Raw genomic sequence first — 42,191 nt, 5'->3', positions numbered from 1 at the left:
GTGTAGCATTTGCTATGTGAAAGTAGGACATTACCAGGCTTCAAATTGTAGAGAGCCCGACTAGAAATAGTCGGGCTTTTTTACGTCTGTAGAAAAGTGAAATGCGCGCAATTAACATACACTCATATCGCGACACAAAGATAGTGTAGCATTTCACTGTGGCTCTCCACCGCTGTGGGCACTACGACATTACCAGGCTTCAAATTGTAGAGAGCCCGACTAGAAATAGTCGGGCTTTTTTACGTCTGCAGAAAAGTGAAATACACGTAATTAGCATCCACTCACAGCATCACCCATCACGTATGTCGGGCAAGCGCAGCGACTCCCGACGCAGAAATCACAGAAAAATCCCTTAATATCTCAGTCGGCCAATAAAGTAGTATTTGCTACGTGACTTTCTACCACTGTAGGCACTACGACATCCTACTGCGTAGCGCACCGACTTCAAATTGTAGAGATCCCGACTAGAAATAGTCGGGCTTTTTTACGTCTGCAGAAAAGTAAAATACGCGTAATTAACATCCACTCACATCAACACCCATCACGTAGATCGGGTGAGCTTAGCGACTTCTGACATTAATTTAATTTTTTTATTTTTTATAAAAGCTAACTACTTTCATTTCCTTAGATAACAAATTTAATTTTGCTTTGTTACTGTCTTTGATTTAGGATCAAATCAGTTTAAAACCAAGAACTAACAGCCTGTGTATAGATTATTAATTAGCGCCATATCCTTTTTATTTTGTTTTTCTGTGTCGGCAGTTGAAGTAACTGATCTATATCAAGATATTTTAAAAGTGGATGACAAAACACGAGATACTCGATTAGCTGCGAGCCGTAAAGCTTTGCTTAATGTTTTAGTGAAAGTAAGCGGTGATGAAACTGCAGATCAAAATAAATTAGCGCAGCAACGTACTAAAGATATTTCTGATTATATGCTTAAGTTTGAATATGACGAGAGAGCAAATGGACAATTGAAACTCGTTGTTAAATTTGAAGCTCGAAAGATCAACGCGCTAATCAAAGAGTTAAACTTACCTTTATGGGGAGTACAACGTCCATTAGTCGCAATATGGTTAGGTATTGAAGACAATTGGCGCAGAGAATTGGTAACACAAGAAAGTTACCCGCAGTTAGAGCAGTTAATTTATGACAAAGCAGGGCGTCGTGGTTTACCTGTCGTTGTTCCATTACTTGATTTACAAGATCGACGTCTAGTAGGTATTCCTGAGGTGTGGGGTAACTTTTCAGAACCAGTAGAAGAGGCCTCTAGACGCTACAGTGCTGAGCGAAGTATTACAGCAAGAATGTATAAAGAAGCTGATAGCGAAAATTGGATTTTAGATTGGCGTTTTACTAATGACGATCAATTTGATTCAAATAGATTAACGGGCGATAAGCAGCAAATAGTGAGTCAAATGATTGATACCTTAGCACGAGGTCTTGCAAGCGAGTATGCAATTGACCCAAATGCTTATTATGAACAAGCAACTGCTACGCTCACGCTAAAAGGCACACAAAGTTTTGTTGATATAGAATTAGCGAAACGAAGATTATTGAGCCTAAGTGTTGTTACGCAAGTCAAAATTGTTCGTAAAACACCGGAATTTGTTGAATTTAAATTAAATCATACTGGTAACTTGAGTGATCTTAAAAAAGGGTTAGGGCTAGACTCTTCATTTAAAGATTATGAGGATCCACGCGCATTTTATCATGTTGTTGATAAAAATAGCTTAGAGTATCAATGGGTAACACCATAATGCTAATGTCTGAGCCGATGCAAATGGCACTACCGGTTACTTTACCGGATGACGAAACATTTGCATCGTATTTTGGGGGAGAAGACTCTTTGGAGGTTAATCACCTAAAAGATAGCTTTTCCAAATTAGCAAAAACGTTTCAGTATACATACCTATGTGGTTTAGGTGATTCGGGCAAGTCTCATCTTTTATATGCAACCTGCATAAAAGCACAAGAGCGTGGCTTATCTAATATGTTGCTGTCTATGCGCGAAGTAATTGACTTTGGACCTATGGTATTAGACGGTTTAGAAGCACTTGATGTTCTATGTATTGATGACGTGCATTTAGTTGCAGGGAATGATGCGTGGGAAAAAGCACTATTTAACTTTTTTAACCGATTTAACGAACCCGGTAAAATGTTAGTAGTAACTGCTGATTTACTTCCTAGCATGCTCAATATATCTCTGCCTGATTTAGAGTCTCGTTTAACGTGGGGAACAACCTTTCAAATTCGTTCTATGAGTGATGACGATAAAGCACAAGCACTTGTTAAGCGCGCTCACATGCGCGGCCTTGAATTAAGTGATGAGTGTGCACGCTTTTTATTAACCCGTTTAAGCCGTGATATGCGAGCTTTATTAGATGTACTCGACAAATTAGATCATGCATCTATGGCTGCACAGCGAAAATTAACTATTCCTTTTATAAAATCAACGTTAAAGCTGTAGTAGGTCTAGAATCTAGACCCTGCTTTCAGTTATCATAAGCTATTATCAGAGCGTGTTTACCTTTCCTGATTGGAATTTGTTTAATTTAAGTGGGCTTTAATCGCGTCGTGAGGACATTAGCATAGTTTTTATATGCAATACCCGAACAACAAAGAGAGTAGCCACAAGATAAACACTTCGAACAACACGTGTTTGGTCTTTATTTAGGGTTATTGCATGACTTATGTAGGAAACTACAGCCGAATGCTTAACCTTATTTAATAGCCAACCACACAGTTGAGAAGCAATCTTGAAAGGCCAACACGCTCTTAAGCAATCACCTTCTGTGAAAGATCAGGTATCGAATGAACTTAGAAAACATATTAGCGCAAGCACTTGAGGCGGTAGCCAGTGCCAGTGAAATAGCGCAGTTAGAAGATATCAGGGTTAATTACCTTGGTAAAAAAGGCGAAATCACTAGCTTACTTAAAACGTTAGGTAAAATAGCACCTGAAGAACGTAAAGAAGCAGGCCAAGTTATAAACCAAGCTAAACAGGATGTGCAAGCTGCTATTAACGAAAAGCGTGAATTGCTTGCAAGTAAAGCACTTGAAGAAAAGCTAGCTGCTGAAACTATAGATGTAACTCTGCCAGGACGTGTTATGCCTACCGGCGGTTTACACCCAGTTACGCGCACTATTGAGCGTATAGAAAGCTTTTTTGGTGAGTTAGGTTTTGAAGTTAAATCTGGTCCAGAAATCGAAGACGATTTTCATAACTTTGATGCGCTAAATATCCCTGAGCACCATCCAGCACGTGCTGATCATGATACCTTTTATTTCAATCCTAAATTAGTACTACGCACACAAACTAGTGGCGTGCAAATTCGTACTATGGAAACTGAGCAGCCACCACTGCGCATTATTTCACCTGGACGTGTATACCGTAACGATTACGACCAAACACATACACCAATGTTCCACCAGGTTGAAGGTTTAATGGTTGATAGCGATGTTAGCTTTACGGAGTTAAAAGGTATTTTGCATGATTTTTTACGTAACTTCTTTGAAGAGGATATGGAAATTCGTTTCCGTCCTTCATTCTTCCCATTTACAGAACCTTCAGCTGAAGTAGATGTTATGGGTAAAGACGGTAAGTGGTTAGAAGTACTAGGCTGCGGCATGGTACATCCCAATGTACTTAAGTCTGTGGGCATTGACCCAGAAAATTACACCGGCTTTGCCTTTGGCATGGGTGTAGAGCGTTTAACAATGTTGCGCTATGGCGTAAACGATTTGCGTGCATTTTTCGAAAATGACTTAAAATTCCTGAACCAGTTCCGTTAAGAGTGAAACAATAAAATGAAATTTAGTGAAAAGTGGTTAAGAGAGTGGGTTAATCCTGCTATTGATTCGCAAGCTCTTTCGGAACAGCTTTCAATGGCTGGTCTAGAAGTTGATGGTGTTGAGCCTGCTGCTGCCAAATTTAATGGCGTAGTTGTTGGTGAAGTTGTTGAATGTGGTCAACACCCTGATGCAGATAAACTTCGTGTTACCAAAATTAACGTAGGTGGCGATGAGCTACTTGATATCGTGTGTGGTGCACCAAATTGTCGTTTAGGTATTAAAGTTGCTGTTGCAACTGTGGGCGCTGTACTTCCTGGTGACTTTAAAATTAAAAAAGCCAAACTACGCGGCCAACCTTCAAACGGAATGCTATGTGCTTTTGTTGAGCTAGGTATTAGCGAAGAAGGCGACGGCATTATGGAATTGCCAAGCGATGCACCAGTAGGCACTGATTTACGTGACTACCTAGGTCTTGATGACAATATTATAGATGTTGACTTAACACCAAATCGTGGTGATTGTTTAGGTATTAAAGGCCTTGCTCGTGAAGTAGGTGTTTTAAATAGCATTGACGTAAATGTATTAGATATCCCAGCGGTTACGCCAACAATTGATGACAAAGTATCAATTGAGCTAGTTAACGAAGATGCATGTCCTCGTTACCTTGGCCGTGTGATAAAGGGCATTAACCTTGATGCTGAAACACCACTTTGGATGGTTGAAAAATTACGTCGTAGTGGCGTACGTTCTATCGATCCTGTAGTTGATGTTACTAACTATGTATTACTTGAACTTGGTCACCCAATGCACGCGTTTGATTTAAATGCGATTGAAGGTGGTATTAAAGTTCGTAGTGCAAACGCAGGCGAAGAACTTGTTTTATTAGACGGTAATACCGCTAAATTAAACGACACAACACTTGTGATAGCCGATCATAATAAAGCACTTGCAATTGCGGGTATTTTTGGTGGGGAGCAATCAGGTGTTACAGATAAAACATCTGATATATTACTTGAAAGCGCATTTTTTAATCCTGTAGCAATTGCAGGACAAGCACGTAGCTACGGTTTACACACTGATGCTTCACACCGTTATGAGCGCGGTGTTGATTTTGCTCTACAACACGATGCAATGGAACGTGCAACAGCACTTCTTCTTGAAATTGTGGGTGGTCAAGCAGGTCCAGTAGTTGAAGCTGTTGCGGCTGATAAACTACCAAAAGTGACTGAAGTACGTCTTCGTCGTGCACGTTTAGACCGTGTTATTGGTCATCATATTGAAGATGCTAAAGTAACAGATATTCTTACGCGTTTAGGTCTTGATGTTAAAGTAGAAAATGAAAGCTGGAGTGCGGACGTACCAAGCTACCGTTTTGATATTCGCATCGAAGAAGATTTAATTGAAGAAGTAGCACGTGTTTACGGTTACAACAGCATTCCAAATGTTGCACCAACTGCAAAACTTAAAATGACGACACATAACGAAGCAACTATTGCGCTTAGCAAGTTCCGCAATACGTTAGTGACTCGTGGTTACCAAGAAGCAATTACGTACAGCTTTGTAGACCCTAAAGCACAAGCTATTTTACACCCAGAGTGTAAAGCAATGGTATTACCGCATCCTATTTCAATTGAAATGTCAGCAATGCGTGTAAGTTTAATGCCGGGTTTATTAGCGTCTGTAGCGTATAACCAAAATCGCCAACAGCCTCGTATTCGTTTATTCGAACATGGTCTTAAATTTATAAGCGACGAAAGTGCAGAAAATGGTGTTTACCAAGTACCGGTTATTGGTGGTGTTATTACGGGTCTTGTAAATGGTGAACATTGGGTTGAAGAAAAACGCAATGTTGATTTTTACGATTTAAAAGGTGATGTTGAAGCCTTACTTGCAATTACCAATGACATTACTCGCTTTGAAATTAAAGCCGAGCAGTCAGATGGACTTCACCCTGGTCAATCAGCAGTAATATATGTTGATGGTAAAAAGGTTGGTTTTTTTGGTGCTTTACATCCTCAAGCTCAAAAGTCGTTAGATATCAACAACGCAACTTTTGTTTTTGAAATTGAAATGTCAGCAATAGAAAAAAGAAATTTACCGCAAGCCGAAGGGGTGTCTAAATTCCCTTCAAATCGCCGCGACATCGCGATTTTAGTGGCAGACAGCGTTAAATCTGGCGACATTTTAAGCGTGATCGAAAAAGTTGGCGGAAATCAATTGGTTGACCTAAACTTATTCGATGTGTATAAGGGCAAAGGTATTGAGCCAAATTATAAGAGTTTGGCGATTGCTCTAACACTGCAAGCGGTTGATAGAACACTCGAAGAGAAAGATATCAATCTAGTAGTTGATAACGTGGTGGCCGAATTGGCCGAACAGTTTAATGCATCGTTGAGGGACTAGATATGGCGCTTACTAAAGCCGACATAGCTGAACACCTATTTGAAAAGCTCGGGATCAATAAAAAAGATGCCAAAGATTTAGTTGAAGCGTTTTTTGAAGAAATCCGCTCAGCGCTAGAAAAAGGCGAGCAGGTTAAGCTCTCTGGATTTGGTAACTTTGATCTTCGAGACAAAAAAGAAAGACCAGGCCGCAACCCGAAAACAGGCGAAGATATTCCTATTTCGGCACGTCGCGTGGTGACTTTTCGACCAGGTCAAAAGCTTAAAACCCGCGTAGAAGTGGGCACAAGCAAAGCAAAATAAAAAAAGGCAGCGTAAGCTGCCTTTTTATTTGCCTGAATAACCTAGTTATTAAATTATACCAACCTGCATAAATCTTTGATCAATTTAACGAACTAAATAACACTATAACGTCGTTAAAATATTTTTATCTAGAACAACTAGATACAAAATTTTTGCCTAGTTCTAGCGTAATTTCCTTAACGTTAAATAGACCCCATACATAAGCAGATTGGTATTAGGTTATTTTTGCGCTTATAAATTAAAACTCTCGAGGAGATACAAAATCACCTGCCATTATTTGCTGAAATGTTTGCTCTGCAAGTACATCTAGGCTATCTAAGCTTTTACCATTTGCGACTAATTTCTGCTCAATTTCAAATACATCAATATTTTCAATCCCCGACATTTGCGCTACTTTAGAAAATATATATGCGTGCTTAAACTTATCATGTTTATAAAAAAGACTAATAAGTGATGTATACACTTCCGGATTCGGTATGTTGTCTTTTTTATTGAGCTCTAGAGTTTTATAAAGTAAATCAATGGTTTTTTCATCATCAAATTTAATATAGTACGATGCTAAAAAAAATTGCATTTCGGCACTTTGCGTTACACTTTTATCATTTTCTATAGCCAATAATTTAGTCAACGCACTTTGGTTGTTATTTCGTGACCATTGGTAGTAGAGCAAACCTGGGTGGTTTGTATTTTGGGTATCTTGATATAACCGAGTCATTTCTTTAATACTCGTTAATTGACCATCAATACGTGACGTTTTTTTAGCTTTTAACTTAATATGTTCAATTTTAGCGGCCAAAGTTATGCATTGGTTATAAGATTCAAAGTCCTTGAGTAATTGGTATTTATTTTCATCAGTAGGGTCTTTGTATTCTATGTAGCGTTTGATAATTACATCAGAACGCTCATCCTTGCAGTGACTGTCTTTGTTTAAGTCGCTACAAAAGCCAGCTGTTTCTTTGCACACTTGTGCGAGTGTTAACGGCTCTTCACACCCTGCCAATGTTAGCAAACCCAATAGTACACTTGCTTTTTTAAGCATTCCTTAACCCCAAATGAATATTTACTTTGTTATTCTAACGCAATCATTTAATGCCTAACAGTAGAGAATAACTTCAGTTTAAATTAGAATAGCCCTGCCTGAAGTGCATTACTCTCAAAATATAGTGCATTTTTAAAGGCTATCCGTTCAAAATGATAAACTTAGGTAAATAAAATGACCTCATCTCACGAGTTAGAATACACAAATAGTTGGCAAGAGCGCCAAGATTACGCAGAAAGCATGCAACCAATTATTGGTAAGCTTTACCGTAATCGTGGTATCGAAATCGCTGTATATGGCCGTCCTCTCGTAAATGCCAGTACTATCGATATTATCAAATCTCACAAAACCGTTGCTCAGTTTGAAGGCACTAAATTACGTTTGCGCGAAAGCTTCCCATTTTTAGAAGCTATCAGCAAAATGGAATTAAACTCAGCACGTATTGATATTGGTAAGCTTGCATATAGTTATTTGTTCACTGAAGCCGCAAAAGGTCGTTCAGTAGAAGAGTTTGTAAAAGATGAACTTGCAGAAATAACAGACTCACCAGCGAAAGAGCCACGCGATGTAGTATTGTATGGTTTTGGTCGTATCGGTCGTTTATTAGCGCGTTTATTAATTGAAAAATCAGGTCCATATTCAGATTTACGTTTGCGCGCTATTGTTGTGCGTGGTGGTAAAGATGGGGATCTTGAAAAGCGTGCAAGCTTACTGCGTCGTGATTCAATTCACGGTCCATTCAATGGCTCAATCACGATTGATAAAGAACGCAATGCAATTAAAGCTAACGGTAGCTACATTCAAGTTATTTACGCTAACTCTCCTAGCGAAATTGATTACACTCAATACGGTATCGACAATGCATTAATTGTTGATAACACCGGTATTTGGAAAGACGAAGCGGGCCTTGGCCAGCACCTAGAGTGTAAGGGCGCTGCCAAAGTATTATTAACAGCTCCTGCAAAAGGCAATATCAAAAACATCGTATATGGTGTTAATAACAAAGATATTTTACCTGAAGATAAAATTGTTTGTGCAGCAAGCTGTACAACCAATGCAATTACACCAACGCTTAAAGCATTAAACGATAAGTTTGGTATCAATAATGGCCATGTTGAAACTGTACACTCGTACACGAACGATCAAAACCTTATTGATAACTACCACAAAGCAGAGCGCCGTGGCCGTGCCGCAGCACTCAATATGGTAATTACTGAAACAGGTGCTGCAAAAGCGGTTTCAAAAGCATTACCAGAGCTTGAAGGCAAGTTAACAGGTAACGCAATCCGCGTACCTACACCTAATGTGTCGCTAGCTATTTTAAATCTTAACTTAGCAACAAGCACATCAGTTGAAGAGCTAAACGCATTTTTACGCGACACAGCACTTCATTCAGACTTACGTGATCAAATTGATTACACAGCATCAACGGAAATTGTATCTACCGATTTAGTAGGTAGCCGTTACGCAGGTGTTGTTGATTCACAAGCAACAATTGTTGAAGATAACCGTATTGTTTTATATGTATGGTACGACAATGAGTTTGGTTACAGCTGCCAAGTAGTTCGTTGTATGCGCGATATGGCCGAAGTGTCATTCCCAAGCTTACCTCGCTAATTTATTTGCAGTGACTTAAAAGCCAGCATGTTGCTGGCTTTTTTGGTCGTGTATTATTTTTAAAGCGTATGCCTTGTGATAGGCTTTAATTAAGAAAGTGCACATTCGTTTTACTATTTATAAAATAATGTCAGTTCTGTGAATTAATAAGCAGATAAACTTATTCAACCTAAAGGTTTTTTCATGAAAATCAGCAGCAATTTCGACAGTGGTAATATCAAAGTTATTGAAGCCACCGATCCTTTAAATATTCAATTAGAAATTAATAAAGATCACCAGTCTGAATTTTATCAGTGGTTTCACTTTCGTCTTGAAACAACACCTTACCAATTGCATAAGTTAAATATTAATGAGCTTGATAAATCAGCTTACCCAGATGGTTGGGAAGGGTACCAAGCCGTTGCATCATATGACCGCCAAACATGGTTTCGTGTACCATCAAGCTATGAAAATGGCACATTAAACTTTGAAATTGAACCAGAGTGCGGCAGCGTATATTTTGCTTACTTTGCGCCATACAGTTACGACCGCCATTTAGATTTATTATCTTGGGCACAAAGCCAAGGCGCTTGCCAATTAATAACGCTTGGTGAAACACTCGATGGCCGCGATATGAGTGTGCTTAAAATTGGTGAGCCAAGTGAAGACAAGAAAACCATTTGGATCACAGCACGTCAACACCCAGGTGAAACAATGGCAGAGTGGTATGTTGAAGGTCTACTGCACAAACTTCTTGATGACGAAGACCCACATGCAGCTGCGCTTCTATCAAAAGCAGTTTTTTACGTTGTGCCTAATATGAATCCAGACGGTAGCGCACGCGGACATCTTCGTACTAACGCTAAAGGTGTTAACTTAAACCGTGAATGGCAAACACCAAGCATGGAAAATAGCCCTGAGGTTTACTTAGTGCTTAATAAAATGCGCGAAGCTGGCTTAGATATGCACTTAGACATACACGGCGATGAAGCTATCCCATATAACTTTGTGGCAGGTAGTGAAGGTATTCCAAGTTACGATGAACGCTTAAAAGGTTTAGAAGATAGCTTTAAAGCTGCGCTTTTAACTATTACACCTGAGTTTCAAGATGAGCATGGCTATCCAAAAGATGAGCCAGGTCAAGCTAACCTAACGGTAGGTTCATCAGCTACGGCTGAAGAATTCAAAGCATTAACGTACACAATTGAAATGCCATTTAAAGATAACAACGCTTTACCGGATCCAGATTACGGCTGGTCAGATCGTCGTTCGTATCAATTTGGTCAAGATACATTAGCGGCTATTGTTAATGTTGTTGATGATTTAAGATAAAACGTTTATCTAAAAGGGTATCAATAGTTTTGATACCCTTTTTGCTTTTAATAAAACCTCTTGTATAAAAAAATAATAATCATATAGCAGCTTTATTCTTAAAACGTTTTCAACGCTTCTTCGCTGCGTATCATCACCGTATCGGTACAAATCAATCTACTTTCATTTAAATACTACAGATGTAGTGCCTTTCGCAAAGCGTGTAATTATATATTTTGAAAATTAAGTGTTAACAAAGTTAGGTTACTTAAGTTAAGATTAATTAAATCATGAGTCGGGACGGGAGAGGTAAAACCTTATTTCGTAAAGCTTATGTAGCGTAGTAGCTAAAGCAGAGTCTCGTAATTAAAAATAATAAATATAACTATAGAGGATATCCATGGAAGCTTTTGTAAGTGCTGTTAATGATGTTGTTTGGAGTAATGCACTCATCTATTTATGCCTAGGCGCAGGCTTGTTTTATTCAGTATTAACTCGATTTGCTCAAGTTAGACATTTTAAAGAAATGTGTAAGTTATTATTTAGTCCTAACACGTCTGATAAAGGTATCTCATCTTTTCAAGCCCTTGCAGTATCGTTGTCTGGACGCGTAGGCGTTGGTAATATCGCAGGTGTGGCAGCAGCTATCGGTTTTGGTGGGCCAGGTGCTATTTTTTGGATGTGGGTTGTTGCATTTTTAGGTGCAAGCACTGCATACGCAGAGTCTACTTTAGGCCAAATTTATAAAACAGAAGAAGACGGGCAATACCGTGGTGGCCCAGCGTATTATTTTGACCGTTGTTTAGGGCAAAAGTGGCTAGCTGTTTTATTTGCTGTTTCGGCGATTATTGCCTGTGGTGTATTTCTACCTGGTGTACAAGCAAATGCAGTAGGTAATGCGTTTACCCAAGTGTTTGGCAGTGGCAACATGGTTACTACTAGCTTTGGTGACGTAGGTAGCTTTAAGTTAGTCGCTTTAGCAATCATCCTTATTGTTTTAGCGTTTATTATTTTTGGCGGTATAAAGCGTATTGCAAACTTTACGCAAGTAGTAGTGCCATTTATGGCACTGGGTTACATAGTACTGGCATTAATCGTGGTATTTTTAAATTTAGATAAAGTAGCTGATATATTCTATTTAATTATTAGTGATGCATTTACTGCACAGGCTGGTTTTGGTGCCGCTATTGGTTGGGGCGTAAAGCGTGGTATATATTCTAATGAAGCTGGCCAAGGTAGTGGGCCTCATGCTGCAGCCGCTGCAGAGGTTGATCACCCAGCTCAACAGGGTTTAGTACAAGCTTTTTCGGTTTATGTTGATACCATTTTTGTGTGTACTGCAACAGCATTAATGATTTTAATAACGCAGCAATATAATGTTGTGGGTGATTTACCAGCAGGACAGTTTATTGTACAAAATGTCGATGCAGCGACTGAAGTAGGCTCAGCAGCCTTTACTCAAATGGCTTTATTTAGTGTATTTGGCAGCTTTGGACAAGCATTTGTCGGTATTGCATTATTCTTCTTTGCCTTTACCACAATACTTGCTTATTACTTCATTGCAGAGACAAATATTGCTTACTTAAATCGTTACTTTAAAGGCAATATCCCGCTTGTCCTTGTGAAATTTGTGATTATGTTCATGGTTGCATACGGTATGGTTAATAATTCAGGTTATATCTGGACTATTGGAGATATTGGCGTTGGCTTAATGGCTTGGATTAACATATTGGGTATTTTAGCTATTTTCTTTGTAGCTAAGCCAGCTTTGTTATGTTTGAGCGATTATGAGGATCAGAAGAAAAAAGGCGGAAAAATCACATTTGACCCAGTTAAATTAGGGATTAAAAACGCCTCGTTTTGGGAAAAGCGTTTAGAGAAACAGTCAAAAGACGCTGAGTAATTAAACTTAGTGGGCAACTTAGAAAATTATAGCCCCTAAATCAGTTGTTGGTTTGAATTCAAAAAAGACAACGAGAAATAAAACAAGTACAATAAAGGCGCCGAAAGGCGCTTTTTTTATGCGTAGTATGGAGAGAAGTATGGCGATTATTCGTTGCCCAAAATGTGCAAAATCAATTTCAGATAAACATAAGCAATGTCCGCATTGCGAAAGCAACATTGCAGAGCTAAACGACGAGCAAGTTTTACAACTTCAGCGCGAACAGCGAATTAAAAAAAAGCAGATGTTTATAAATCACTCCTTTTTGGCGCTTATCTTATTTTTAGGTGGTTTTTTCTGCTTGTACTTTTTACAACCGCAAGAAGAAACACTTCAGTGGTATGCTTACACTGCCGCGATAGGCATAGGCTGTATTTGGTACCTTGTAAATCGTATTATTTTAGTGACTCTAAAAAAGAAAAAATGACATGAACATCGACAATCTTGTACAAAATATTACTCCCGAATTATTCGAACGCTTACAATACGGTGCTTCTACTGGCAAGTGGCCAGACGGTACCGTTTTATCAGATGAACAAAAGCAACAAACAGTGCAGTTGGTTATGTTGTATCAAGCAAAGGTGGCTCAATCAAACGAGCAATTTACGATTGGTGCTAATGGTGAAATGATCCAAAAGACAAAAGCTCAACTACAAAAAGAATTCAAATCAGACAACGAAATAGCTAGGTTTAGTGAACATGATCTTTAAGCACCTTTTTACACCTAAGTGGAAACACCCAAAGCAACAAGTACGTCTTGATGCTATCGAAAAATTAGACATTGAACGTGATGCAACCATATTAAACACGTTAGCACTTGAAGATAGCTCAGCTGAAATTCGCCGTAAAGCGCTGCAAAAGGTAAACAATTTGCCGCTATGGTGGAAAGCGTATAAACAAGATCAAGCATTAAAAGATATAGCAGAGCTGCAAATATCTAATGCTGTTTTAAATAGCGAAAGTACACTAACAGCGCAAATCAAAAGTGAATACATAGAGCGTTTTGCACCTGTTAAAACACTCGAAAAGTTAGCATTTGCAGAAAAAGAACTGCAAGTACGCGTTAAATTATTAAAACGTTTAGCAAATCCAAAATTAGTAGAAAAAGCATTTAAAGAAGGTAGCGAAGAGCTACAAACTCAGTTAGTTGAACTTGTTATTACCCATCAATTAATTAAGCCATTAGTAAAACATGCAAAAGGTGATGCAAAAGCAGCACTTGAAACGCATATTGAAAATGAGCGTTTAGCAATTGAAATGCCACTTCAGGTTGAAAGTGCAACACGTGTTATTTTAGCTAAGTTAAATGCTTTACGTGAAAAAACAGATTTTGGTGTTGTAAATTCACAAGCCGGCGAATTAATGGCCCAGTGGCAAGCACTTGAGCTCAAATGGTTAAGTGATGAACGTGTAAAGCTTCTTGATGAAAAATATATTTCTATTACGACTAAGTTAGATGCACACATTGAACAGCTAAAAGCGGTACATGACAAAGAGCAGCAGCAATTAGCGCAACAACAGCGTCAATTATTAGCACTTGCAACACTTGAAGCTTTGGGTGAAGAAATTGAAAATGCCTTACAGCTTGGTCTTGAAACTCCAGAGCAAATTCAACAAGATTGGCTTGATGCAAAAGTAGCGCAAGCTAAGCAAGCTATTAGCGAAACAGAACTTGCTAATAATGCACAATCAAAACTCGCTGTAAGCAAGTTAGAAAAACTATTTACTCAAGTTGCTAAATTACCCGAGCTAACAACGGCTATTAAAGAGTACAAACTCGCTTTTGTAGCATTATGCGAAATTAAGCCAGCAGAAGATTTAGCACAATACGATGCAACTCTAACTGAATTTAATAATGGCTTTAAAACAGCGCGTAATCATTTGAATATTTTAGATGGCGCACTGCAAAGTACCTTTAAAACACAGTTAAATGGGCATAAAAAGCAATTTTTAGCACCAATGAATGAGCTAGTTAAGCCACTTGAAAAAAACCAAAGCCAAGCAAAGCGCAAAGCTCGTGATGTTAAGCGCCTAATTGAAGAAGGTCGTTTTAATGTTGCTTTTGGCGTATTTAAAGGCTTTGAAGAGTTATTTAATACACTTACTGAGCAATATCAGCAGCCACTTGTGAACATAAAAGCAGACCTTGAAGCGCAACTTGCAGATGCGAAAGATTGGCAAAAATACGCTGCAGCACCAAAGCGTAAAGCTTTATTAGAAGAAGTAAGTGCATTAGTAAGCGAAGAGTGTACAGACCCACAACAACGCGCAGAGCAAGTAAAAGCGCTACGTAAACGTTGGAATGAGTTAGGTCGTTTAGATACAGATGAAGAAAAGCAACAAGGCGTGCAGTTTGATGAACAGATCGAGCTGTTATTTGCGCCTTGCCGTAGTTACTTCGCAGAGCAAGAAGTGCAACGCGAAGCATCAAAAGCACAACGTGAAAGTATTATTAACGACATGCATGCGCTCCATTTACAGCCAACTGCTGAGGATGACTTTGATTGGAAACAATATGAAAGCCAATACAATCGTTTAAATAAAGCGTGGCGCAGTGTGGGTAAAGTTGACCCTAAAACATACCGTACACTAAACGATCGTTATAAAAATGAGCAACAACAAGTACTGGCTTTATTAAACGCATTTCATAAAAGTAATGCAGCACTTAAAAATGAACTAGTAGAAAAAGCGCAGCAATTATCACTAAGCGATGATTTAGCCGCTGCTTGCCAAGAGTTGAAGCAAATGCAGCAGCAATGGCAAACCATTGGCTTTGCTGGTTTAAAAGCTGAAAATGCGTTATGGCAAAAGTTTCGTCAGTATAACGATGAAACATTTACTAAGCGTAGTAGTGAGTTTGAGCAGCAAAAACTCGAGCAAAACGAGTCAGATAAACAAGCAATTGCAGAACTTGCTGAGCTTGAAGCAGCACTTAGTGATGTTAATCAAAGAGCGCAGTTGCACGACCTAGAAACAAAAGTGAAAGGGTACACGCAATTTAGATCGTTAGCGCCAAAGGTTACTAAGCTACTAGCTGCTATTGAAGATAAACTTGCATTGCTTACAAGTAAATCTGAGCAAGCTAATTTAGATGCATTAATTACTGCACTTGAAAACAATGAAGCGTTACCAAGTCAGTATCAAGCACCGCTTAAAACAACATTAAGTAAAGAGCAACTTATTACTCGCATGGAAATACTAGCGAACGTAAGTTCAACCGATAAGTCACTTAGAATGGCAGAACAAGTAGCCATGCTAGATGACAAACATCGTGGCGATCATGCTGATTTAAACTATTATTTAAAACAGTTATTAGCGCTCAGTGACGGTTCAGTTGAACCTGACACACTAACGCGACTTAAAGCGACACTTGCAGCTTAATAAAACCAGCACAATATGTGCTGGTTACTATTTTACTAAGCCGCTTTAATAGCGGCTTTTTTATGTATCACTAATTCATAAACAAAAGGGTTCTCATGAGAATTTTAGTTATTATTGCAGCGTTATTTTTAACTGCCTGTAATACCACGCAAGGCATATCAGTATATTCATTTACCAACTCTGAGGTTGAATCTGTACTGGGTAAGCAATTACCAAAGTTAAGTGAAAAAGTAAGCTTAATGGGTTTACCCGTTCAGTTTGATGTAAACGACTTAAGTGTCAACATTGGACCTGATAACCGCGATGTTGTTGTGCTTGGTGCCGATTCTAGCGCTGAAATTAATGCATTCGCTCTTAAATACCCTGTGCGTTTAAAGCTGCAAATTGAAGGTAGCCCATTTTACGACAGTGAGAAAAAAGCAGTGTTTTTACGTAATATTAAATTACTTGATTCGAGTGTAGATGCCGGCGGTTTTAAAGGTAATTTAGGTGCGCTTGATAGCCAAGCAATGGATGTTATTAATGCTTTTTTAGCGGTTAACCCAGTTTATACTCTAAACATGGATGACCCTAAAATGATGCTACTTAGTAAACTTCCACTTGATATGAAAGTGGTTGAAGGCGCAATTAAGCTAGTACCTCGTCTATAAGTAGATCTACCTACTTACAATATACGTATTAATTAGCCTGACTTTCAGGCTAATTAGGTTTTAATATTATGGCGACTCCTCGTACTGTCCCCACTTCTCGGCTTTCTCGATTTGCAAAATTAGGCTCACTTGCCACAGGTGTTGCTACCAACATGTTAGTTGATGGTGCTAAGAGCGCGCTAACTGGTAAAGGTTGGGATAATAAAAGCTTACTGCTACAACCTAAAAACATTGAAAAACTAGCCACACAGCTATCACATTTACGTGGTGCAGCAATGAAACTGGGGCAATTGCTTTCAATGGATGCGGGTGATCTACTTAGTCCTGAATTAGCTCAGTTACTTGCTTTACTTCGCTCAGACGCGAACCCAATGCCTCATAAGCAGCTTGTTGAAGTGTTAAAAGAGCAATGGGGGGATGAGTGGCTAGCGCGTTTTTCTCACATTGAGCTAAGACCTTTTGCAGCGGCTTCTATAGGGCAAGTTCATTTAGCTTATAAAGAAAATGGCGATCAGCTTGCTGTTAAAATTCAATATCCTGGTATTGCAAAAAGTGTAGTAAGTGATGTCGATAACGTTATTTCGTTATTAACGATTTCTCGGTTATTGCCAAAAGATCTTAATATTAAACCACTTATTAATGAGGCTAAGGCGCAGTTATTAGCCGAGGCTGATTATAAGCGGGAGGCTCAGTACTTAATACGTTATAAAAATGCATTAGCAACTAATCCCCACTTTAAAGTACCCAACGTATATCCAGAGCACAGCACACAACAAGTGCTAACTATGGAGTATATAAAAGCAGAACCTATTGAGAGCATTACAGAGCTACCTGATAGTCAAAAAAGCTTTGTTGCAGAGCAACTGATTGATTTGTTTTTTAAAGAAATGTTTGAATTTAAATTAATTCAAACCGACCCTAATTTTGCCAACTTTCATTATCAGCTTGATACACAAAAAATTGTTTTATTTGATTTTGGTGCAACGCGAGAAATATCAACCGAGCTTAGCTTAGCGTACTTAGCCTTATTTAAAGCGGGTAGCGAAAACAACCGAGAAGGTGTACTTAAAGCGGCATCACACATAGGTTATTTTAAAAATGACTTAGTTGACGAGTATAAAAACAACGTCATTGATTTATTTTTAATGGCGTGCGAGCCGCTAAGAGCAGAAGGGGAATTTGATTTTAAAAATAGCGAACTCGCGGTCAAAATTAAAAATGCAGGGCTTGCTCTTAGTGCACAATCTCAGCAATGGCATACACCGCCGGTTGATGCGTTATTTATTCACCGAAAACTTGCAGGACTTTATTTAATAGCCGCAAGGCTAGGTGCAAAAATAGATGTAAAAACGTTATTTAAGCACTATTTATAGCGTTTTAATTTACGCGTAAGTGCGCTTTAAGTAATGAGTGCACTTAGCGTATAAAATTGCCATAATGCTCGCGATATTTCGCGAGGTGCATTTATGATAAAACAATTTTTAAACGATCCCAAATTATTGCTAAACGCCGTAGGTGAGGGCATATACGGTTTTGACCTATCGGGTAATGCGGTATTTGTTAATCCTGCCGCTGAGCGCATGACAGGTTGGTGCGCTGAGGAACTATTAGGTAAAAAAATACACCAATATCATCACCATACTCATGCTGATGGCACACCTTATCCCGCTGATGAATGCCAAATTTACTGCACCATGTTTGATGGAAAACGTCGTGAAGTTAAAAATGAAGTTTTTTGGCGTAAAGACGGTAGCTCATTTGCAGTTCAATACACTTCAACACCGGTTTATCAAAATGATAAGTTAATTGGTGCTGTAGCGGTATTTCGCGATATATCACTGCAACAGCAAACACAAAATGCACTGCAAGAGGCACTTACTCAAGTAAAGCACTTAAGTGAGCAGCTAAAAGATGAAAACAACTACTTAATTGCAGAGCTCAACGAAGACTGGCAAGACTCAGGGCTAGTTGGACAAAGCCATATATTTCAAACCATGTTAGATCAAATAAAACTGGTAAGTGAAACCGACAGCACAGTGCTTATACTTGGCGAAAATGGCACGGGTAAAGAATTAGTAGCCCGTAATTTGTATCGACTAAGCAAGCGTAGCGAACAAGCTTTTATAAAAGTAAATTGCGCCGCATTTACCCCAAGCTTGCTAGAATCGGAATTGTTTGGTCATGAAAAGGGCGCGTTTACAGGTGCCAATGACCGCCGTAAAGGGCGCTTTGAACTTGCTGATAAAGGCACCTTGTTTTTAGATGAGATAGCAGAGCTTCCACTTGAGGCGCAAAGTAAATTACTGAGAGTCCTGCAAGAACAAGAGTTTGAACGCGTGGGTGGCAGCAACACGCTAAAAGTAAACATTAGAGTAATTGCAGCGACTAATCGCGACCTGTGGGAAATGGTACAAAAAGGCACGTTTAGAATTGATTTGTATTATCGGCTCAATGTATTTCCTATAAAAGTACCTGCCCTTAAAGATCGAAAAGAAGATATTCCTTATTTATGCGCTAATTTGATTGCGCAGCTAAATAAACGGCTCGGGAAAAATTTAAAAGGGCTAAGTAAAAAAGCAATTACGCAGCTGCAGGCTTACGATTGGCCAGGCAATATTAGAGAGCTGCAAAATGTACTTGAACGCGAAGCTATTTTATCTAATCAAGCGGTACTTCAGCTAAGTCAGCCTTTGCAAGCGGGTGGTGAAGTAGTTATTAATCCTTCACTTACGCTCGATGAAGCGCAAAAGCAGCATATAACCTCTGTTCTTGTGTTATCGCACTGGCAAATATCAGGTGATAAAGGAGCGGCAGTTAAATTGGGCTTACCTGAGAGTACACTACGCTCAAAAATGCGAAAGTTAGGGATTGCTAAAGATTCGTGATATATCGCGAAGTGCGTTTAATGTCGCGAATTTTATTTTATTGCTTTGAAATAAACCGTTTAATATCAATAATGTAAATAAATTTTCAGCTTGGTCTGAAAGTTGCAAATGCTTGCGTAATACCCGTCATTATGAAGCAAGTACTATGAAGTTTGATATTAAAGAAGAAGACATGATCATTAAGCCCTATAACACCGAAGGGCCAATTTATATCCGCGAGCAAAAAGGATTTTTTCAGCGCATACGCCGTAATTTAGGTTGGCTGTTAATGCTAACTTTTATTGCAATACCGTGGATCCAATATAACGGTCAACAAGCTGTGCTGCTTGATGTGGCAACGCAAACCTTTACTATTTTTGGTTTAACACTCCTTCCTCAAGATTTTATGATTTTAGCCTTGCTATTCATGGTGGGGGCTTTTGCGTTATTTTTTGTAACCAACTGGCTTGGTCGGGTTTGGTGTGGATACACGTGCCCGCAAACAATATGGATGCTCATGTTTTCGTGGGTAGAGCAGCGCATAGAAGGCACGCGAAATCAGCGAATTAAATTAGATAAATCTCAGTGGACGCTAAGTACTTGGCGCAAAAAAATAACTAAGCACAGTGCGTGGATTATTATTTCAGTTTTAACCGCCACCTCGTTTATGGCGTATTTTATTCCAGCAAAAAGTTTGTATATGGAAATGCTTACATTTGAATGGTCAGGTATTACGAGCTTTTGGGTGTTTTTATTCGCTTTTTGTACTTACGGTAATGCAGGGTTTTTACGCGAAAAAATGTGCACGATTGCTTGCCCGTATTCTCGTTTTCAGGCTGTTATGTTTGATAAAGATACGTTGCTTGTTACCTATGATAGCAAGCGCGGTGAAAGTCGTGGACCGCGTAAACGCAAAGCCGATCCAAAAGAGCTTAACTTAGGTGACTGTGTAGACTGTAACTTATGTGTAGAGGTTTGCCCGGCAGGTATAGACATTCGAAATGGCTTACAATATGAATGTATAAACTGTGGCTTATGTATTGATGCTTGCGACGATACCATGGAGAAATTTGGTTATCAAAAAGGCTTAATTAAATACGCCAGCGAAAAACAAATGGAAGGCAAAAAAACCAATCCATTTAGATTAAAACTAATAGGATACGGCGCATTAACGGCTTTGTTAATCATTTCTATGTTTGCATGGATGCTGCAACGCACACCAATAGAAGCCTCAGTACTACGCGATAGGAATGCGCTTTATAGAGTGAACTACGAGGGCCTGGTAGAAAACCCTTATACACTTACTATTATTAATAAAACGCAGCAAGCACTGCATTACAGTATTGCCATAGAGGGCTTGCCAGAAGCAACACTCTCAAGTCCAAGTTCTACACTTATACAGCCAGGTGCAATGAAAAGAGTCCCCGTTACTGTAACAGCCGATGGTTACAATATTGCGCACAAAGTGAGTAAGTTACAATTTATAGTAACAGCGCAAGAAGATGCCAGCATTACTATAACCAAAGACAGCCAATTTTATAAAAATTAGTACACTATATAAGCTCTATATAAACAACGATTTGAGCTCTACCTAGCTCAAGTCATTGTTTAATTCATTTAAAATAAAATGCTTTGCAGATTCTAGATTATCAAAAAGACAATCTTTGAAAGTAACGTCTCTTTTGGCGTTTTGCATTATTCGTTGCATTTGGCTTATAGCAATAGGTGATGTAAGCACAAACGCGCTAATTAAACAGTTGTTTTGCTGCATGCTGTGGCTTATGGCTACCATTTCTTGCTCGGCCTGTGGGGTTGCAGCTACAACGTTTGATGAGTCACTTATATAACCCCATTTTTCGCCTTTAAATGATTGAATGGTTTCAAAAAGCGCTGTTTTAAAATTACTTAAAAGCTCAAGTTCTAGGTTTCCGCTAAATTGTGCAATAACTATATTATTTTCAAGCGATAAATTAACGTGTCCGTTTTCATTTTTGTATTCCATTAATACCTCCTAAATTAGCTTTTTATCTAAATTTAGTTTAGCAGCCAATAGGGTACAAGCGGCTGCAAACTTATTAAAGTGCTTTAATATAGTTAAGGGCGCTTTTAATAACCGCTACTTGCGCCAAAATACATTCTTCATCTGTGGTTGTTGGACTATCAGGGTATACCTCTGTTGTGGTTACATAGGGTGCATCTGTAAAGCCCATACACAAACCTAAATCGCGTGCTGCGTAATTAATAACGCCAAATTGCTCTTGAGGGACGCCTATTAACTGGTTATTTTCATCACTCGGTGCAATGTGCGTGACCTTTGCTACATCTTCGATAATTACTTTTTGAAATTCAGGCTCAGGCTTATTGGTATCGGCCACTAAATAAAACCCATCAGGTATGTTCCAATTAGTGTTTGTTGTGCCTTCACGGGCAGCAAGTGCGGGTCTAAATTCACTGTTATCGCTGTCGGTTGTTTCGTGTAAATCAATATGAGCAACTAAGTCTACATTGAGTGATTTTACAAACGCCATAATAGCTGCTGACTCTTGTGCTGGGCTGCCTTCGTAAAATGAGCGGTTAGGATCAATAGCATCAGGGTTCCAGCGGTTTATTGTTTCATATCCCCAAGGGCTAATGCAGGGCGCAACAACAATATTAAACTGCTCAGAGTGTTGCATAGCGGATGTTTTAGCAAATCTAAGTGCGCCATGTACGCCACTGGTTTCGTAGCCATGTACACCACCTGTGATTAAAACAGTTGGTTTATTGGCATTAAAGTTAGGCGTTTTTAATATATATAATGGGTAAGTACCAGCGGCGTAATTAAGCTCGCCGTATTGCTCTATATCTAAGGTGCTTTTAAGGTCATTAATTAGCGTTACGACTTCGTTTTGGTAACTGCGTTTAATGTTTTGGCGTGCTAACCACTGGGCTTTATCGTTGTTATTCCATTTTTTGCCTGGTGTGCCAATAGGGTATGTGCTGTTAGTCATAATAAACCTTTATATCAACTGTTATTTGTTCTCCTATAAATAAGGAGGGCAATTACAATTGGTAAAATTACTTAATAAAGGCGTAGCTTAACGCTGAGTAAATTAGCGTGCAAATTAAAACGTTAAAGTCATATTTTTAATAGCGCGTGATTGCTGGGCTTTAATATAACTTTGGTTTGCGAACTCACCCGAAATACTACCTAGTCGTTCACGCTTTACACTAACTGTTAAACTACACGTTTTACTTTGATCTACTTGCGAGCTGCTAAACATATCTAAGCTTTGCAAATCTATTTCAAGGCGCGAAGTACTAAGCGCAAAAAGCATTGATTGTAAAAGTGTTTCATTATTATTGTTAGTGCAGCTACTGCTAAGTTCTACTTGACTAGTACTATTGGGATCAGTGCCATCTAACTGAACTGTAAGGGGACTATTAATACTAAAAGTTTGGTTGTTACTCGGGGTTAAAATAATAAAATTTAAAGGTAGTTCCACACCTGAATTCGCATTTATGCCATCGTCTCGTTTAAATTTTATATCAAACTGTTGGTTATCATCAGTAGCATTTATATACGCTTGGTAATCAACGTCTAAAAAGTCGGTATCTTTTGTAAGTACAATAGCAGTGTTATTAACAACAGCTTGCAATGAGTCGCTATCGCTTAAAATAATGTTTGAGCCATTAGCATCTCCCGCATTTAGCTCTGCGTTAACACGCGTGCGGTTACCGTCAGAAATCAGTTCAAAGCCTGCCCAAATTCCTTTTGTTTTTACTAAATTCGACTCTGTTTCTGTTGTACAGGCGCATAATAATAAAATTAAAGCAGTTGTGGTAATGCACTTTTTAAGCATGTTAGCTCCTTTTAACCACTGAATTAGCTATAAGTAATTGTTTAATTGCGGATATACCTGGTAAATATATTAAGTGTATTTGTGCATTGTTACACAACACACTATCTGTAAATGTTTAAAATTGTTAATGGTTGTGAGTAAAATGATAACATTAAGTTTTAAAAGTCAGCCTGCTAAGAGGTTGCTTGATAAATGACTACTATTTAGCGTTAAATGTAATATAAAAGAGTATGTTACAATCAAGCCAAAGCATATCTTCATATTGAGTATTATGGCGCAGTATATTGCTACTCCAAGTTGGCTAGGCCGTTTTTTTACCCGTATTAAACACGTAACTATTGAACAAGAGCGCCTTGTTGTGCATTTTAGAAGTGCTCCCGCACGGACATTTTTAATTAAAGACTTTGATAATTACTCAATACTTAAAAATCGTTTATTTAGCGCCAAAATTAATTTGTGTGATAGTAGCAATACATCAATTAGTTTTTTAAACAAAGCACAAGCTAAGTCTTTAAATACCGCCCTTAATACGCAATTTTCAGCCATGCTTGAGCAAAAAGTAAATAACGCCAAGGCTTTGCTAAAGCGTTATGCTTTAGATGAGTTTTTACGTGATAGTTCCATGAAAATACTTAATAACGAAGTATTTTTACTTGCTAAACAATACGCTCAAAGTACAAATACATGGCAACAACACTTATCGCCAAGCAGTATTAAATTTTTAAATATACTGAGCTCCACACCCAATACTCACGATGCAATCGCACAGCTGCGCCATAAATATGAAAAAAAACAGCTAACTCTTAAAAATGACTTTTTTAATCAAGTAGAGTCAAATCCATTAACAACAGAGCAGCGCTTAGCGGTTATACGCGATAACGATAAAAACCTAGTATTAGCGGCAGCAGGCACAGGTAAAACATCTGTGATGGTCGCAAAATCGTTAGATCTAATAGCGTGTGATATTGCCAAGCCTGAGCAAATTTTGGTGCTGGCCTATAATAAAACAGCAGCAAATGAGCTTAAAGAGCGCTTTATTAAACGCGCCACGTATGCAAAATTGCATACCAAAGCACCGACTATTTTAACGTTTCATGCGCTTGGGCTTAAATTATTACAAAGTGCTAAAAAGCCAATCGAATTGTCAAAATTTGCAACCGACCCAGTTCAATTAAATAGTTGGTTAACTGGGTGGGTAAGTAAAAAAATACAAACCGAGCCACAGTTTTTAAAAACATTTGTAGATTTACTCCATGAGCCGATTGATATATTTAGCTTTAAAGATAATGCACAGTACGAGCGATACGTACGCGATAACGAATACCGTAGCCTTGCGGGTCATAAAGTAAAAAGTTATCAGGAAGTGCTTATTTCAAACTGGCTACATTTGAATTGCGTGGCGCACAGTTATGAGGTGAATTATCACTTTAATCAAGGCGCAGAGCTAAGTGGGCAATACCAACCAGACTTTTATATACCTCAATACGATATTTACTTAGAGCACTTTGGCATTGATAGGCAAGGGAATACTCGTGCCGATATAGATAAAAAACACTATAACGAGCAAATTGCATTTAAGCGTAAGTTACATAAACAAAATGGCACCACTTTACTCGAAACCTTTCATTACAACTGGGTAGAAGGAAAGCTAGAGCAAACTCTCGCTAAACAATTAAAGCAGCATAATGTTGAATTAACATCTTTAAGTAACGACGAAATATTTCATACTTTAAATAACTCAGGACAGTTACAGCAAGGCATTGATAAGTACATAAAATGCTTACAAGCTATTCGAGTGGAGCAACTAAGTAATAAGCAAATAGCGCAGCGCATCAAGCAAAGTGGTATTAAAAACTATCAACAATATGCAAACTTGTTAGTGCAAATTCATGACGCTTATATAAATGAACTAAGCACGCAAAATGCCATTGATTTTGACGACATGATTATTCAAGCAACAAAGGCGATAGTAAGCGGAGATTTTAATATTCCATGGAGCCACATTTTAGTTGATGAGTTTCAAGATATATCAAGTGCGCGTATGGTTTTTTTAAATGCCATATTAAAATATGGCAAAGGAATACGCTTTACTGCGGTAGGTGATGACTGGCAAGCAATTTATCGGTTCTCGGGTGGTAATTTAGCGCTTACTACACGCTTTAATGAATTAGTGGGCAGCCACTCACTTACTATGTTGCAAAAAACATTTAGATATAACAATAGTATTAGTGATGTAGCGGGGCGCTTTGTAATGCAAAACCCTGAGCAATATAAAAAGCAGATCAGCACACATACGCAAGTAACCACACCACAAGTTATTTTGTTAGACGATTTATACCAAGGCACTAAATCGATAGAAATAAAAGTACAGCAGAGCATAAGCACTATTCAAAAAAACGATGCATCAGCGAGCATTGCCATACTTAGTCGATACCGATACATGTTAAATAGCGTGCAGCAGCATTTAAAAGATAAAAAGCATACAAACCCTCTTTATTTTTGGACATTGCATAGCGCTAAGGGGCTTGAAGCCGATTACTGTATTATTATTGGTTTTGAACAAGGTAAATTAGGGTTTCCTAGCGATAATCAAAATAACGTCCTGGTGGAGTCGTTATTACCAGTGCAAGATGAATTCACTCACTCAGAAGAAAGGCGTTTGCTTTATGTAGGTATTACGCGCGCAAAACATAAAGCGTATTTAATTGCAGACCCTTATGCATGCTCAGCGTTTGTAAAAGAACTAGTAAATGACGATTATCCTATTCAAATCGGCTCCACGTTGTTTAACAAGTCGCAACTAAAGCAAAGAGAGTGTAATACGTGCAGCGACGGATTAATTGTGCCAAAAACGGGTCAGTATGGTGATTATTATAGCTGTACTAATACGCAGATTTGCGTAACTAAACTACGAGTGTGTAAAAGCTGTAGTAGCCCATCAGTTGATAAAAGCACGTATTCACAATGTGTGAATACAGAGTGTAAAACGCAGCATCCAATTTGTGAAAAGTGTGGTCGCGAAATGCGTAAACGTAAATCTAAGCACGGTGAATTTTTAGGGTGCAGTGGTTTCGCGCTTAAAGAGGATAACTGTAAAAACACTCGAAAAATGAATGTTTAATGGCTAACGAGCAGGTTTACACCTGTCTATTTTATAGAACAATGTAAATAGAAATTATATTCATTTGATTGATTTTAACAAGTTATCAATGTCTAATAGAAGAATGAGCTTTAACTGTTGTTTATTATGCATTTTTTCAATAGGTTCTTTTTATTAAACGATCACTATTCAGCCCCTGATCAGGTTGCTAATTGGCGAGTAAGTGCACTGCGCATTATTCTATCATTAGTAATGGTGTTATGTTTTGCTGTGGTGTGCCACACGTACGCAAGCGCTATTGAGTTTAACTTAATTTATATTGTTGTATTAACAAGCAGTTTTTTTGCGACTGTATGCGGTTTGCTTATAGCAAGTAAGCGTTTTTATCACTTCAGCGCTCATGTACTTTTAGTAGCCATTGTAGCTGCTAGCGTGTCAATGAACTTATTTTTAACAGACCTAGAGCTTGCTAAAGTGGGCTCTATGTATATGTATTCCTGCCCAATAATAGCACTTATGCTACTTGGTTATAGAACAGCCCTTGCTTATGGCGTATTAAATATTGTACCGTTTTATATGATCATCAATAACGTTGATGTATCGGGCTTAACTGGCATTGCTCAGCAACTTCCCGATGCCAGCTTATACATTACAGGGCTAATATTCTTATTTTTTAACATTTGTATTCCCCTTGCTGTAGCACGCACAATTGTGGCTGCTAAGCGTTTAAACAAAACAATGATAAGCGCTAATACACACCTTAAAGATAAAAATGAGCTTTATCGAAGCCTGTTCACCGAATCAAATAAAGCCAAAATTATTGTTGACGAAAATCTTGTCATTACTGATTTTAATCAACACGCTATTGATATGTTTGGTATAAAAAAAGAATTAAAAGAAGAATGCGTTAACCTTTCTCATTTATTTCCTACTTTAGTTTTTGACGCCCCTAATGCTCAAAATAAAATTGTGAAGTACAAAAAAAGCTATTTTAAAGCCTGCTACCAACAAATAACAATGAGTACTAACTACCGTGTATACGACTTTTACGATTGCACGCAAGAACAGCTCATTAAACAAAATTTATCGATGATGGAACAAGAAAATAAACGTTTACGCTTTAGAGACTCGCAAACAAAACTACCTAATAGAGAATGGTTTGAGCTACAATGCGACAGATTAACAAGCAAATACCAAAAAGGTTTTTTTATCGTTGTTACCCAAAGTGCAAATAGTGAATACTTAAATTTAAAGCTCACTAAAGCCGACTCTCAAGCATTACTTATTAATGCGTACAAGCGTTTAAAGGCGATGGCAGATGGGCCGTTGTTGTGTGCCCATATAGGAGTAGGAAAGCTTGCTTTTATAATTGGCGCAAACTCGCAAAACGAGCTTGAAGATAAGCTATTAATGCAAATAAAAAATACATTAGATAAAACTTATAATGTGTTTGGCACTAAGTGTCAGCAATCATTTTTATTTGGTTTTGCAAAGTATCCTGATCACGGAAAAAACAGCACAACAGTACTTAGCAATGCGTGCGAAGCACTTAAAGTTGCAAACTGTAATATGCCTCTAAGTGGTTATAACGAAAAACAATCACAAGCTTTTATCGAAAAATACGAAATTTCGATGTTATTAGATGAAGCGCTTCAGCAGGGCGATTTGTCGGTACACTATCAACCTAAAGTAGATGCAACGGGTAAATGTATAGGGCTTGAAGCTTTAGCGCGTTGGAACAGTCCTATACTAGGTAATGTGTCGCCAGTGGTATTTATTCCTATTGCCGAAGAATACAGAATGGTCAGTAGGTTAACCGATCTGATTATTCAAAAAGTCTGCGCTCAAATTTCCAATTGGACTAAGGCGGGTTTACCGAGTGTGCCGGTGGCAATAAATATATCTCTAATTGATTTTAGCCAAACCGATTTTATGTCAAAACTGGTTAAATACCTTGCCGACTTCAACGTAAAGCCACCTCAAATAGAGTTAGAACTGACTGAAACTTCTCTTGAGGCAAACCAAGCGCATTCGCTAAAGCTTATGCAAACACTGCAATCGTGGGGTTTTACTATTTCGGTTGATGATTTTGGAGTGGGGTATTCTAATATTGCACGCCTTGCCGATTACCCTATTAACAAGCTCAAGTTAGATCGCTCATTAATCAGCCAAGTAACAAGCTCTACGCGTCAAAAAAGTTTAGTTAAAGCGGTGCACGTTATGTGTGAAGAGCTTGATATTAAGTGTGTAGCCGAAGGAGTAGAAACCCAAGAGCAAGTAGCAATAATGGCGCAAATGGGGTGTAAAGAATTTCAGGGCTTTTACTTTGCGAAACCAATGTCAGCCGAAAATTTTGCAGAGCATGTTAGCCGCCATGGCTTAGTGTTTAACCCCAAAGAGATGACGGCTCAACTTTAAATGTATAGCAGGTATTTTATTACCTAGTTACAGAGCTGTTGGGCGTTTATAGTTATTTCGCACTGATGAATAACTCCTGCTCCCCAATGCTGTATATCTGATTGAGCAGTACAGCCTGCATCTTCAATTAAAGCAGTATTGGCATCACATAAAAGTAGCACTGCGTTATCATCTTGTACGTTTACAATAAGCGTGTATTCCCCAAAAGGTGCAAGTTTGCTTAAATCGTTATTAACAGCGGCTTTTAATAACTCATCAGTTGTTGAATAGGATGTTTCACTAAATTTTAGTGTGCCATCAACGGCTGTAGCAATATCTTTTAATTGTGAGGCTAAGTCGGCCATCACTTCTGGATTGTTTTTTTTAGGAGTGTAGCAACCGCTAAGTAATACTATGAGGCTTATATAAAGTAAGTGTTTCATTTTATTGGCTCCATACCGTCATCGTGTTGTGTTCATCGTAGCCTGTATCTAGGTTCCAATTTTTAATTGCACTGTAATCAGTATCTAAAAATACGGCATTGGCAATAATGGTTATGTAGTGCTGAATGTTACTAACGGCAAAGTCAAAAATATCGTTGTAATGCATAGGCTCGTGCGGCGTTTTTAGATGTTCAATAAAAGTGGGGTCTACTTCGTTTGGGCGAGGATAAAACAAGCCTAAATTAGCAGCAACATGGCGTGCACAGGCAAATAATCGATAGCTTTCTTCAACATTATTTACTACAAGCTGAAAACCGTTATGCCATGAATTAAAGTTAGGAGCGTGTTGTGCTGCGTAGCTTGGGTGAACCGTTAATAAAGCATGCCGCCAAATTTTTGCAATATCGGTATCAAAATTATCGTCTTTGTTAGTACAAGATCCAATATTTTGTTGCACGCGGTCAGCATAACCTAACTCACCTAAGTTTAAACGTTGCCAAATAAACGCGTCTTGATTCATTTCGCAGGTACGGTGCGCCGTTTGGTTTTGCGCGTAAGGGCCTACTTTTAATTCAACAACCGGATGCACTGTTATATCTGCAGCAACATGGGCCATATAACCGCATAACCAGGAAAAACACTTTTCAAATGCTTCACCTTCAAGTGTTTTACAGTATTCAATCATTGCTTTAAGTAAATCGCTTGTGTGCTCATAGTGCATTAGGTCGGCCCACGCATTTTGGCCAGGCTGCGCTACAGCTAAGTAAGGATAATCGGGGGCTACACAGCCTAGTTCAAGGTATGCTTGGCGTTGGCTTAAAATAAGCTTTGCTTTTTTAGGCATATCCATTTTAGCGAGTGACTTGGTTTGCGTTGCAATATTAACAGCAGTGATGTGCGCAAAAGCACCTGGCATTGTCATATCCTTATGATTTATTAATAAGGGTACAGATTAACATTGAGAGGGGGTTAAATAAAGCCAACTAAATGCAAGTATAGCGGGGTAAACACCTATTAAATTAGCTGCTCAACTAATTGTCCATTCTCGTATAATTTAGCATGTTGACGCTTATGTTCTTCAAATAGGTAAGCTCTTAGTTGCTCTTGACCGCTATGAATTTGCGTTATTTTAGCGGCTATACCTTGCGTGCTTTGCCTTACGGGTTCTATTTCCATCGAAATACTTTGTTTGTTAGGTAAAATAAATTCCATGTGCTGTGATTTATTTAAATGGTTACCTTTTCTGAGGGGTTTTAAAAACATCCCCGTGTTTGATATTGATTCAATTTTAAACCCTTGGCTTTTAATATTTAGCTCACTCCAGCGCCAACTGCGCAGTGTGCCTTGTGTGTCTATTACTTCGGGGGCGGTTAAAATCGGTTTGATTATACCGGCGCTATCAATTTTCAAGTCCAACGGAAACCATAACTGATAGTGTGCAACCTCTGCGAGCAGGGTTAAATTAGCGCTACTAAGTAAGTGAGCAATATTGGCTGGTACTGAACTTTGTAACGTTAAAACGTGACTGTTGTGAGCATGTGACTTTGTATTGGGCTTAAATAACTCAGCAAAAAAATTTATCTCTTCATTAGAAAAGTCCATATTTCATCCCAGTTACATAAAATAATTCACCACCGTAATTTAAACAATGAAATTGGTCAATAAATGCTCCGTTTAAATTTGTTTAGATAATATTTACAAAGCCAGAGGGGCAAACTAAACAATGTATTTAAATGCAGTGCTTAACCCGAACGTTTTTCAGAGACTTGAATTATTTAACATTTATAAAAATATATTTAGGCGCAAGTGGCTAGCTGTTAAACTACAGCACATTAGTTTTATTATTTATATTAGAGTTTACATTATGATATGTGCATTTTTACGTGATCAACAGCCGAAGTTACTGGGTATGGTAGTGGCATTGTTCGGTGCCGGTTTTTCAATAAATGCAGTAGCTCAAGAGCAAAGCCAAACTTTAATTTTAGTGGGGTCAGAGCTTACTACCTGTACTAGCGCCAAGCTTAATAATTGCCAAAAAGAGGCTGTTATTGATGGTAAGTCACATAATTTATATACACTTAGCAGCTCTCAAATAAAAAACATCGCGCAGCATTGGCCTAATAATAATGTTGAGGCAAAAACGGCTGTATTAAAAACACTTAAAACCATACAAAGTAAATCGTCAAATAGCGTATCAAAAACAGATTTACTCTGGCAGTGGCGCGATATAAATAATCAGCAATTAGAAAGTCTAACTCAGCAAGAGTACAACTTTGTATTTGATATGCTAGAAGTACCGCTACTTAATAAAAACGGTGAGCGTGTAAAAGAGCAAGTAAATACCGATTTTAATAATGAGGTTGCGACTAATAATATTTTACAATTTGTGTCGGGCAGTTTAAAAGTTAATAACGCAAAACCAACCATGCTTGCTATTACGGCTTCGAGCCGCGACCCTTATGAGTCGGCAGATGTAGCGCAAAGTCTTTTGGCACAATCAAATATAAACACTCAATGGTTAGCACTAACGCCAGCGCTTGCTAAAGCGATTACGAGTAACTCGTGCGATGAATTACCAGCGCTTAGAAATACATTAATGAATGTGTATAACCGTGAAGTGATTTATCCCGATCGCACAAAGGCCGAATACGCTTTATGTAAAAATGGCACTAATGCACTTGTATCACTTATTAAAAATAGTACCGGTGTGATGTTTAATAGCGGTAATGCAGCATTAACTCATAAGGTATTATTTGATCAAAACAATAACCCATACCCGTGGACGCAAGCATTGCAAACTCGCCCAGTAATTGTAGGTGAAGGAGCCGGTGCTGCAATCCAAAGTAAAGTGACGGGCATGCTTACAAATACGACAAGCCTTGAGGCACTTCGTAAAAGTGAAAATAACACTAATGCTGGTGGGCTGGGCAGTTTTAACTTTGGTGTACTAGATATTCAATTTAGCGAACAAAACCGTACATTTAGGCTTGCAGCAACGCTAAATAAAAACGAAGTGAAAAATACTAAAACAGAGATTCAACATGGATTTGGTATTGATGAAAATACAGCCTTAGTTGTTATTAAATCGCCAGAAGGTAGTTTAATAACCGTAATAGGCAAAAGTGGTGTAGTGCATTTGGCTAACCAAGGTAAAGTCCAACCTGAGAGTAAGAGCTATAGCTATTCGTACTGGCCTACAAGCAGTGTAATTGAAATTACCAATAACACGTTTACCTTAAGCGCACGCACAATAGATGAAGCGTTACCCGCTATAAAAATACCTCCACTGCCAGTGCAGCGTTTTGGCTCAATTTTAACAAATTCAAAACTGCGTTCACTTACTCAAGCTATGTGTTTAAGCCAAGAGCAAAGTGCGGTAGCCCAACAAGACGAGTTTATAATTAGCCTTACAGCAACGAGTGACACGCAGTATCATCGCATCAATGCAAAAGAGTTTGGTTGTGCGCTAAGCAATTTAGAGTTAGCTATAAAGTCGATTTAGTGACTAACCTGAGCCAAGGGTTTAAGTTTTTGGCTCTTCTATATAAAATAGCCACCATAATGATTTAAAAGCCTTACTAAAAGAGTGTCAAAATGAATAAAGAAAATGATGTAATTTCTAGTCTAGCCGAATTAGAAAGCTTTTTATTAAATGTAGAAAACGGCGGTCTTGGCCTTAAGGGTGTTTCGGGCGTTGGTATGGCAACAAACAATAGTGATGGTAGTCGTTTTGTAGCCGTGTTTGACGACCAACAAAAGCTGCTTTTAGCGCGCAGTATTACAGAAGATGTATTCCAAACAGGGCAAGATATGGTACGTAATGGTGTAGGGCGCAAGCACTAGTACTTTAATAAAAAAGCGCTTAGAGCGCTTTTTTATTTTAATTTCAATAAATTGAAATCAAATGCCTTCATATAGATTCCACAAAGGCCACTTCAAGTTAATAACAATTAAATACAACCCCCATCAAAAACCACAAAACTAGCCAGCTAAACTCAGTTTTATTAAGTGCGCTTAGTTAAATAAGATAGTGCTACGGATAAATTGTAGAATCAAAACAGATGGATTTTGGCTATATTTTGAAGAGAAGTTTAACTTATTGATATAGAAGGGGTTTATACCAATTCGCTTAATTAAGTGATCTATTTTTAGGATGGAAAAACGTGTTGATAGCTAGGCAAAAAATTCGCTATTTAGTTGTTCTAAATGAGAATTTTTTAACACAGGTAGCGACACGTTTAGCCCCGCAAAATGATTAAGTATTATTGCGGATTGGTATTAATGGTCGGTATGGAGAGATTCGAACTCTCGACCCCTGCCACCCCATGACAGTGCGCTACCAAGCTGCGCTACATACCGACGTTGTTTGCAATAGTACGTGTATTTTTTTAAAAATCAATAAGCGATTGTTTGTTTGGGTGTTTATTACGCAAGAGGCCTAAAAAGGCGCCCTTGCGGTGTATTAATTAGCTAGTCTTTATTTAGCCACTTTTTGATCGAGTCATACATCTCATCTCGTATTAATGGCTGAGCTTTTTTGTTAGGGTGTAAACTATCGTTTTGCATTAGATCAGATTGGCTGGCAATATCTAGCATAAAAAAGTTCATTAAATGCGCATTTGTCTCTTCGCTAACGCGCGAAAAAGTGTCAGTAAACATTTTACTGTAACGCGGGCCGTAATTAGGGGGAATGTAAATCTCCATTAAGGCGGTCATCGCATTAGCTGCTTGGCTTTTTTGAATAAGAGACGTTAAGTTAGTTTGCATTTTTTTAACTGGGAAACCACGTAAACCGTCATTAGCACCTAGCTCAATAAGTACATGAGTGGGTTCGTATTGCTCAAGCAATGCATCTAAACGGCGTAGGGCTCCACCAGATGTTTCGCCACTAATACTGGCGTTGATAAGTTCAATGTCGGCTTGTTCGTCATCGTATTTATCTTGTAACAATTTTACCCAGCCTTGCTCTTGTTGAAGTCCGTAGGCTGCGCTTAAACTGTCACCGAGTATTAAAATCGTGTTTTCGGCTGCTGCGCTCAGCGGTTTGATAACTAAAAATAAAATGAATACTAAACGAAGGATTGAATGAGTCATATGTCAGCGCTTTCTCAATTAAATATAATTCAGGTTAATGGTTTGTCTAAAATAGTTTCTACCTTTGAAGGTGAGCTGCCCATCCTCAGCGACATCAGCTTTAATGTCAAGCATGGTGAGTCTGTTGCTATTGTTGGCACGTCGGGCTCTGGTAAATCAACGTTACTCAGTTTATTAGCGGGGCTGGATACCGCAAGCAGCGGCGAAATATTTTTAGATGGTGAACCATTACACAATTTAGATGAAGAAGAGCGTGCTGCACTGCGCGCGGCTAAAATTGGATTTGTGTTTCAATCGTTTATGTTAGTACAAAGCTTAACGGCACTTGAAAACGTTATGCTACCAGCAGAGCTTGCTGGCGAAAGTGATGCGAAAGAGCAAGCAATTGCTTTGCTTGAAAAAGTAGGCTTGAGCCATCGAATTGATCATTACCCGTCGCAACTCTCTGGCGGTGAACAGCAACGTGTCGCTATTGCGCGAGCATTTATTGGTACACCTAAAATACTATTTGCTGATGAGCCTTCGGCTAACTTAGACAGCAAAAACGGTAAAATGATTGAATCCTTATTATTTGATTTAAACACGCAACACGGCACTACGCTTATTTTGGTAACTCACGATGAAGGGCTTGCACAAAAATGTGAGCACATTATTCAAATAGAAGCGGGTTTACTGGTAAAAAGCCAAGTAGAGGACGTTGCTAATGTGGGTTAAGTTAGCGCTTAAGTTATTTTCACGAGAATTTCGCCGTGGTGAGCTCACGGTTATAAGCGCAGCTATCGCCCTTGCTGTTTTAACCGTGCTTACACTGTCGATGGTTACTGAGCGAATAGGGCAAAGTATTGCGCAAAAAAGCAGTGCTTTTATTGCAGCAGACCGTGTACTTGCAAGCGACCATGTTCTGGACACCGCTTTTATTACTCAAGCACATAGCCAAAATTTAAAAACGGCGCAAATGGTGTATTTCGACACTATGTTGTTTGCCGATGATGAGATGCAGTTTAGCTCAGTAAAAGCGGCATCTAATGCGTACCCGCTAAAAGGGCAGTTAAAAGTTAAAGATACCCTAACCGGTGAAACTAAAGTTGCTAATAGCGGGCCAACGCCGGGTAATGTGTGGCTAAGTGAGTCGGTATTTTACAGTTTAAATATTGATATAGGCGCGCAAGTAGAGCTTGGCGCGGCATTATTTAATGTTTCAAAAGTTATTGTAGAAGAGCCAGACGCGCCATTTAATGTATTTTCAAGTAGCCGTCGTGTGCTTATTAATATTGACGATGTGGCAAAAACCGAAGTTGTGCAGCCGGGTAGTCGTGTTTATTATCGCCAACTTTATGCAGGTAGTGAGGCCGATATAAATAGCTTTTACGAGTGGCTTAAACCACAAATGAAAGAAAACCAACAATGGTATGGCGTTAAAGACCGCCAATCACCCATTTCAAACAGCTTAAACCGCGCAGAGAGCTTTTTATTACTAGCCGGCTTATTAGGTATTATTTTAGCCGCAGTGGCTATAGCTGTTTCAGCAAAACGTTATTGTGAACGCCAATACGACCCAGTAGCGATGATGAAAACGCTAGGCGGTAGCCGTTCAATGATCCGCAAAATATATATGCTCCATTTATTGCTTGTATGTGCAATGGCGGTAAGTATTGGGCTGTTAATTGGTTATGGCTTGCAAGAAATAGCAACAAGTTACTTATCAAAAAGTATGGGCACAGAGCTGCCTTTAGGTGGCTTTAAACCTTGGCTGGTGGCTATAAGCACCGGCGTAATTTGTGCCGTTATGTTTTCTATTAAACCGTTATTTGATTTATTTGATATTCCACCGCTTAGAGTACTGCGCCGTAACTTAGGTGACAAGTTGGCTGTAAGTCGTGTGCATTTAGGTATGAGTGCGCTAACTGTGTTTTTATTAATGTGGTTATTTAGTAACAACATAAAAATAACGCTTATTTTGTTTATATCAACACTTGCGCTAATTGGTGTGCTGTTTTTAGTATCTAAATTAATATTTGGTGGTGGTCGAAAGCTAGGATTAAAGCCAGGTAATAGTTGGTCGCTTGCAATTGCATCTATCCAAAAGCGTGCAAATGTGAACGCGGTACAGTTAATTAGTTTTTCGTTAGCAATTAAATTACTGCTGTTTTTAGTGGTACTTAAAAACGACATGATATCTGATTGGCAGTCGCAACTTCCAAGCGACGCGCCTAATGCGTTTTTGGTTAATATTACGCAAAATGAGCTTGAGCCAATTAATGAATATTTAGCTCAAAAAGATATTCAGGTATCAGAGTTTTATCCCACTATTCGTGGGCGCGTAAATGCGGTAAACGGCGAGTTGGTAGCACGTTCTGTATCGCTGCAAGACAACGAGAAAAAAGACGAAGAAGCACGTGCAGGTATTGGTCGTGAGCTAAACCTTACATGGCTTAAAGATGTGCCTGACCAAAATGAAGTAACACAAGGCACGTGGTTTGGTGAAAATGCGATGGCTGAGGCTTCAGTAGAGGAGTCGATGCTTGAGCGATTAGATGTTGAGATAGGCGATACGCTTACATTTTTAATTGGTTCGCAGTCGTTCGACGCTAAAATCACCAGTGTGCGCAAAGTAAATTGGGCCACGCTTAAACCTAACTTTTTTATTATTTTAAGCCCTGATGTACTTGCAGATTTTCCCGCAACATATATTTCGTCGGTACGTATAAATCCAGATCAAAAACGTGACTTTAGCCAGTTATTACGTACTTACCCTACTATTACAGCCATTGATATTGATAACTTTGTTAAGCAAATACAAACTACTATTTCGCAAGTATCGCTCGCCATTGGCTTTGTACTTGCAATTGTTGTGCTGTGTGGCGCGCTTGTACTTATATCGCAAGTGCAAGCTAGTTTAGGTGAGCGTATGCAAGAAATTGTAATACTGCGAACGCTTGGGGCTAAAAGCCGATTAATTAAAAACGCGACCCTGTATGAGTTTTTATTACTAGGCGGTTTAGCTGGTTTAGTGGCTGCATTTTTTAGTGATATAGCGCTTTTGATTGTGCAGCAACAAATGTTTGATTTAGCAGGTAAGTTACACCCACATATATGGATTATAGGTCCGGTAGCTGGCGGCGTATTTGTGGCTGGTTTAGGCTATTTAATGATTGCCCGAACACTTAAACAAAATACCCAAGGATTAGTGCGTGCCCTAGGGTAAGCTTAAACTAACATGCTCCTGTAAATGCCCACCTAGTACGTGGGCATTTTTGTTTTTCTTTGTACTGGTAATTTATACAGTGCTCTGGCATTATTAGCGTAATTTAAAAATAATAACAATGGAGCGCTGTTTGGCCATCATTTTAGGGATCGATCCTGGTTCACGTTTGACCGGATATGGTGTTGTTGCCCATCAAGGTTCTAAATTTACATACTTAGGCAGTGGCTGTATTAAGTTAGCCGATCATCCTTTTCCGGTTAGGCTTAAAATGATCTACCAAGGCATTACACAGCTTATTGAGCAGTTTTCGCCAGAAACCTTTGCCATTGAAAAAGTATTTATGGCGCACAACCCCGATTCAGCTTTAAAACTAGGCCAAGCTAGAGGCGCTGCGATTGTTGGCGCTGCAATGGCCGACTTACCCGTATTTGAATACTCAGCTAGGCAAATTAAGCAAGCAGTAGTAGGCAACGGTGGCGCAGATAAAACACAAGTGCAACACATGGTAAAAAATATTTTAAAACTACCCGGTACGCCACAGGCCGATGCAGCTGATGCACTCGCTATTGCGATTTGCCACGCCCACTCAGAACAAAATTTAATTAAACTAGCGGGCAGCGCAAGCAAAACCGTTAGAGGACGTTTAAGGAAATAATTATGATAGGCCGCTTAAATGGTATTTTAGTCGAAAAACAGCCACCAGAAATATTACTCGAAGTAAGTGGTGTAGGTTACGAAGTACAAATGCCGATGACCTGTTTTTACGATTTACCAAAAATTGGTGAAAATGCGATTGTTTACACTCACTTTGTAGTGCGTGAAGATGCTCAACTATTATTTGGTTTTAATAATAAAGTTGAACGTGCCTTGTTTAGAGAGCTATTAAAAGCAAATGGCGTAGGGCCAAAACTTGGCTTAGCTATTTTATCGGGCATGTCGGCAAAACAATTTGTAAGTTGTGTAAATAACGAAGACTCAACATCGCTTGTTAAATTACCCGGTGTAGGTAAAAAAACAGCCGAGCGTTTAGTACTCGAAATGAAAGACAGACTAAAAGATTGGGGCAATGATTTATTTACGCCATTTAGTGACAGCGCAGTAATAGAGCCAATGAGCGATGCGACAATTGCTAATAATGCAGCGGATGATGCCGTATCGGCACTGCTTGCATTAGGTTATAAATTGCCACAAGCTCAAAAAGCAGTAAAATCGATAAGTAAACCCGATATGTCTACTGAGGTTCTTATTAGAGAATCTTTAAAATCTATGTTGTGAGTAACCCATGATTGAAGCGGATCGCTTAATTGATGCGACTGAAAAAACAAATGAAGACTCTATAGATCGTGCAATAAGACCAAAACTTTTAGCCGACTACAGAGGCCAGCCTCATGTTAAGCAGCAAATGGAAATTTTTATTGAAGCTGCCCGAACCCGTGGTGAAGCGCTTGATCATTTATTAATATTTGGCCCACCTGGGCTTGGTAAAACCACGCTTGCAAATATTGTAGCCAATGAGTTACACGTAAGTATTAAAACAACATCAGGCCCTGTACTTGAAAAAGCAGGCGATTTAGCTGCTCTACTTACTAATTTAGAAGAGGGCGATGTACTGTTTATCGATGAAATACACAGGCTAAGCCCGCAAGTTGAAGAAATACTGTATCCCGCAATGGAAGACTACCAGCTTGATATAATGATTGGTGAAGGCCCAGCTGCGCGTTCTATTAAATTAGACTTACCTGCATTTACACTCATTGGTGCAACCACACGAGCAGGCTCGCTTACATCGCCACTGCGTGACCGTTTTGGAATTGTGCAGCGATTAGAGTTTTATTCTGTAGAAGATTTATCGCACATAGTAGGGCGCTCTGCACATTATCTTGGTTTAGAAATGTGTGACGATGGCGCTACCGAAATTGCCCAGCGCTCGCGCGGCACACCACGTATTGCAAACCGCTTATTGCGCCGTGTACGCGATTACACTCAAGTAAAATCTGACGGCACAGTAAACGCCGATGTAGCTAAGCAAGCCCTTGATATGATTGACGTAGATAAAAGTGGTTTTGATTATATGGACCGCAAATATTTACTCGCCATAATCGAAAAATTTATGGGCGGCCCAGTAGGGCTCGACAATGTAGCGGCTGCTATTGGTGAAGAGCGCGAAACAATAGAAGATGTAATAGAGCCATTTTTAATCCAGCAAGGATTTATTCAGCGTACTCCACGCGGGCGCATAGTGTCTGACAGTGCATACCATCACTTTGGTTTACTTCCTAAAAAAGACTAGCCTATATACTTTACTTGCTGTGGTTTATAGCGCAGCAGGTAATTGTTTCAGTATCCCTTTGTTTCAAATTATTATACTCAAAACCTCAACACACTGTTGCAAATGTTATTTCAAAATACTAATACGCTTTATAGTTAACTGTTAATTCACAGGGCGTTAAGACTCGCGAGGCTATCCTGCGTACCATTCAAACTAGTAAGCGAATTACTTATTGTAAATTAGGTAGGGCAATTATTAGTTTATAAATAAAATATGTAGCGCACTAAATTGCAGGCAAAAAAAAGCCCGCAAAAAATGCGGGCAAACAACAAGTTGAAGGAAGTAATCCAGGGGAACTACGTTTTACTAAATTTGGTTTTATCCAGAAAGAGTAAAACAATGTAATACGATAAAATATCCTATTACTAAGAACTTGGCTTAATGAAACTATCTCATTCAGTGCGCTAGCTCGGTATGGGGGAATAATACGTAAGTTTACTTTTTTGTTCAAACTAGAAAATTTGTATTTTCAGATTAGAAAAACTAATTTAGTGAATTTTATTGTTGTTTGAATCTTGTGCGTTAATTAATCGTTAAATTTATAAGCTCATGAAATTTATAACTTAAGTAATTTATTTCGTTATAGCTCGGTATTAGTTTTACTATTACGTGGAGGTGAGGCTTATAGGTTTTGAGTGTTTATGCTCTTATTTTGAATAAACGGCGCATTTTATGACGTTTCATGTATATATTTACGCATATTTATAGTTAGCGAGTTTGTTTTAAAGTTTAAATAAAATACTGAGGCAAAGGGAAATGCTAACTAAAGCTGTTTTTTTAACGTTTTTTGTTGCCTATTCATAGCAATACCGTTGTCAGCTTGAAATGGACTAGATACACTAGATGCAACTTTTGGCCGTGTAAGCGGTCATATTTACACAAATTAACCAATTTGCCGTATTTTGAAATTATTTAGGAGTTTAACGTGGGATCAGGGCTTAATTTTTTAGATCTAATTTTAGAAGCAAGTTTGCTTGTTCAATTAGTAATGTTAGGGCTAGTTGCCATGTCTGTAATGTCGTGGACAATTATATTTCAACGTAAAAAAGCAATATCGGATGCGCTAATAAATGCTAAGAAATTTGAGCAAAAGTTTTGGTCGGGTATTGATTTAAGCAAATTATATAACGAGATATCGTCACGCAGCGGTCAGTCTCAAGGCATTGAAGCTTTGTTTACTTCGGGCTTTAAAGAGTTTGCTCGTCATAAAAAGAATACATTTCAAAGTGCGAGTATTGTTATGGAAGGAACGCACCGCTCTATGCGTGTTGCGCTTTCTCGTGAAATTGAAAAAATGGAATCTAGTCTATCGTTTTTAGCAACAGTAGGTTCTATAAGTCCGTACATCGGTTTGTTTGGTACAGTGTGGGGTATAATGAATGCCTTTATAGCACTAGGTGAAGTTAAGCAAGCTACATTACAAATGGTAGCACCAGGTATTGCAGAGGCACTTATTGCGACTGCTATGGGTTTATTTGCGGCGATCCCTGCTGTTATTGCTTATAACCGTTTTTCAAACAGTGTTGAAAAGCTTGAGTCTCACTATATTAACTTTATGGAAGAGTTTGCTAATATTTTACACCGTCAAGCAGCTACACAAATAGAGGCACAAGCGAATGTATCAGCGTAAAAAGCGCCGTCCGGTCGCAGAGATTAATGTAGTACCTTACATTGATGTAATGTTGGTACTACTTATAATATTTATGGCTACAGCACCGCTTATTACGCATGGTGTAAAAGTTGATTTACCTAAAATGGAAGAGTCTGATTTAGTTGATACTAAAGATACTCCGCCTATTATTGCCTCAATAGATGCACAAGGTAAATATTACGTGAGTGTAGGTACTGATCCAGAAGAGCCTATGGAAGCACTTGATGTGGCTGCGGTTATAAAATTACAGCTAATGAAAAACCCTGACGTGCCGGTAATGATTAAAGGCTCGGGTAAGGTGTCGTATCAAGAAGTATTATTACTAATGGATTTTTTGAAAAATGCAGGCGTACCATCAGTAGGATTAATGACTGAATCCTTTGAGGGGAAGTAGCTGTATGAATAGTTCAGTAGTAAAATCAATAGTACTTCATTTAGGGATTGGTGGATTTTTGTATGCTTCTGCAAATATTCATCCGCCAACACCTAAAGTAATGGAAGTAACGCTTAATTCGGCTATACCTACGCCAGATAAAGCGGTATCAGCCGTTACAGTTGATCAAAAACAAGTTGAGCAAAAAATTGCTGAACTTCAAAAGAAAGAAAAAGATAAAAAAAGTGCTGAAGATAAACGTATCCGTGATTTAGAACGCAGAGCGGCCAATGCACGCAAGCAACGTGAATCAGAAGCACGTAATATTAAAAAGCTAGAGCAAGAGCGTAAAGCTAAAGAGAAAGAAAAAGCGCAAGCCGAGGCAGAAGCTAAAAAAGCACGTGCCATTGAGCAAAAAGAGCGTGCTAAAGCTAAGCAAGCCGAAAAGCAAAAGCAAGAAGCTGAAAACGCAGC

Annotated in this window: 35 protein-coding genes and 1 tRNA gene; 27 read left to right on the top strand and 9 right to left on the bottom strand. The window is 38.7% G+C overall.

What is annotated here, in order from left to right; all coding sequences use genetic code 11:
• Positions 1-704: 704 nt before the first annotated feature.
• The 5 genes from H5160_RS19030 (at position 705) to ihfA (ending at position 6,500) form a co-directional block, all read left to right on the top strand.
• Positions 705-1,760 (top strand): DUF2066 domain-containing protein, encoded by a 1,056-nt coding sequence (locus H5160_RS19030; RefSeq protein ID WP_182738372.1) that lies wholly within the window; start codon positions 705-707, stop codon positions 1,758-1,760.
• Complete coding sequence (gene hda, locus H5160_RS19025) at positions 1,760-2,470, top strand: DnaA regulatory inactivator Hda (RefSeq protein ID WP_002960693.1); 711 nt, start codon at positions 1,760-1,762, stop codon at positions 2,468-2,470. Before H5160_RS19030 ends, hda begins: the two co-directional genes overlap by 1 nt.
• A gap of 344 nt (positions 2,471-2,814) precedes the next feature.
• Complete coding sequence (gene pheS / locus H5160_RS19020; protein ID WP_182738370.1) at positions 2,815-3,795, top strand: phenylalanine--tRNA ligase subunit alpha; 981 nt, start codon at positions 2,815-2,817, stop codon at positions 3,793-3,795.
• Between the two features lie 15 nt (positions 3,796-3,810).
• A complete protein-coding gene (gene pheT / locus H5160_RS19015) occupies positions 3,811-6,198 on the top strand; it encodes a phenylalanine--tRNA ligase subunit beta (protein ID WP_182738368.1) in 2,388 nt (795 codons plus the stop codon).
• A 2-nt stretch (positions 6,199-6,200) separates the two neighbouring features.
• A complete protein-coding gene (gene ihfA, locus H5160_RS19010; RefSeq protein ID WP_002960690.1) occupies positions 6,201-6,500 on the top strand; it encodes an integration host factor subunit alpha in 300 nt (99 codons plus the stop codon).
• A gap of 238 nt (positions 6,501-6,738) precedes the next feature.
• On the opposite strand, the gene H5160_RS19005 is transcribed toward ihfA, so the two are convergent.
• Positions 6,739-7,539, bottom strand: a complete 801-nt coding sequence (locus H5160_RS19005; protein ID WP_182738366.1) for a DUF2989 domain-containing protein — start codon at positions 7,537-7,539, stop codon at positions 6,739-6,741.
• Between the two features lie 174 nt (positions 7,540-7,713).
• On the opposite strand from H5160_RS19005, the gene H5160_RS19000 reads away from it, so the two are divergent.
• From H5160_RS19000 to ccoG, 10 genes are all read left to right on the top strand, one after another.
• Entirely contained in the window at positions 7,714-9,156 is a 1,443-nt protein-coding gene (locus H5160_RS19000) for a glyceraldehyde-3-phosphate dehydrogenase (protein WP_002960684.1), read from the top strand.
• A 183-nt stretch (positions 9,157-9,339) separates the two neighbouring features.
• Positions 9,340-10,467: a carboxypeptidase family protein gene (locus tag H5160_RS18995; RefSeq protein WP_182738364.1), complete on the top strand. Its 1,128-nt coding sequence runs from the start codon at positions 9,340-9,342 to the stop codon at positions 10,465-10,467.
• A 379-nt stretch (positions 10,468-10,846) separates the two neighbouring features.
• Complete coding sequence (locus H5160_RS18990) at positions 10,847-12,349, top strand: sodium:alanine symporter family protein (protein WP_002960681.1); 1,503 nt, start codon at positions 10,847-10,849, stop codon at positions 12,347-12,349.
• A gap of 139 nt (positions 12,350-12,488) precedes the next feature.
• Positions 12,489-12,815: a hypothetical protein gene (locus tag H5160_RS18985; protein ID WP_024605018.1), complete on the top strand. Its 327-nt coding sequence runs from the start codon at positions 12,489-12,491 to the stop codon at positions 12,813-12,815.
• 1 nt (position 12,816) lies between these two features.
• A complete protein-coding gene (locus tag H5160_RS18980) occupies positions 12,817-13,098 on the top strand; it encodes a YeaC family protein (RefSeq protein ID WP_007378333.1) in 282 nt (93 codons plus the stop codon).
• Complete coding sequence (locus tag H5160_RS18975; RefSeq protein ID WP_182738362.1) at positions 13,088-15,769, top strand: DUF349 domain-containing protein; 2,682 nt, start codon at positions 13,088-13,090, stop codon at positions 15,767-15,769. Before H5160_RS18980 ends, H5160_RS18975 begins: the two co-directional genes overlap by 11 nt.
• Before the next feature lie 95 nt (positions 15,770-15,864).
• Positions 15,865-16,419: a DUF1439 domain-containing protein gene (locus H5160_RS18970; RefSeq protein WP_002960677.1), complete on the top strand. Its 555-nt coding sequence runs from the start codon at positions 15,865-15,867 to the stop codon at positions 16,417-16,419.
• 68 nt (positions 16,420-16,487) lie between these two features.
• Positions 16,488-17,792, top strand: coding sequence for an AarF/ABC1/UbiB kinase family protein (locus tag H5160_RS18965; protein WP_182738361.1), 1,305 nt, complete (start codon positions 16,488-16,490; stop codon positions 17,790-17,792).
• Positions 17,793-17,885: 93 nt separating this feature from the next.
• Positions 17,886-19,304, top strand: a complete 1,419-nt coding sequence (locus H5160_RS18960; protein ID WP_182738359.1) for a sigma-54-dependent Fis family transcriptional regulator — start codon at positions 17,886-17,888, stop codon at positions 19,302-19,304.
• Positions 19,305-19,449: 145 nt separating this feature from the next.
• Positions 19,450-20,832: a cytochrome c oxidase accessory protein CcoG gene (gene ccoG / locus H5160_RS18955; RefSeq protein WP_182712924.1), complete on the top strand. Its 1,383-nt coding sequence runs from the start codon at positions 19,450-19,452 to the stop codon at positions 20,830-20,832.
• Positions 20,833-20,874: 42 nt separating this feature from the next.
• Here the strand turns inward: ccoG and H5160_RS18950 are convergent, their stop codons facing one another.
• The 3 genes from H5160_RS18950 to H5160_RS18940 all read right to left on the bottom strand — a co-directional run bounded on the left by H5160_RS18950 (position 20,875) and on the right by H5160_RS18940 (position 23,125).
• On the bottom strand, positions 20,875-21,285 hold the full coding sequence (locus tag H5160_RS18950; protein WP_182693656.1) for a hypothetical protein: 411 nt from the start codon (positions 21,283-21,285) through the stop codon (positions 20,875-20,877).
• A gap of 73 nt (positions 21,286-21,358) precedes the next feature.
• On the bottom strand, positions 21,359-22,273 hold the full coding sequence (locus tag H5160_RS18945; RefSeq protein ID WP_182738357.1) for a M14 family metallocarboxypeptidase: 915 nt from the start codon (positions 22,271-22,273) through the stop codon (positions 21,359-21,361).
• Positions 22,274-22,387: 114 nt separating this feature from the next.
• A complete protein-coding gene (locus tag H5160_RS18940; protein ID WP_182738355.1) occupies positions 22,388-23,125 on the bottom strand; it encodes a hypothetical protein in 738 nt (245 codons plus the stop codon).
• A gap of 271 nt (positions 23,126-23,396) precedes the next feature.
• Between H5160_RS18940 and H5160_RS18935 the strand changes: the two genes are divergently transcribed.
• Both H5160_RS18935 and H5160_RS18930 read left to right on the top strand, forming a co-directional pair.
• A complete protein-coding gene (locus H5160_RS18935) occupies positions 23,397-26,246 on the top strand; it encodes a UvrD-helicase domain-containing protein (RefSeq protein WP_182738354.1) in 2,850 nt (949 codons plus the stop codon).
• Between the two features lie 126 nt (positions 26,247-26,372).
• Complete coding sequence (locus H5160_RS18930; RefSeq protein WP_182738352.1) at positions 26,373-28,643, top strand: EAL domain-containing protein; 2,271 nt, start codon at positions 26,373-26,375, stop codon at positions 28,641-28,643.
• A gap of 23 nt (positions 28,644-28,666) precedes the next feature.
• On the opposite strand, the gene H5160_RS18925 is transcribed toward H5160_RS18930, so the two are convergent.
• The 3 genes from H5160_RS18925 to H5160_RS18915 all read right to left on the bottom strand — a co-directional run bounded on the left by H5160_RS18925 (position 28,667) and on the right by H5160_RS18915 (position 30,667).
• A complete protein-coding gene (locus tag H5160_RS18925; protein ID WP_002960664.1) occupies positions 28,667-29,065 on the bottom strand; it encodes a hypothetical protein in 399 nt (132 codons plus the stop codon).
• Between the two features lies 1 nt (position 29,066).
• Entirely contained in the window at positions 29,067-29,981 is a 915-nt protein-coding gene (locus H5160_RS18920; protein ID WP_182738350.1) for a zinc dependent phospholipase C family protein, read from the bottom strand.
• Positions 29,982-30,079: 98 nt separating this feature from the next.
• Positions 30,080-30,667: a hypothetical protein gene (locus H5160_RS18915; RefSeq protein WP_024596834.1), complete on the bottom strand. Its 588-nt coding sequence runs from the start codon at positions 30,665-30,667 to the stop codon at positions 30,080-30,082.
• 262 nt (positions 30,668-30,929) lie between these two features.
• On the opposite strand from H5160_RS18915, the gene H5160_RS18910 reads away from it, so the two are divergent.
• Both H5160_RS18910 and H5160_RS18905 read left to right on the top strand, forming a co-directional pair.
• Entirely contained in the window at positions 30,930-32,567 is a 1,638-nt protein-coding gene (locus tag H5160_RS18910) for a cyanophycinase (RefSeq protein ID WP_182738348.1), read from the top strand.
• Positions 32,568-32,659: 92 nt separating this feature from the next.
• Entirely contained in the window at positions 32,660-32,908 is a 249-nt protein-coding gene (locus H5160_RS18905; protein ID WP_002960658.1) for a hypothetical protein, read from the top strand.
• A gap of 439 nt (positions 32,909-33,347) precedes the next feature.
• Here the strand turns inward: H5160_RS18905 and H5160_RS18900 are convergent.
• Together H5160_RS18900 and H5160_RS18895 are read right to left on the bottom strand one after the other, a co-directional pair.
• Positions 33,348-33,424: transfer RNA gene (locus H5160_RS18900), tRNA-Pro, on the bottom strand.
• 111 nt (positions 33,425-33,535) lie between these two features.
• On the bottom strand, positions 33,536-34,159 hold the full coding sequence (locus H5160_RS18895; RefSeq protein ID WP_182738346.1) for an arylesterase: 624 nt from the start codon (positions 34,157-34,159) through the stop codon (positions 33,536-33,538).
• Here H5160_RS18895 and H5160_RS18890 point away from each other — a divergent pair, their 5' ends adjacent.
• From H5160_RS18890 to tolA, 8 genes are all read left to right on the top strand, one after another.
• Positions 34,160-34,873: an ABC transporter ATP-binding protein gene (locus H5160_RS18890; protein ID WP_154903889.1), complete on the top strand. Its 714-nt coding sequence runs from the start codon at positions 34,160-34,162 to the stop codon at positions 34,871-34,873. It abuts the gene before it with no gap.
• The gene (locus tag H5160_RS18885) at positions 34,863-37,364 is read left to right on the top strand and encodes an ABC transporter permease (protein WP_182738345.1); all 2,502 of its coding nucleotides are present in this window, start codon (positions 34,863-34,865) and stop codon (positions 37,362-37,364) included. Before H5160_RS18890 ends, H5160_RS18885 begins: the two co-directional genes overlap by 11 nt.
• 130 nt (positions 37,365-37,494) lie before the next feature.
• Entirely contained in the window at positions 37,495-38,019 is a 525-nt protein-coding gene (gene ruvC, locus H5160_RS18880; RefSeq protein WP_002960649.1) for a crossover junction endodeoxyribonuclease RuvC, read from the top strand.
• 2 nt (positions 38,020-38,021) lie between these two features.
• On the top strand, positions 38,022-38,639 hold the full coding sequence (gene ruvA / locus H5160_RS18875) for a Holliday junction branch migration protein RuvA (RefSeq protein ID WP_002960647.1): 618 nt from the start codon (positions 38,022-38,024) through the stop codon (positions 38,637-38,639).
• A 7-nt stretch (positions 38,640-38,646) separates the two neighbouring features.
• On the top strand, positions 38,647-39,654 hold the full coding sequence (gene ruvB, locus H5160_RS18870) for a Holliday junction branch migration DNA helicase RuvB (RefSeq protein ID WP_002960645.1): 1,008 nt from the start codon (positions 38,647-38,649) through the stop codon (positions 39,652-39,654).
• A 964-nt stretch (positions 39,655-40,618) separates the two neighbouring features.
• A complete protein-coding gene (gene tolQ / locus H5160_RS18865) occupies positions 40,619-41,323 on the top strand; it encodes a protein TolQ (RefSeq protein WP_002960643.1) in 705 nt (234 codons plus the stop codon).
• Complete coding sequence (gene tolR / locus H5160_RS18860; protein ID WP_002960641.1) at positions 41,310-41,738, top strand: protein TolR; 429 nt, start codon at positions 41,310-41,312, stop codon at positions 41,736-41,738. Before tolQ ends, tolR begins: the two co-directional genes overlap by 14 nt.
• Positions 41,739-41,742: 4 nt before the next feature.
• A partial coding sequence (gene tolA / locus H5160_RS18855; RefSeq protein WP_182738343.1) for a cell envelope integrity protein TolA occupies positions 41,743-42,191 on the top strand: 449 nt, incomplete at its 3' end.

The sequence above is a fragment of the Pseudoalteromonas sp. SG43-4 genome, assembly GCF_014164325.1.
GTDB classification, from domain to species: domain Bacteria; phylum Pseudomonadota; class Gammaproteobacteria; order Enterobacterales; family Alteromonadaceae; genus Pseudoalteromonas; species Pseudoalteromonas distincta.
This window is presented reverse-complemented; position numbering and strand designations above follow the sequence as displayed.

Excerpts from the sequence above, each read along its gene's own strand:
- H5160_RS18950 (WP_182693656.1), bottom strand. The coding sequence starts at position 21,285 with ATGGAATACAAAAATGAAAACGGACACGTTAATTTATCGCTTGAAAAT.
- ccoG (WP_182712924.1), top strand. The coding sequence starts at position 19,450 with ATGAAGTTTGATATTAAAGAAGAAGACATGATCATTAAGCCCTATAAC.
- H5160_RS18930 (WP_182738352.1), top strand. The coding sequence starts at position 26,373 with ATGCATTTTTTCAATAGGTTCTTTTTATTAAACGATCACTATTCAGCC.
- ruvA (WP_002960647.1), top strand. The coding sequence starts at position 38,022 with ATGATAGGCCGCTTAAATGGTATTTTAGTCGAAAAACAGCCACCAGAA.
- H5160_RS18920 (WP_182738350.1), bottom strand. The coding sequence starts at position 29,981 with ATGCCAGGTGCTTTTGCGCACATCACTGCTGTTAATATTGCAACGCAA.
- H5160_RS18940 (WP_182738355.1), bottom strand. The coding sequence starts at position 23,125 with ATGCTTAAAAAGTGCATTACCACAACTGCTTTAATTTTATTATTATGC.
- H5160_RS18970 (WP_002960677.1), top strand. The coding sequence starts at position 15,865 with ATGAGAATTTTAGTTATTATTGCAGCGTTATTTTTAACTGCCTGTAAT.
- ruvB (WP_002960645.1), top strand. The coding sequence starts at position 38,647 with ATGATTGAAGCGGATCGCTTAATTGATGCGACTGAAAAAACAAATGAA.
- ihfA (WP_002960690.1), top strand. The coding sequence starts at position 6,201 with ATGGCGCTTACTAAAGCCGACATAGCTGAACACCTATTTGAAAAGCTC.
- H5160_RS18980 (WP_007378333.1), top strand. The coding sequence starts at position 12,817 with ATGAACATCGACAATCTTGTACAAAATATTACTCCCGAATTATTCGAA.
- H5160_RS18960 (WP_182738359.1), top strand. The coding sequence starts at position 17,886 with ATGATAAAACAATTTTTAAACGATCCCAAATTATTGCTAAACGCCGTA.
- H5160_RS19000 (WP_002960684.1), top strand. The coding sequence starts at position 7,714 with ATGACCTCATCTCACGAGTTAGAATACACAAATAGTTGGCAAGAGCGC.
- H5160_RS18985 (WP_024605018.1), top strand. The coding sequence starts at position 12,489 with ATGGCGATTATTCGTTGCCCAAAATGTGCAAAATCAATTTCAGATAAA.
- H5160_RS19005 (WP_182738366.1), bottom strand. The coding sequence starts at position 7,539 with ATGCTTAAAAAAGCAAGTGTACTATTGGGTTTGCTAACATTGGCAGGG.
- tolR (WP_002960641.1), top strand. The coding sequence starts at position 41,310 with ATGTATCAGCGTAAAAAGCGCCGTCCGGTCGCAGAGATTAATGTAGTA.
- hda (WP_002960693.1), top strand. The coding sequence starts at position 1,760 with ATGCTAATGTCTGAGCCGATGCAAATGGCACTACCGGTTACTTTACCG.
- H5160_RS18915 (WP_024596834.1), bottom strand. The coding sequence starts at position 30,667 with ATGGACTTTTCTAATGAAGAGATAAATTTTTTTGCTGAGTTATTTAAG.
- H5160_RS18945 (WP_182738357.1), bottom strand. The coding sequence starts at position 22,273 with ATGACTAACAGCACATACCCTATTGGCACACCAGGCAAAAAATGGAAT.
- H5160_RS18965 (WP_182738361.1), top strand. The coding sequence starts at position 16,488 with ATGGCGACTCCTCGTACTGTCCCCACTTCTCGGCTTTCTCGATTTGCA.
- pheS (WP_182738370.1), top strand. The coding sequence starts at position 2,815 with ATGAACTTAGAAAACATATTAGCGCAAGCACTTGAGGCGGTAGCCAGT.
- H5160_RS18995 (WP_182738364.1), top strand. The coding sequence starts at position 9,340 with ATGAAAATCAGCAGCAATTTCGACAGTGGTAATATCAAAGTTATTGAA.
- H5160_RS18990 (WP_002960681.1), top strand. The coding sequence starts at position 10,847 with ATGGAAGCTTTTGTAAGTGCTGTTAATGATGTTGTTTGGAGTAATGCA.
- H5160_RS18975 (WP_182738362.1), top strand. The coding sequence starts at position 13,088 with ATGATCTTTAAGCACCTTTTTACACCTAAGTGGAAACACCCAAAGCAA.
- H5160_RS18885 (WP_182738345.1), top strand. The coding sequence starts at position 34,863 with ATGTGGGTTAAGTTAGCGCTTAAGTTATTTTCACGAGAATTTCGCCGT.
- H5160_RS18935 (WP_182738354.1), top strand. The coding sequence starts at position 23,397 with ATGGCGCAGTATATTGCTACTCCAAGTTGGCTAGGCCGTTTTTTTACC.
- H5160_RS18895 (WP_182738346.1), bottom strand. The coding sequence starts at position 34,159 with ATGACTCATTCAATCCTTCGTTTAGTATTCATTTTATTTTTAGTTATC.
- pheT (WP_182738368.1), top strand. The coding sequence starts at position 3,811 with ATGAAATTTAGTGAAAAGTGGTTAAGAGAGTGGGTTAATCCTGCTATT.
- H5160_RS18905 (WP_002960658.1), top strand. The coding sequence starts at position 32,660 with ATGAATAAAGAAAATGATGTAATTTCTAGTCTAGCCGAATTAGAAAGC.
- H5160_RS18890 (WP_154903889.1), top strand. The coding sequence starts at position 34,160 with ATGTCAGCGCTTTCTCAATTAAATATAATTCAGGTTAATGGTTTGTCT.
- H5160_RS18925 (WP_002960664.1), bottom strand. The coding sequence starts at position 29,065 with ATGAAACACTTACTTTATATAAGCCTCATAGTATTACTTAGCGGTTGC.
- H5160_RS18910 (WP_182738348.1), top strand. The coding sequence starts at position 30,930 with ATGATATGTGCATTTTTACGTGATCAACAGCCGAAGTTACTGGGTATG.